This is a genomic window from Aliishimia ponticola, assembly GCF_004803475.1.
Taxonomy (GTDB): domain Bacteria; phylum Pseudomonadota; class Alphaproteobacteria; order Rhodobacterales; family Rhodobacteraceae; genus Aliishimia; species Aliishimia ponticola.
In genome coordinates this window covers 1188190-1245860 of sequence record NZ_SRKY01000001.1, presented here as the reverse complement: position 1 = coordinate 1245860, position 57671 = coordinate 1188190, and the positions used below count along the sequence as shown (strand labels likewise).

Genomic DNA, 57671 nt, shown 5'->3' with positions numbered 1-57671 from the left:
CGTTTCTGGATGACACCGCCATGCTGGTGATTGTCGCCCCGCTATACGTGCCGCTGGTGGGCGCGCTGGGGTTCGACCTGATCTGGTATGGCGTGCTTTATACGATCACCACGCAGATCGCCTATATGACGCCGCCCTTCGGCTATAACCTGTTCCTGATGCGCGCCATGGCCCCGCCGGAGATCGGCCTGCGCGACATTTATGTTTCGATCATCCCCTTCGTGGGTGTGATGGTCGTGGCTCTGGTTATCCTGATGGCCTTCCCACAGATCGCCCTGTGGTTGCCCGATTACGTTTACGGAAAATGACGGAAAAGACCCCGGTCAACGGGGCTTGATTGACAAGGAGAGAGAGAAAATGACGACAAGACGTAATTTCCTGAAAACCACCGCGCTTGGTGCAGCCGCGACGCCGCTGGCGGCCCCGGCCATTGCGCAAAGCACGATCAAATGGCGGATGCAGACCTATGCCGGTCCGGCACTTGCGGCGCATGTGATCGACCCGGCGATTGAGATGTTCAACAAGATCGCGGGCGACCGGATGCAGATTGAACTGTTCTATGCCGACCAGCTTGTGCCCACGGGCGAACTGTTCCGCGCCATGCAGCGCGGCACGATCGATGCGGTGCAATCGGATGACGATTCCATGGCCTCGCCCACGGATGTTACCGTGTTCGGTGGGTATTTCCCCTTTGCGTCGCGCTATTCGCTCGATGTGCCGGTCCTGTTCAACCAATACGGCCTGAACGAGATCTGGGACGAGGAATATTCCGCCGTTGGGGTCAAACATATTTCTGCCGGGGCATGGGATCCGTGCCACTTCGCGACCAAGGACCCGATCCGCAGCCTTGCGGACCTCAAGGGCAAGCGCGTCTTCACCTTCCCGACCGCGGGCCGTTTCCTCAGCCAGTTTGGCGTGGTGCCGGTGACGCTGCCATGGGAGGACATCGAAGTCGCGGTGCAGACCGGGGAACTCGACGGGATCGCGTGGTCCGGTATCACCGAAGACTACACTGTCGGCTGGGCGGATGTGACCAACTACTTCCTGACGAACAACATCTCGGGCGCATGGGCCGGCTCGTTCTTCGCCAATATGGACCGCTGGAACGAATTGCCCGAAGACCTTCAGACGCTGTTCCGCGTGTGCTGTGACCAGTCGCATTACTATCGCCAATGGTGGTATTGGGGCGGTGAAGCCTCGCTGCGTGTGGATGGCACCAAGATGGAACTCACCACCATCCCCGACGCGGAATGGGCGCAGGTCGAAGAGGCCGCGATCAAGTTCTGGGATGAAATCGCTGCCGAAAGCCCGACCAAGGCGAAGGTGGTGGAGATCATCAAGAAGTACAACGCCGACATGCAGAAGGCGGGCCGTCCCTATCGCTACGGCTGATCTGCGCGGCAGAAGGGGGTGGGCGGCACCGCACGCCCCCGACCAGACAAGACTTGACCGGTCCCGCAAGGGGCCGGTCTCCGACTGATAACAGAGGAATACCGCGCAATGCCCACGCCCATGACTTTCGAGGATCTTAAATCCGCAACGGCCGAGGGTCGCATCGATACCGTTCTGGCCTGCATCGTGGACATGCAGGGGCGGCTGATGGGCAAACGCTTTGTGGCGCAGCACTTCGTCGATAGCGCGTGGGAAGAAACCCATTGCTGCGATTACCTGCTGGCCACCGATCTGGAAATGGCGACGCCCGATGGCTATGCGACGACCTCGTGGGAACAGGGCTATGGCGACTATGTGATGAAGCCGGATCTGGCGACGCTGCGCCCCGTGCCATGGCTGGAAGGCACCGCCATGGTGCTGTGCGACATTCTCGATCATCACACGCACGAGGAAATCTCGGTCAGTCCGCGCGCCATGCTGAAACGGCAGATGAGCCGCTGCGCCGCAATCGGCCTCACGCCGATCACCGCCACCGAACTGGAATTCTTTCTCTTTGCCAAAAGCTTTGAGGAACTGCGCAAGGGCGGCTACCGCGACATGCAGCCGATCAGCGCCTATAACGAAGATTACAACATCTTCCAGACCACCAAGGAAGAAGCGGTCCTGCGCCCGGTGCGCAACCACCTTTACGCGATGGGCGTGCCGGTCGAAGGCACCAAGGGCGAGGCCGAAGCGGGGCAGGAAGAGCTCAACATCCGCTATGCCGAAGCGCTGGCCTGCGCCGATCATCACACCTTGGCGAAACACGCGGTCAAGGAAATCGCGTGGCAGCAAGGGCATGCGGTGACGTTCCTGCCCAAATGGGACACGGCGCGGGTGGGCTCCTCCAGCCACGTGCACCTGTCGTTGTGGAAGGATGGCGAGAACGCGTTCTTCGACCCGGACGGCGCGCATGGCATGTCCACGCTGATGCAGCAATTCGTGGCCGGGCTGATCGCCCATGTCCCCGATTTCACGGTGTTTCTTGCGCCTTACGTCAACAGTTACAAACGCTTTGCCAAGGGCACTTTCGCCCCGACCAAGGCCGTCTGGTCCGTCGATAACCGCACGGCGGCCTTCCGCCTTGTGGGCGAGGGGACCAAGGCGGTACGGATCGAAACGCGCATCGGTGGCTCGGACATGAACCCCTATCTGGCGATTTCGGCCTTGCTGGCGGCGGGGCTGGCCGGTGTCGAGGCGGGGCTGGAACTGCCCGGTGCCCATTCCGGCGACGCCTATGACGCCAATGACGCGCCAAGCATCCCGTCGACCCTGCGCGGGGCCACCGAAACGCTGCGGACTTCGCGGATTATGCGTGATGAACTGGGCGATGACGTGGTCGATCACTACGTCCGCTGCGCCGAATGGGAGCAAGAGGAATTCGACCGCGCGGTGACCGACTGGGAAATCGCCCGCGGTTTCGAACGGGCATAAACCGGGCAGGAAAAATCGGGCGCGGGGCGCGCGCGGCGAGGAACGAAACGAAAGTGACGCAGGAAGAAAGAATGGGCCTTCTACAATGTATTTCTCCCATAGATGGGAGCGTTTTTGCCGAACGTGAGGCGCTGAGCCTTCCGGCGGCGCAGGCCGCGTGCGACCGGGCCAAGGCTGCGCAAAAGGCATGGTCCGCACGCCCGCTGGACGAGCGGATCGCCTTGGTGCGTGCCGGTGTCGCCAAGCTGGGCGAGATGGGCGACGAGGTCGTGACCGAACTGACGCAGATGATGGGGCGTCCCGTGCGCTATGGCGGGGAATTCGGCGGCGTGAACGAGCGGGCCTCTTACATGGCGGACATCGCGCCCAAGGCGCTGGCCCCGTTGGTGATCGAAGACAGCGACAGCTTTGAACGGCGCATCCTGCGCGAGCCGCATGGCGTCGTTCTGGTCGTCTCGCCCTGGAACTACCCGTATATGACGGCCATCAATTCGGTGGCGCCGGCGCTGATCGCGGGCAATGCCGTCGTGCTGAAAGGCGCGACGCAGACCCTTTTGGCGGGCGAACGGCTGGCGCGCGCTTTCCATGCCGCTGGCGTTCCCGAAGACGTGTTCCAGAATGTCTATCTGACCCATGACGCGACCTCTGCGCTGATTGCGGAACGGCGCTTTGGCTTTGTTAACTTCACCGGGTCGGTCGGCGGCGGGCAGGCCATCGAACGGGCGGCAGCAGGCACGTTTACGGGGATCGGGCTGGAACTGGGCGGCAAAGATCCCGGCTATGTCATGGAAGACGCCGATATCGATGCGGCGGCAGAGACGCTGATCGACGGGGCGATGTTCAACTCCGGCCAGTGCTGCTGCGGGATCGAACGGATTTACGTCCACGAAAGCCGTTTTGACGCCTTCGTCGAAAAGGCGACCGAGATCGTCCGGGGCTATACGTTGGGCAATCCTCTTGATCCGGCGACCACGATTGGTCCGATGGCCCATCGCCGGTTCGCGGCCCTTGTGCGCGAACATATCGCCGACGCGGTGGACAAGGGCGCGCGCAAACTGATCGACGAAAGCGCCTTTGCCGATGATGGCGGCGCGTATCTTGCGCCGCAGATACTGACGGATGTCACCCACGACATGCGCGTCATGCGCGAGGAAAGCTTTGGCCCGGTGGTCGGGATCATGCCGGTCTCTGGCGACGAGGACGCCATTGCGCTGATGAATGACAGCGACTTTGGCCTGACTGCCGCGTTGTGGACCCAGGATGCCGCACGCGCCGCACGGATCGGGGCGCAGATCGAAACCGGCACGATTTTCATGAACCGCTGCGATTATCTTGACCCGGCGCTGTGCTGGACCGGCTGCAAGGATACCGGCCGGGGCGCATCGCTTTCCATGCTGGGCTATCAGGCCCTCACACGTCCGAAATCCTATCATTTGAGGAAATCCACATGAACTTGACGGGCAATTGGTCCTATCCCACCGCGATCCGGTTCGGCGCGGGGCGGATCAAGGAAATCGCAGAGGCATGCGCGGCGGCGGGTATCTCCAAGCCGCTTCTGGTGACGGATCGCGGGTTGGCCGGGCTGCCGATCACGCAAACCACGCTGGATCACCTTGAGGCAGCCGGTCTGGGCCGCGCGATCTATTCCGAGGTCGATCCGAACCCGACAGAGGCCAATCTGGGCGCAGGGGTCGAGGCGTTCCGCATGGGTGGCCATGACGGGGTGATCGCTTTTGGCGGCGGCTCTGGTCTGGATTTGGCGAAGATGGTCGCCTTCATGGCGGGGCAAACCCGCCCGGTCTGGGATTTCGAGGATATCGGCGATTGGTGGACCCGCGCCGATGCGGATGCCATCGCGCCCAATATCGCGGTGCCGACCACGGCGGGCACCGGGTCAGAGGTCGGGCGCGCGTCTGTCCTGACCAACTCGGCCACCCATGAAAAGAAGATCATCTTCCACCCGAAGGTGCTGCCCTCTGTCGTGATTGCGGACCCTGAACTGACGGTCGGCATGCCCAAGGCGATTACGGCGGGCACGGGGATGGACGCATTTGCGCATTGCTTCGAAGCGTTCTGTTCGCCGCATTATCACCCGATGAGCCAAGGCATCGCGCTGGAAGGGATGCGGCTGGTGAAAGAAAACCTGCCGCGCGCCTATGAGGTCGCGGACGATCTTGAGGCCCGCGCGCATATGATGTCGGCGGCGATGATGGGCGCGACGGCGTTCCAGAAGGGTTTGGGCGCAATCCATGCGATCAGCCATCCGATCGGGGCGCTTTACAACACCCATCACGGCACGACCAATGCGGTGGTGATGCAGGCGGTCTTGGACTTCAACCGCGACGCCATCGCGGACCGTCTGGCCATGGCCGGAGCCTATCTTGGGATCGAGGGCGGCTTTGACGGCTTCCGCGCGTTTGTCGGCGATCTGAACGCGACGCTGGGCATCCCGAAAAGCCTGGCCGAGATGGGCGTCACAGATCCGGACCGCGCCGCGATCCTTGAAGGCGCGCTCAAAGATCCAAGCTGTGGCGGCAACCCGGTGGAGATGACGCGCGAGAACACCGCGGACCTGATCGACGCCGTGACCTGACCGACGCGCTTCGGCGCGATCCGGGAACCAAATCCTTCGTGGGGCGTTTCGCATCCAGATGTGAAGCCATTCCACGGAGGATTTTATCCCATGACCAAGAAGCCCACGCTGACGTCGACATCCGGCGCCCCGTACCCCACGAACAAGACGTCCAAGACGGCAGGGGCGCGCGGTCAGCTTCTGGTCGAAGATCATCAATTGCTGGAAAAGCTGGCCCACCAGAACCGCGAGCGTATCCCCGAACGCGTTGTCCATGCGAAGGGGTGGGGCCTTCAGGGGACGTTCACCGTCACCAAGGACATCACCGAATATACCTGCGCCAAACTGTTCCAGGAGGTCGGCAAACAGACCGAAGTGCTGTCGCGCTGGTCCACCGTGGCGGGCGAACGCGGCGCAGCCGACGCGGAACGCGATGTGCGCGGCTTCAGCCTGAAATTCTATACCGAGGACGGCAATTGGGATATGGTGGGCAACAACACGCCCGTGTTCTTCATGCGCGACGCCTATAAATTCCCCGATTTCATCCGCACCCAAAAGCGCCACCCGATGACGAACATGCGCTCGCCCGAGGCGATGTTCGATTTCTGGGCCGGGGTGCCGGAAAGCGTCCACCAAGTCACCATCCTGATGTCCGATCGCGGCATCCCGCGCTCGCCCGCGCATATGAACGGCTATGGCTCTCACACGTTTTCGATGTGGAACAAGGATGGCGTGCGCCATTGGGTCAAGTTCCACTTCAAAACGCAGCAGGGGCATGACTGGCTTTCTGATGACAAGGCCGCCGAGATCATCGGCCAGACCCGCGAAAGCTATCAGGAAGAGCTGTGGAACATGGTGACACAGGGCAATTTCCCGAAATGGACCATGTATATTCAGGTGATGAAGGAAGAGGACGCGGACAAGACCGATTTCAACCCGTTCGATCTGACGAAAGTCTGGCCGCATGAGGATTTCCCGCTGATCGAGGTGGGCGAGTTGGTCATGGATACGATCCCGCAGAACTATTTCCAGATGGTCGAGAACGCGGCCTACAACGTGAACAACGTGGTGCCGGGAATTGGCTTCTCGCCCGACAAGATGTTGCAGGCGCGGATCTTCTCCTATGCCGATGCGCATCGCTATCGCCTTGGCACCCATTACGAAGCGCTGCCCGCCAACGCGCCCAAGAACGCCAATGTGCAGCACTATCACAAGGATGGTGCGATGCGGTTCTTCACCAACGACTTTGGCAATCCCGACGCGTATTACGAGCCGAACCAATATGACGGGCCGGTTGCGGACGAGACCGCCGCCGAGCCGCCGCTGCGGATCGATGCGGATGCGATCATCGCCCGGCATGAACAGGAAGAGGCGGAGATCGACTATGTTCAGCCGCGCGCCCTTTACCGGGACGTGATGAATGACGAGGAACGCGACCGCCTGCACAAGAACATGGCTGGCGGGATGGCCCCGGTGTCGGAGTCTGTGAAAGAGCGGTGGCTGGCAGTGCTGAAGAAGGTTCACCCCGATTACGAGGCGGGCGTGCGCAAGGCGCTGGAAGCCGGCAATCACGGTGATCCGTCGCTGCCCGTCACGGATGATACGCCGATCAAGGCCGCCGAGTAGCAGGCGCACACATATACGGAAAACGCGAAAGGGCGGCCCAAGAGCCGCCCTTTGTTGTACTGTATTTGTGCCCGGTCACTCGATCGTGGCGATCAGCTGCCAGCTGCCGTTTTCGATCTTGGACACGAAAATTTCCTTCGCCGCGACGTGGTCATCGGCGGACATCGAAACCGTGTTGCCCATGATCGGATCCGCGTAGTTCAGGCCTTCCATTGCCGCGATGAAGTTTTCACGGGTCAGGTCGGGACCGGCGGCTTCAAGTGCAGCCACCAAAAGCTCTGCGCCGGAATGGCCCAGCAATGCGCCGGTGCCCGGCAATGCGTCACCTGTGGCCGCGTTCCATTTCTGGACCCATTCGGCCAGTTCCGGCGTGTCTGCGATACGCACTTCGATGTCCTGCCAGCCCGCGCCCGCAAAGACGCCGTCAGTCACACCCTGCGCGGCCAGACCTTTGGCGACGACAGTGTGGAACCCGGCAGAGGACAGCACGAATTTGGTATCCATGCCCAGTTTGCGCGCGGTGGCGACGGCGTTGATGATCTGGCCGATGCCAAGCGCCATGCCGACCGTGTCGCAGCCTGCGCTTTTGACCTTGCCGAGCGCGCCGGTGAAGTCTGTCTCATCCGGTTTGTGGGAAATCGTCGGGCCGACTTCCATACCCAGATCGGCGGAAGCGTCGATCACCGCGCCCTCGATCTCCTTGCCGAAATCGGTCGGCAGGATCATGTTGCAGAACTTCTTCGTGCCTTCATTTTCGACCATGTGCTTGGCCGTTTCCTTCACCGCGTCATAGTAGGACGCCGTGCCCGCGAATTTCCACGGGGCAGGGGGATCGACCATCTGGCGCGCGGCTGTCAGCGGGTTGACGTTTGGCACGCCCTTGGGGCCCATCAGTTGGAACAGCGCGATGTTGTGCGGCGTACCAAGGTTCAGCAGCATCGCAAAGACGCCGTCGCGGTTGATCAGTTTGTTGCCCGCCTGAACGGCCTTGGGCACCTGATAGCCGTGGTCCTCTACGATATAGCTGATCTTGCGGCCATGGACGCCGCCATTGGCGTTGACCTCGTCGAAATACATCTGGGCCGCTTGCACCGCGGGCACCGAGAAGGGCGCGAAGATGCCGCTAAGGTCATGCGCGCCGCCAATCTTGATTTCGTCGTCGGAGACGCCGGGCGTGTCGGCATGTGCCGCCCCCGCGATCGCCATGGCCACACTTGCGGCCAGTGCCTTGAACAGTTTCATGAATTATCCTCCCTGATTATCCGAACCGTTGCTGGTGTCAGTACATGTCGTCAATAAGCGCCTTGTGGCGTTCGTTGACGAAGTTGCGCTTGAGTTTCATCGTTGGTGTCAGTTCCTCGTCCTCGGCGGTCAGCAGAATGTCGATCAGGCGGAAATCCTTGATCTGTTCCACTTGCGCGAAGGCCTTGTTGGTGTCGGCGACCACATCGCCGATCAACTCGCGCACTTCGGGCGCGCGGGTCAACGAAGCGAAGTCCGAGAACGGGATCTGCCGATCCTGCGCGAATTTCTCGACATTCTCCTGATCGATCATCACGAGGCATGTGAGGTATTTGCGCTTGTCGCCAATCACCACCGCGTCCGAGACATAGGGCGAGAACTTCAGACGGCTTTCGATCTCGGCCGGGGTGATGTTCTTGCCGCCCGCCGTGATGATGATGTCCTTGATCCGGCCCGTGATGGTCAGCGCACCGTCATTGCCGATACGCCCCACATCGCCGGTCTTGAGCCAGCCATCCTCGGTAAAGGTTTCGCGGGTCTTTTCAGGGTTATTCCAATAGCCGCCAAAGACGCAGCCGCCATGGACCTGAATTTCACCCTCGTCCGAAATCCGCACATCGACGCCGGGCAGGGTCTTGCCGACCGTGCCGATGAGGTTTTCTTCGCGGGTGTTCACCGTGGCCACGCCCGAGGTTTCGGTCATGCCGAAGCCTTCCATCAGGGGCACGCCCAGACCGCAGAACCAGCGGATCAGATCGGGCGAAATCGGGGCCGCGCCCGATCCCAGACGCCGCGCGCGAGACAGGCCCAACATGCGGCGCAGATTGGCCAGAACCAGCGCGTCGGCGGCCAGATGCGCAAGCCTCAGCCCTGCGCCGGGGGTCTTGCCCTCTTCCTTGAGGCTGGCAACCTTGAAGCCGGTGGCGATGGCCCAATCGAATGCCTTGCCGCCGAACCAGCCGGCCTCGGACCGAAGGATCATCAGGCGGCTGTGCATCTTTTCCCAGATACGCGGCACCCCGGTGAAGGTATGCGGGCTGACCTCTTGCAGGTTCTCGAACACGGTTTCCGGGCTTTCGGCGAAGTTCACCTTCGATCCGGCAAAGATCGGACCATCCACAGAAACCAGCCGTTCCAGCACGTGGCAAAGCGGCAGGAAGCATAGCTGTTCATCATCCTCGTGGAAGTCGAACATGTTCTCGCCCGCCTGCATCTGGAACATCATGTTCACATGCAGAATGACCGCGCCTTTCGGCGGGCCGGTCGTTCCCGAGGTATAGATGATCATACGCGGATCATCCGCCTTCACCGCGTTCAGCGCGTCTTCGAAGCGGGTGGGGTGGGTCTTTTCCTCGGCCGCGCCAAGGGCAAGGAAGTCGTCGAAGAACATCACGGCAGGGTCAGAGAACGTCGCCAGCCCGTCTTTATCCATGACGATCACATGCTTGATGCCGGGCATGTCCTTGCGCGCCGACAGCCACTTGTCGAGTTGCTCGTCATTTTCGACGAACAGAACGCTCGCACCGGAATCGGTGGCCAGATATGCCAGCTGCTCGGGGCTGTCGGTGGTGTAGACCCCGGTGGGCACCGCGCCGATCCCGGCGGCCCCCATATCGCAATAAAGCCATTCGCGGCGGTCCTCTGCGAGGATCAGCACAGGCTCTTTCGGTTGCACACCCAGTTTCAGCAGGCCAAGGCCGATACGCTTGCCGCCCTCATAGTAATCCGACCAGGAATATTCCTGCCAGATGCCCAGTTCCTTTTCCCGGTGCGCAACACGGCTGCCATATTTGCGGCAGCGATGCGCCCAGAGCTTCACGACCGTGTCACAGCCGTCGATGACAACGGGGTCCATCTTGATAGGGGTCATCTCCATGTCTTGCGCCTCTTCCAGCGTTTCTGGCCGCGCTCGTTCTCTTCGGTCTTGCCAAGGTAGAACTCTTGAATGTCGGCGGAATTTGCGAGGTCATCGGCATCGCCAGCCATCACGATGCGGCCCATTTCAAGCACATAGCCCTTATGGGCCGTCGCAAGCGCGATGTGGGCATTTTGTTCCACGATCAGCATTGTCACTTTCTGTTCGGCGTTCAGGCGCCGGATGATCCCGAAGATTTCCTGCGTCAGCAGCGGCGACAGCCCCAGCGACGGCTCGTCCAGAAGCATCAGCTCCGGCTTGGCCATCAGACCGCGCCCGATGGCCAGCATCTGCTGCTGCCCGCCGGACAAAAAGCCCGACGCCTGCTTGCGCCGCTCTTTGAGGATCGGGAAGTAGCTATAGACCATTTCCAGATCGTCCGACGCATCGTCCTTGCGGGTATAGGCGCCCAGTTTCAGGTTTTCTTCGATGGTGAGATAGGGAAAGACCTCGCGCCCTTCGGGGATCAAGGAAATACCCTGCCGCACGATCTTGTCGGGCTCCTGCCGGGAGATTTCCTTGCCCAGAAAGGAAATCGTGCCCTTTTCCGGGTCCATCAGGCCGCAGATGGTTTTCATCAGCGTTGTCTTGCCCGCGCCATTGGCCCCAAGGATGGTGACGATCTCGCCCCGGTTCACGTCGATGGACACGCCGCGCAGCGCCATGATCGCGCCGTAGAACGTCTCGACGTTGCGGACGGAAAGAACGGTATCGCTCATGCTGCGTCCTCCTCGGGGGTGCCCAGATATGCTGCCTGCACATGCGGGTCGGATTGCACCTCGGCAGGGGTGCCAAGCGCCAGCGGGCGCCCGTTATTCACGGCCAGAACGCGGTCCGCCACGGCACTGACCAGCTTCATGTCATGTTCCACCATCAGGACGGTCAGGCCCATGTCGCGGCGCATGTCTTCGATCCAGAAGGCCACTTCCTGGCTTTCCTCCACCGACAGGCCCGAGGCGGGTTCATCCAGCAGGATCAGCTTTGGCCCCATCGCCAGCGCCCGGCCGATTTCCACGACCTTGCGCACGCCATAGGGCAGGCCCGCGATCATCTTACCACGATAGGCTTCGAGTTCGAGAAACTCGATCACCTCTTCGACGCGCTTGCGATGCTCGCGTTCCTCGCGGCGCACCTTCGGCAGGAACAGGATGTCCTCGACGAAATTGGTGCTGCGATGCGTATGCCGACCCATCAGCAGGTTTTGCAGCACGGTGGAATGATCGAAGAGTTCGATATTCTGGAACGTGCGCGCAATCCCAAGGGGCGCGACCTTGTGCGAGGGCAGGCGGGTGATGTCGGTGCCGTCAAAGGTGATCTTGCCGCGCGTCATCGTGTAGATGCGCGAGATCAGGTTGAAGATCGTGGATTTGCCAGCGCCGTTCGGGCCGATAATGGCAAACACCTCGCCTTCATCCACTTCGAAGGACACGCCGTCCACGGCCTTGACCCCACCGAAATGCACCGCGATGTCTTCTGCTTTCAAAAGGCTCATTTCTGGCGCTCCGTCTTGAGGTAGGATTTCTGACGGCGGAACATGTCACGACGTGCCAGCGGGAAGATTTCCCACCAGACGCGCATCTTCAGCCAGCGCCCGTAGAGCCCGGCGGGTTCGTAGATGATGAACGTGATCAGGATCAGCGAGAAGATGATCGTGTCCAGACCGGGGATGGACCCCAGGTCGATGCCCGCCGTCGCGTTCAGCCCGTCCCGCAGGATGGCGATGATCTGCGGCATGGCGGTGATCAGGATCGCGCCAAGAAACGCGCCCTGAATGAAGCCAAGACCGCCAATCGTCACCACCAGCAGCAGGTTGATCGAGATGAAGATCGAGAAGAGTTCATAGTTGAAGAACCCGATGAAGTGACCCATCAGCGCGCCCGCCAGCCCGGTGACCGCACAGGACAGCCCGAAGGCCAGTGCGCGGGTGCGGGTGACGTCGATGCCAAGCGCACGTGCAGACACTTCGCTGTCACGTACCGCAAGGAAGGACCGCCCCGTGGACGACCGCATCAGGTTGGAATAGCCCAGCGTGACGAGAACCACGATGACAAGGCAGAGCCAGTAGAAGTTGCTCAGGTTCGCATAGCGGTCGAAGGACAGGCCGAAGATTTCGATGGTCGGCGCAAAAAGGCCACCGACGCCGCCGGTGATCGGCTCTGCGAGGATGATAATCTCTTCCACGATGACGAACACGGCAAGCGTCGCGATGGCCAGATAGATACCCGACAAGCGCACCGCCGGAATGGCGATCAGCGCACCGAACAGCCCCGCAGCCAGCCCCGCGACGGGGAAGGCGATCAGAAAGGGCCAGCCCGCATTCATCAGCGCCGCATCGGTATAGGCCCCGATGGCCAGAAACGCCGCATGTCCCAGGGAAACTTGCCCCGTATGCCCCACCAGCAGCATCAATCCCATGCCCGCAAGCGAGAAGATCAGCGTGTTGGCGACTTCGGCGAGGTAGTATTCGCTGACAATGAAGGGCAGCAGTGCCATGACGACGACCAGCGCAATTATCCAGAAACGGTTATTCCAGTGTTCGTGGAAGTCGATATCGGTATCGTAAGAGGTCTTGAAAGCAATCCGCATCGGCTCAGACCTTCTTGGCTTGCATTTGCGAGAACAGACCGCTGGGTTTGGTCACCAGCACCACCAGCATGATGATGTAGGGGGCCATTGCGGCGAATTCTCCGGGGGCGTAGCGCCCGGCGATGGGTTCCACGACGCCGATCAGCAGGCCGCCCAGAAGCGCACCGGGCAGCGAGCCCATGCCGCCGATCACGGCTGCGGCGAAGGCCTTGATGCCCAGAAGCCCGATATTGGGGTCGATCGCCCCCTTGGAGGCATACATGACACCAGCCACAGTCGCGACCGCGCCAGACAGGCCCCAGATCAGGCCGTTGACGCGCATCACCGGCACGCCGACGATATAGGCCGCCATCTGGTTCTGCGACGCGGCCTGTGCCGCCAGACCCACGCGGGTAAAGGCGAAGAAGGCCCAAAGCCCGATTGTCAGCACGGCAGTGACAAGGATCGTAACAAGGTCCGCGACGCCAAGGACAATTCCGCCCAGTTGCAGGTTCTTGCCCGTGAAGGGCGTTTCCAGCACCAGCGGCGTGTAGCCCCAGATCGACCCGGCGACAAAGCGCAGCACGAAGCCAAGCGCGATCGTCAGGATCACCAGCGCGAATTGCGGCTGACCAAAGATCTGCCGCACGACGACGCGCTCGATCCCCCAGCCAACGCCGCCCATCAGTACCATGGCAAGGATCACGGCCAGCCCGAAAGGCAGCCCCAATTGATCGCTGTTGCCAAGACCAAGCGCGATGAACGCGCCCAGCATCATCATGTCGCCCTGCGCGAAGTTAACCCCTTCGCTGGCCTTGTAGATTAGCACGAAGCCAAGCGCGACCAGTCCGTAAATACAGCCATTGGCGATACCGCCAAAGAGCAATTGCAAAAGCTCCATGAACCTCCCCTGGGGGCGCATGCGCCCCGCTTATTTCTCCCTTTGGAACCCGTGAGTCGGCTCTTGTTCTTGTTCTTGTGCCTAGGGTTCCCCTCGACTGAATGAGAGCGGAGCGGGCAAATTCAGTCAACCAAAAATCCCGTAATTTCAACTTGACGCAACGTCCTGAGATGCTGCGGTGCAGTGTGATTGACGACAACGAGGCCGCTGGACAGAGTAAGGCCGTGCTGACGCTTTGGGAGGAGATCATGGCCGAAACTGCCTATATATACGACGCGATCCGGACGCCGCGCTCCAAGGGGAAGGCCGACGGGACCTTGCATGAGGTCAAGCCGATCCATCTGGTCACCACCCTGCTGGAAGAGATGCAGCAGCGGCATGATCTGGATACGGGGCGAGTCGACGACGTGATGCTGGGCTGCGTCGCACCCGTGATGGAGCAGGGCGCGGTGCTTCCGAAGATTGCGCTGCAAAAGGCCGGTTGGGACGAAACCGTACCGGGCGCACAGCTCAACCGGTTCTGCGCCTCTGGGCTTGATACATTCAACACGGCGGCTGCCAAGATCGCCTCCGGCTGGGAGGACATGGTCTGCGCGGGCGGGTTCGAAAGCATGTCGCGCGTGCCGATGGGGGCCGATGGCGGCCCGTTTGCCGAAGATCCCGAAACCTCGCTGGATACGGGCTTTGTGCCGCAGGGCATCGGGGCCGACCTGATTGCCACCATTGAAGGCTGGAGCCGCGATGACGTGGATGCTTTTGCGCTGCAAAGCCAGCAGAAGGCGGCACATGCGCGGGATGCGGGCTGGTTTGACCGGTCGGTGGTGCCTGTGCGGGACGAAAACGGGATTGCGATCCTCGAACGGGACGATTTCATCAAGCCGGACACGGATATGCAGCGCCTTGGCGCGCTGAAGCCGTCCTTTGCCATGCCCGGGCAGATGGGGTTCGATGCGGTGGCGCTGGCGAAATACCCGAATGTCGCGCAGATCAACCATGTCCACACGCCGGGCAATTCCTCTGGGATTGTGGATGGCGCCTCGCTGATCCTGATGGGGAACGAGCAGGCCGGGAAAGATCAGGGGATTGATCCGCGTGGGCGTGTGCTGTCCATCGCGCTGACAGCGACCGATCCCACCATCATGCTGACCGGTCCGGGGCCAGCCTCGCAAAAGGCGCTGGCCAAGGCGGGGCTGACGATCGACGATATCGATCTGGTCGAGATCAACGAGGCTTTTGCCAGCGTTGCCCTGCGGTTGCAGCGCGACCTTGATGTGCCGGACGAAAAGCTGAACGTGGTCGGCGGCGCCATCGCGATGGGTCATCCGCTGGGTGCAACCGGGGGCTGCCTTGTCTCGACCATGCTGGACGAGCTGGAGCGCCGCAACCAAAAGCGCGCATTGATTTGCATGTGCGTGGGCGGCGGCATGGGCATCGCCAGCATCATCGAACGCCTGTAATCGGCGGGGCGGGGCCGCCCCGTCCCATCGCCTTGCTTGGCCGGATGTTTCCTGCACAAAGGGCGAATGAAATCAATTATCTGCCGGCCAGTATTCATGCGATGAATGCGGCGCGCCATAGGCAGGGCCAGGGGCAAATGCGACCCCGGCAAGGAGGAGACCAGATGGAAGATTTCCGTTTCGACAAAGACGCAGATGGCATCGTGACTGTCACGCTCGACATGCAGGGCCAGAACGCCAACACGATGAACGCCCGGTTCGAACCGGGGATGCGCGCGATCTGCGACCGGCTGGAGGCCGAAGAGGGCCTGACCGGCGTTGTCTTTGCATCCGCCAAGAAGACCTTCTTCGCGGGGGGCGATTTGCATGACCTGCTGGCGATCGAGACCGCGAATGAAGAACTCTTCGCCGGGATCGAGGCCAGCAAGGCAGTCTATCGCCGGATCGAAAAGCTGCCGGTTCCGACGGTGGCGGCCATCAATGGCGCGGCACTGGGCGGCGGGTATGAGCTGTGCCTTGCCTGCAATCGGCGCATCGTTGTGGACGATCCCAAGGCCGTGGTTGGCCTGCCGGAGGTCACGCTGGGTCTGCTGCCCGGCGCAGGCGGGGTGGTGCGACTGACCGCCTTGCTTGGCCTCGAAAAAGCACTGCCCTATCTGCTGGAGGGACGGCAGGCGAAACCGGCAACGGCACTGAAACAGGGCATGGTCGATGAGATCGTTGCGGGGGCGGATGATCTTGTCCCCGCTGCAAAGGCATGGATCAAGGCCAATCCGGACGCACATACGCAACCTTGGGACCAGAAAGGGTTCCGCTATCCGGGCGGCGGCGCGATGGAGCCGCGCGTGCGCCAAACCATGCAGGTCGCGCCCGCGATGCTGTTCCAGAAAACCCGTGGCCTGCTTCCCGCGCCGGAGAAAATCCTCGACGTGGCGGTCAATTCCATGCGGATGAATTTCGATGCCGCGCTGCGCTACGAGACGCGGCGTTTCATCGGACTGATCGTCTCGCCCGAGGCAAAAGCGGCGATTTCCACCTTCTTTTTCGGGATGCAGGCGATCAAATCCGGGGCGGTGCGCCCGGAAGGGCCGCGCTGGCAGGCGTCGCGCGCCGCGATTTTGGGCGCAGGGATGATGGGGTCGGGCATTGCCTATGCCCATGCCAAGGCCGGATTGCCGTCGGTTCTCAAAGATATGGACGCTGGCAAGGCCGAGGCTGGCAAGCAATATTCGGCGGGCCTGTGTGACAAGGCGATGAAGCGCGGACGCATGGACGATGCGGGCAAGGCGGCCTTGCTGGACCGGATCACCCCCACCGCGCAGGATGCCGATTTCGCGGGCACGGATATCATCATCGAGGCCGTGTTCGAGGATATCGCGCTGAAAGAAAAGGTCATCCCCGAGACGTTCAAACAGCTTTCGCAGGATGGTATCTACGGCTCCAACACCTCGACCCTGCCGATTTCGATCCTGGCAGAGGCTTGCCCCGATCCCAGCCGCTTTATCGGGCTGCATTTCTTCAGCCCGGTGGACAAGATGAAGGTGGTCGAGATCATCATGGGCGAGAAGACCAGTCAGGATACGCTGCGCAAGGCGTATGATTACGTGCAGCAGATCGGCTACATGCCGATTGTCGTGAATGATTCCCGTGGGTTCTTTACCTCGCGCGTGTTCGGAACGTTCATGGATGAGGGGCTGCAACTTCTTCAAGACGGGATGGACCCGGTGGCGATTGAGCGGGCGGCATGGTCGGCGGGGATGCCGGTGGGGCCGCTGGCAGTGTTTGACGAGGTCTCGCTGGTCCTTGGCCAGAAAGTCAGCCAGACCCATGCGGCGCTTGACGCACGGCTTGGGGTGGAAAGCGGGTATGGCAAACACAACACGGCGACGCCTGCGGTGATCGGGCCGATGATCGCGGCGGGCCGCGGCGGGCGGCAATATGGTGGCGGCTTCTACGACTATTCCGCGGATGGCAGCAAAACGCTCTGGCCCGGACTAAGTCAGTTCGCCAAGGGCAATGCGGAAATCTCGCAGGCCGATGCGGTGGATCGCATCCTGTATCGTCAGGCGATCGAAACCCTGCGCTGTCTGGATGAAGGCGTTCTGAACACAGAGGTCGAGGCCAATCTGGGCGGCATTTTCGCCATCGGGTTCCCGGCCCATACCGGCGGCGCGATCCAGTTCATTCGCGGCGTCGGGATCGATGCGTTTGCCGCGCGCGCAGCTGAACTGGCCGATGCATATGGCGAACGGTTCGACATCGCGCCGACGGCGCTGGATCGACTTCGCAGCGAAAAGGTCGCCGCCGCATGACCGGGCCATTGGAGGGACTGCGGGTTGTAGAGATGCAGGGGCTTGGCCCTGCGCCCTTGGCGGGGCAGTTGCTGGCCGATCTCGGGGCCGAGGTCACGCTGATCACGCGCAAATCGGGCAAGGCCAACCCTGCGGATATCAACAACCGGGGCAAACGCTCTGTCGCGCTGAACCTCAAGCAACCAGATGGAATTGCAGCGGCCAAACGTCTGATTTCCAAGGCGGATGTGCTGATCGAAGGGTTTCGGCCCGGCGTCATGGAAAAGCTGGGCCTTGGCCCGGATGATCTGGCCGATACGCTGGTCTATGGCCGAATGACAGGCTGGGGTCAGGAGGGCCCATGGGCGCAGATGGCCGGGCATGACATCAACTATCTGGGGCTGACCGGGTTTCTCCATGCAACGGGCCGGGCCGGGGATGTGCCAACACCGCCGCTGAATATCGCGGCCGATTATGGCGGCGGCACGATGTTTCTGCTGTTCGGGATCATGGCCGCGCTTTGGGAACGGGAACGCTCTGGCCGGGGGCAGGTCATTGACGCCGCGATGGTGGACGGGGCCTCGGCCTTGATGGCGCTGGTTCATTCCATGCGCGCCATGGGGCAGTGGCAGGACCGGCGCGAGGCGAACCTTCTGGATGGTGGCGCGCCGTTCTACCGGACCTATGAATGCGCCGATGGCAAATTCCTTGCCGTCGGCCCGTTGGAGCCGCAATTCTTTGCCGAGCTGGTCACCAGGGCAGGTTTGCCGGAGGCGGATCTGGCGCAGCAACATGACCCAAAACGCTGGCCTGATATGCACGACAGCTATGCAGACCTGTTTCGCCTGAAGACGCGCGACGAATGGGCTGCAATCTTCGACGGGACCGATGCCTGCGCGACACCGGTGCTGACTTGGGATGAAGCGCCCGCGCATCCGCATATGGCGGCGCGGCAGACTTTCGTTGCACCCGGCGGCATATCGCAAGCGGCCCCGGCGCCGCGCTTTTCACGGACGGCGCCCGCAATGCCGGCACCGCCCGCCGCACCGGGTGGCGATACAGACGCGGTTCTGCAAGAGGCCGGCTATTCAGCGGACGACATCGCCGCCATGCGTGCGGCAGGGGCGCTGACCTGACCGGGGTGGGTTAATCCCATTTCCGGGCCGGTGGCAAATCGGCCAGGCTGCGCGCGCCCAGCTGGCCCATATTGGCCTTCAGATCGGCGCTGAGGATATGCGCCAGATGGTCGGGGCCTTTCTCTGGCCCCAAGGCGGCAAGGGCGAAATGCCACGCGCGGCCCAGCATGACGAAATCCGCGCCGAGTGCCAATGCGCGCAGGATGTCCAATCCGGTCTCAACACCGCTGTCAAAGATCAGCGGAGCCTTGGTGGCGGCCCGGATTTGCGGCAGCACTTCGATAGTTGCCGGGGCGGCATCGAATTGCCGTCCAGCATGGTTGGAAATCCAAAGCCCATCGACGCCTTCAGCATCAAGCCGCGCCGCATGGGCGGCGTTCAGCACGCCCTTCACGATCAACCTGCCTTTCCAGTGATCGCGCAGCCAGCGCAGATAGTCCCAGTCGGGCGACGTGCGCAGCAGGTATCCGATATGCGCCGTGGAGGGCAGATTGCCCGTATCGGCGGTGATGTATTTGTCGAGCATACGCATCCGCGGCATCCCGGCCTGCGCCACGGCCCGCGCCCAGGCAGGGCGCATCGCAACCTGCGCCGCAAGGCGCGGCGTCAGCCGGGGCGGCTGCGTCAGCCCGGACCGCGTTTGGCGTTCGCGGCGCGAGGCGACCGGAACATCGACCGTCAGCACCAAGGTGCCAAAGCCGCAATCCTGCGCACGGCGCAGCATATCGCGGCGGATTTCGGGATCGCGCGGCGGATAAAGCTGGAACCAGCCGTGATCGCCCAGCACCGGCGCGACCTCTTCCGGGGCGGCGGCGGCGACGGTGGACAGGGTATAGGGGATGCCCCACGCGGCGGCGGCCTTGGCCAGCGCACGTTCGGCCCCGGGCCAGACCAGCCCGGACATGCCGACCGGGGCAATCCCGAAGGGCAGGGGCATACGTGCCCCGAACAGGTCCACCGACAGATCCGGGTCGAACTCTCCATGCAGAATGCCCGGCATCATGCGGAGCGCGTCCAGCGCGGTGCGATTGCGCGCCTTCGTGATTTCGTCGCCAGTGCCGCTATCGAGATATTCCCAAACGAATTTCGGCAGACGTGCGCGGGCGCGGGCCTTCAGATCAGAAAGGGCGGGGTAGCGGGCATCCAGTGTCATGGGCGGATTTCATCCGGTCACTCGCGAAATGTCGAGAGGATTGCGCGGAACATTGTGCGAACGTGTCTTTATCTCCCCGGCCGCGCGCGCTAGTTTGCCGGGTATGAGCGATTTCGACGAAATGGATGCCTTCGAGGGCGCGGTGCCTCTGTCTCAGCGGGCGATGGCGGCGGCGACCCCGCCTACACCCTATCTGGACGGGCTGAATCCGGCGCAGCGCGCCGCGGTAGAGCAGATGGACGGCCCGGTTTTGATGCTGGCCGGCGCGGGAACGGGCAAGACACGTGCGCTGACGGCCCGGATCGTGCATCTGCTGGCGCGCGGCAAGGCGCGCCCGAACGAAATCCTGGCCGTGACCTTCACCAACAAGGCCGCGCGCGAGATGAAGAACCGCGTGGGCGGGATGCTGGGCCAACAGATTGAGGGTATGCCTTGGCTGGGCACCTTCCATTCGATCTGTGTGAAGCTGCTGCGCCGCCATGCGGAACTTGTTGGTTTGAAATCGAATTTCACCATTCTGGATACAGATGACCAGGTGCGTCTGCTCAAGCAATTGGTGCAAGCGGCCGGGATCGATGACAAGCGTTGGCCGGCGCGGATGCTGGCCTCGATCATTGATGACTGGAAGAACCGGGCGCTGGTACCCGGCAAGGTGCCGACCGCCGATGCGGGGGCCTATAACCATAAGGGAATCGAACTTTACGCGCAGTACCAGACCCGGCTGATGGAACTGAACGCGGTCGATTTCGGCGACCTCCTGCTGCATATGGTCACGATCTTCCAGACCCATGACGATGTGCTGCAACAATATCAGCGTTGGTTCCGGTATATCCTTGTGGACGAGTATCAGGATACCAACGTCGCGCAATATCTGTGGCTGCGGCTGCTGGCGTCGGGGCACAAGAACATCTGCTGCGTGGGTGATGACGATCAGTCGATCTATGGCTGGCGCGGCGCAGAGGTGGGCAATATCCTGCGGTTTGAAAAGGATTTTCCCGGTGCGCATGTGGTGCGGCTGGAACAGAATTACCGTTCGACCCCGCATATCCTTGCGGCGGCGTCCGGCGTGATCCGGGGCAATACGAACCGGCTGGGAAAAGAGCTTTGGACAGATGCGCAGGACGGCGAGAAAGTCCGCCTGATCGGCCATTGGGATGGCGAGGAAGAGGCCCGCTGGATCGGTGAAGAGATCGAGGCGGCGCAGAAAGGCACGCGCGGCGTGCGCCCGATGAGCCTTGATGAAATGGCGATCCTGGTACGTGCCTCGCACCAGATGCGCGCCTTCGAGGACCGCTTTTTGACCATCGGTCTGCCTTATCGCGTCATCGGCGGGCCGCGCTTTTACGAGCGGATGGAGATCCGCGATGCCATGGCATATTTCCGGGTGGTGACCAGCCCGGAAGACGATCTGGCATTCGAGCGGATTGTGAACACGCCCAAACGCGGGCTCGGCGACAAGGCGCAGCAGACGATCCAGACGACAGCGCGTGCGAACGGGGTCAGCCTTGTGGAAGGCGCGCGTCTGGCGGTGCAGGCCGGGCTGATCAAGGGCAAGGGCGGCGCGGCGCTTGGGGAACTTGTCGAAGGGATTGCACGCTGGGGCCGCATGGCGGGCGACACGGGCATGACCCATATGGAACTGGCGGAAATCATCCTTGATGAATCCGGCTATACGACCATGTGGCAGAATGACAAAACGCCCGAAGCGCCGGGGCGGCTGGAAAACCTGAAAGAACTGGTCAAGGCCTTGGAAGAGTTCGAAAATCTTCAGGGGTTTCTCGAACATGTCAGCCTTGTCATGGACAATTCCAGCGATGATGCAGAGGCGAAAGTGTCGATCATGACGCTGCACGCCGCGAAGGGCCTGGAATTTCCCATGGTCTTTTTGCCGGGCTGGGAAGACGGGCTGTTCCCGTCGCAACGGTCGATGGATGAAAGCGGGGTGAAGGGCCTCGAAGAAGAACGGCGACTGGCCTATGTCGGGATCACGCGCGCTGAAGAGGTCTGCACGATCTCCTTCGCCGGAAATCGGAGGGTCTTTGGCCAGTGGCAATCGTCGCTGCCGTCGCGGTTCATTGATGAATTGCCCGAAGAACATGTGGATGTGATGACCCCGCCGGGGCTGTATGGCGGCGGCTATGGCGCTGCCTCGCCGGGTGTTTCGGGGATCGAACAGCGCGTGGCGGAGGCAAATGTCTACAATTCGCCGGGCTGGAAACGGATGCAGTCGCGCAGCAGCGAGCGTCCGGTGCGTCAACCGAGCGAAGCGCGCAATACGGTGATTGACCTGAATGCAGTGTCGAGCTTTACGATGGGGGAACGCGTGTTCCACCAGAAATTCGGCTATGGCGCGATTGTCGGGATCGAAGGCGACAAGCTGGAGATCGCGTTTGAAAAGGCGGGCGTGAAGAAAGTCGTGTCCCGCTTTGTGACCGGCTGCGACGACATCCCCTTCTAATCTTTAAGTTTTCCGGACGGCAGGACGGCGCTGTTTCGCGCATTCGCACGAACGGCGCCCCGCCCACCGTCCCGCAATCGGCCCGGTCAGGGACGGCTCGCGCACGGCTTTCGCTGTGCCATTTCGATATTTCGGTTGGACAAAAAAATACGGCGGTGATGCTAGGGAGGAGGACGCATCACCGCCGCTTTTAGACAGGTTCACCCTAGGGAGGAGGACGGGCGCCCCTGACATTCGAATTTCATGCGGCGATGACGCTAGGGAGGAGGACGCATCATCGCCGCTTTTGGACAGGCACCCCCTAGGGAGGAGGACGGAGGTGCCTGGACACCAAACTTGTCGGGCGGTGGCGACACTAGGGAGGAGGACGTGCCACCACCGCCTTTTGGACCGATATCTCCGAGGGAGGAGGAGTGGAGATATCTGGACACCAACTGTTGTGGGCTTTACAGCCCTTAGAGCTTGCCCTCTGCGGCTTGTTGGGCGAGGCCACGGATTTGGCTCCGGCCAATGCCCAGATCGGACAGTTCCCGATCGGACAGAGAGGAAAGTTCGCTATAAGTTACGCGTGCCAGACGGCGGCGCGCCATGTTTTCACCGACACCGGCCAGCCAGTGGGCCATGTTGTCGACGATGCGCTCTGCCAGACCGGCGTCGCGGGAGTGTGCTTCGTTAAAATAGGCCATTTGATTGCCTCAACTCATCTAGTGTGCTCGTCTTGTGATCAAGATATAGGGTTATGCTGCACCTGCACAACGGGCAATGCTGCAATGCAGCTATGCGCCTCATGCAAGCTAACGTAGGGTAAAAAGTTACGCATTCTTAAGACTTTACCCGTTTCGGTTGTGCGGGGGTTGCGTTCCGTGCGGGGTGTGCGAGTTAATGCGGCAAAGCCGTAAGGGGGCGATGAATGACTGTGCAGAAAAAGAACGTTGAGGTTGCGCTAACACAGATCGCGCTTCCGGACGGTGGTGACCTTGTCAGCCGCGACATGATCCGTGCGCTTGACATAGATTCGGGTGTGGTGCGCTTTGTGATCGAGGCGCCGTCGCCCGAAATCGCCGCGCAGATGGAACCTGTGCGCAAGGCGGCCGAGGCGGCGGTTCTGGCGCTGGACGGCGTCACAAAGGTGCAAGCCGCGCTGACCGCGCATGGCCCGGCGGGCGCGCGTCCTTCCCAAGCCCCGCCGAAAGCGCCGCCAAGCCTTAAGATCGGGGGGCATCCCAAGCCGCAAGCCGCACCGATGAAGCCTGCGGGTGTTCAGCGCATTCTGGCGATCGGCTCCGGCAAGGGCGGGGTCGGTAAGTCTACTGTCTCGTCGAACCTTGCTGTGGCGCTTGCGCGCAAGGGGCGGAAGGTCGGTTTGCTGGACGCTGATATATATGGTCCGTCGCAGCCGCGCATGATGGGGGTGAACAAGCGCCCCGCATCACCGGACGGCAAGACGATCATCCCGCTCCACGCGCATGGGGTCACACTTATGTCGATCGGGTTCATGCTGGATCCGGACAAGGCCGTGGTCTGGCGCGGACCGATGTTGATGGGCGCGTTGCAGCAGATGCTGGGTCAGGTCGAATGGGGAGAGCTGGATGTGCTGATCGTCGATCTGCCGCCGGGGACCGGAGACGTGCAGCTGACGCTTTGTCAGAAATCCGAGGTGTCCGGGGCCATCGTCGTCTCGACCCCGCAGGATGTGGCGCTGCTTGATGCGCGCAAGGCGCTGAACATGTTCGAGACGCTGAAGACGCCGGTGCTGGGCCTGATCGAGAATATGTCCCAGTTCACCTGTCCGACCTGCGGCACGACGCATGACATCTTCGGTGTCGGCGGTGTTCGTGAGGAGGCAGAAAAGCTTGGCGTGCCGCTTTTGGGGCAACTGCCCATCGATCTTGAGACGCGCCTGGCCGGTGATGGCGGAACGCCCATTGCCGCCGGGGGTAGCCAGATGGCCCAGGCCTATGCCCAGATTGCGGACGGGTTGATCAAGGGCGGCATGGCCTGAATCTTTTGCCGCTTCGCCCGGACCTTTATCGTCTGTGGGGCGGGGCGGCTGTTCCTTCTTTATATATAGCGCCGCACTTGGGATTGGATGGGATCGTCCTGTCCGGCGGCGTCCCGTGCCGGACCTTACCTCTATATAAGGAGTGCGCAGCGGGGCGGAGGACACCATCCCGGCTGGAGATTGCGCGTCCGAGCGCCCCGTCCACTGCGCAATTCCCCGATCAGATCCCTTAGAACTTCATAAGAATGCACGCCTATGGTCGTGCCATACGCTTGGTGTTCCCGATCTGATTGGACCCAAACAGGTCTTTCATGGGGCTGGCACGGCACTGGTATGGGAATTCATGGTCAGCATGGGAAATCATGGGCGCATCCTTCGGGCTGTGCGTCGATTCCATAGAAATTCGAATCAATTTCGGTGATTTCATGGTGAGTCCGGTCGCCGTTTGTGAGAACATGAGTGGAACATCTTGATATTCCAGTCATCGCTTCCAAGTTATATGGGAAAATGTGGGAAATTTCGGGCGTGTGCTCTCGCGTCTATATGTAGTGTTAAGTTTTCCATATTTCACAACTTAGGCGAATTTTGTCGCCTTTTTCCGTCCATATCTTGTTTTCCACGCGGTCGGGGAACAGGATTTAGTGCGTCTGACCTTCAAAAAACATTTGCCAGACCATGAATTCCCACGCATAACCATATGCATCAGATGAGAGCAGGCCACGGGGCACCAAACGACCCCAGCAAAACAAAAGACCAAGCAGGTTTCATACAGGCATTCCTCTTTCATCGGACCAGAGATCCGGCGCGCGAGCGAGCAGACATCCCCCCAGGTGGCGCGCGCAGCTGGACACCCCGCAAGGCGGGACGAGGGCGGCGGGTTGAACAGTGGCAGCAGTTCAACCCGCCGTTTTCGTTTTAACGGCACCGCGGACGCGCGGCGCAGGTAACAAAAGGGACGGACAGGCGTGGCACGCAGGTTCAGAGGCGAAAGCGACCACAAGGTCGATGCAAAGGGCAGGGTCTCTATCCCGGCCTCTTTTCGCCGTGTAATCGAAGCGTGCGACCCGGAATGGACCGAAGGCCTGCCGCCCCGGCTGATCATCGTCTATGGCGGCGCCACGCGGAACTACCTTGAAGGTTTCACCATCGAAGCAATGGACGAGGTCGACGAAAAGATCGCCCGTCTTCCGCGCGCCTCTGGGCGTCGCCGCGCGATGGAACGGCTTTATAGCGCGCAAGTCATCGACACTGTTGTGGACGAAACCGGGCGGATCGTGCTGCCCGCGAAGCTGCGTGAAAAGATCGGTTTGACGAATATGGCGAAATTCGTGGCCTCGGGCGATACGTTCGAAATCTGGGAGCCAGACGCCTATGACGCCTCGATCGAGGCGTATGGCGACGAAGATTTCGACCCGAATGTCGATCCGTCCATCTATCTGGATGGGGATTACGATTAAGATGACCGCCGGGGGGCCACATATTCCGGTTCTCATAGACGCGATCTTGAAGGCTTGTGCGCCGATCCAGGGCACGTGGCTGGATGGCACCTTCGGGGCGGGCGGCTATACGCGGCGGTTGCTGGATGCGGGCGCGGACAAGGTGATTGCGGTGGACCGCGACCCCTTGGCGTTTGAACTGGCATCGGACTGGGCGGGCCAATATGGCGACCGCCTTGTGATGCAGCAGGGCGTGTTTTCCCGGATGGACGAGTATGCGCAAGGGCTGGATGGTGTGGTTCTGGATCTGGGCGTCAGCTCCATGCAGCTTGATCTGGCAGAGCGTGGCTTTTCCTTCATGAAAGACGGGCCGCTGGATATGCGGATGAGCCAGGACGGGCCGAGTGCGGCGGATTTGGTCAATGAAGCCGATGAACGGACGCTGGCGGACATTCTGTTTCACTACGGAGAAGAGCGGGCCTCGCGCCGGATTGCCAAGGCGATTGTGAAGGCGCGGGCGCAGGGCCCGATCACGCGGACGCTGGAACTGGCGGAAATCGTCGAATCCTGCCTGCCGCGCGCCAAACCGGGCCAGTCGCACCCCGCGACCCGCAGCTTTCAGGCGCTGCGCATCGCGGTCAACGATGAATACGGGGAGCTGTGGCGCGGCTTGATGGCAGCAGAGCGGGCGCTGGCCCCCGGCGGCAAGCTGGCGGTTGTGACCTTCCATTCGGTCGAGGACCGGATGGTGAAACGTTTTCTGACGGCGCGTTCTGGCGGCGGCGGGCGGGCCAACCGCTATGCGCCAGAGACCGAGATCGCCGCGCCGCAATTCGAACTGACGCCGCGCAAGGCCATCGCGCCCGATGCTGACGAGATCGCCGCCAATCCACGGGCGCGTTCGGCCCGGTTGCGGGTCGCGCGGCGCACCGATGTGCCCCATGGCGATGTTGCCGCCAAGGATATTTCAATGCCCGAGTTGCCGGGAGATCGTAAATGAAAACAGTGCTTTACATTCTGACCACCTGCGCCGTCGTCGGGCTGGCCTTTTGGGCCTACCGCGAGAATTACGCGACCCAGCAGGCGCTGAAGGATACCGAACAGCTGCGCCGGGAAATTCGTGCGGCGCATGGGCGGCTGACCATGTTGCGGGCCGAATGGGCCTATCTCAACCGTCCTGACCGTTTGCGGGAACTGGCGGATTTGAACTTCCAGCGCCTTGGGCTGATGCCGCTGCGCCCCGACCAGTTCGGACTTGTGGAGCAGGTGTCTTACCCGCCGCGTCCGTTGCTGCCGCTGATCAACTCGATTGAAGTGTCGTCCGCCAATGCACCGGAGGCGCAGCCATGATCCGCACGCCGCTCCGCCCGCTGCCCCGTATCCTCGAAGCACGCGAGAAGGGGGAGAACCCCGATGCGATCGAACGGGAGAATATCCGCATTCGCCATGAACAAATGCGCGATCAGTCGCGTCTGCGGGCTGAAGGGCGGCTTCTGGTGCTGGGCGTGTTCTTTTTGTGCGCCTTTGTCGTCGTGGGCGCGCGTATGTCGATGCTGGCCAGTTCCGAGCCGGTAGAGCCGCGCGCCGCCGCGCCGGGCTCTGTCATTTCCAATGCGCGGGCCGATATCGTGGACCGTCATGGGCGCATCCTTGCGACCAATCTCGACACGCACGCGCTTTATGCCCAGCCGCCCCATATGGTTGAGCCGGAGCGCGCGGCCGATGGGCTGGTGCAGATTTTCCCCGACCTGGATCGCGACCGGCTGCTGCGTGATTTCACCGGCAAGCGCAAGTTCCTGTGGGTAAAGAAGAAAATCAGCCCCGAACAAATGCAGGCCGTCCATGAACTGGGTGAGCCGGGGCTGATGTTCGGCCCGCGTGAGATGCGGCTGTATCCCAATGGCAAGCTGGCCGCGCATATTCTGGGCGGTGCGTCTTTCGGCAAGGAAGGCGTCGGCGCTGCCGAGGTGATCGGGATTGCCGGGGTCGAGAAATATTTCGACGACTATCTGCGCGACCCGGCCAATGGCAACGCCCCGCTGGAGCTTTCCATCGACCTGACGGTGCAAGCGGCGGCAGAGCGTGTTCTGTATGGCGGGATGCGGATCATGAATGCCAAGGGTGCGACATCGATCCTGATGGATGTGGAGACCGGCGAGGTGATCTCTGCCGTGTCGCTGCCCGATTTCGACCCGAACGACCGTCCGCGCCCGATCCTGACTGGTGATCAGGGGGATAGCCCACTGTTCAACCGCTTTGTGCAGGGTGTGTATGAGCTTGGCTCCGTCTACAAGATTTTTGCCGCCGCGCAGGCGATTGATCTGGGGCTGGTATCGCCGTCGACGATCTTCGACACGAATGAGCCGCTCAAGGTCGGTGGCCACCGCATCGGCGAGTTTCACAACAAGCGATACGGCGATCTGTCGGTGACGGATATCATCGTGAAAAGCTCCAATCGGGGGACCGGGCGTCTGGCCCTGATGATTGGGCCGACCCGGCAGAAGGCGCTGATGGAGCGGCTCGGTCTGCTGCACGAAACCCCGTTCGAGATCGTCGAAGCCGCGACCGGCAAGCCGCTTTATCCCACGCGCTGGACCGATGTCAGTGCGGTGACGATTTCCTATGGGCACGGCATTTCCACATCGCCCATGCATCTGGCAGCGGCCTACAGCGCGATCGCCAATGGTGGGCGCATGGTCAAGCCAACGGTGGTCAAGCAATCGGGCCCGCAAGAGGGCACGCGGGTGATGAGCGCGAACGCCGCCCTTCAGGCCCAGCGGATGCTGCGGGCGGTGGTGACCTCGGGCACGGCAAGCATGGCCGAAGTCGCTGGCTATCAAGTGGCGGGCAAGACCGGCACCGCCGATAAACCCAAGCCGCGCGGCGGGTATTACGAGGATAAGGTCATCGCGACCTTCGCCAGCATGTTCCCGGCCAATGATCCGCAATATGTGCTGATCGTCACGCTGGACGAGCCGGTGGAAACCAGCGGCGACAAGCCTCGGCGCACCGCGGGTTGGACCGCCGTTCCCGTCGCGGCAGAGATGATCCGCCGTGTTGCTCCTTTGCTGGGATTGCGCCCGCAGGCCGATCCGCTGGCACTGAACGAGGTCGTGCTGACATCCGGGCAATGATGATGCGCGGCGCGGTGCGGTGCCGGGCATTCCACGGGGCGCTTTGGCGGGGCGCGGCCCTCAGCGCAGCACCCGCGCTGGCCCTTGCACAGCGCGGCAATTGCGCGCAAGAGGCTGAGCCATGACCAGCAAGACTCTTTCCGACCTCGGCCTCACCGCAAAAGGCAACGCAAACCCGGTCATCACCGGGCTCAGCGTCGATAGCCGCATGGTGAAGGACGGGCACCTTTTCGCCGCTTTGCCCGGATCGCGCGTGCATGGCGGCACTTTCATCCAATACGCGCTGCGCATGGGCGCTGCGGCCATTCTGACGGATGCGGCCGGGGCGCAGATCGCGGCGCAGGAACTGTCCGCCTCGGACGCGGCGCTGGTGATCACGGAGTCCCCGCGCGAGGCACTGTCGCTGGCGGCGGCGCTTTATTTCGGACAGCAGCCGCAGACCATGGTCGCGGTCACGGGTACCAATGGCAAAACGTCAGTATCGACCTTCGTGCGGCAAATCTGGATAGAGATGGGCCTGCCTGCCGTCAATCTGGGCACCACCGGGGTTGAAGGCGCGTGGCAGGCGCCGCTTGCCCATACCACGCCCGAACCCATCACGTTGCACCGCACATTGGCCGAAGCCGCAGCGGCAGGGATCACCCATGCGGCGATGGAAGCATCCTCGCACGGGCTGGACCAGCGCCGGCTTGACGGGGTGGTGCTGCGGGCGGCGGGGTTCACCAACTTCACCCAGGACCATCTGGATTATCACCACACGTTCGAGGCGTATTTCGACGCGAAAGCGGGGCTTTTCGCGCGGGTGCTGCCCGAAGAGGGCACCGCCGTCATCAATATCGACGATCCGCGCGGGCTTGATATGTTGGCGATTGCGACGGCGCGCGGGCAGGAGGTCATTTCCGTCGGCACCCATGGCGCGGACCTGTCTATCGAAGGGCAGCGTATGGACGCCACGGGGCAAGAGCTGCGCATCGGTTTCGGCGGGGCGTCCTATCAGACGCGGCTGAACCTGATGGGCGATTTCCAGGCGGCCAATGTCATGGTCGCGGCGGGGCTGGTGATTGCCTGCGGCGCCGATCCGCAAGACGTGTTCGAAACGCTGCCAAGCCTGCGCACGGTGCGCGGACGGATGCAACTGGCGGCGACACGGGCCAATGGCGCGTCGGTCTATGTGGATTATGCCCATACGCCGGATGCGGTTGAAACCGCTCTTAACGCGCTGCGCCCGCATGTAATGGGGCGGCTGATCGCGATTGTCGGCGCGGGCGGGGACCGCGATGCGGGCAAGCGCCCCCTTATGGGGCAGGCTGCGGCACGCCATGCCGATATCGTTTTCGTCACCGATGACAATCCGCGCAGCGAAGATCCCGCGCTGATCCGCGCCGCCGTGATGGAGGGCTGCCCAGAGGCGACCGAAGTCGGCGACCGGGCAGAGGCGATCTTGCGTGCGGTGGATGCGCTGGGGCCGGGCGATGCGCTGCTGGTTCTGGGAAAGGGCCATGAGACGGGGCAGATCGTCGGCGACGCCGTGCTGCCCTTTGACGATGCCGAACAGGCGAGCATTTCTGTCGCCGCGCTGGATGGGGGGCTAACATGAGCCTGTGGACTGCGAATGAGGCGGCTGCCGCGACCGGCGGGCAAGCCAAAGGGGATTGGACAGCAACAGGCGTGTCCATCGACACGCGCACGATTCAGCCGGGCGATTTGTTCGTCGCCCTCAGCGCCGAACGGGATGGCCATGACTTCGCCGCCGCCGCGCTGGCGAAAGGGGCCGCCGCAGTTCTGGTCTCGCGCATACCCGGCGGTGTCGAAGATGACGATCCGATCCTGCTGGTGCCCGATGTGCTGGCCGCGCTTGAGGATCTGGGCCGCGCCGCCCGCGCGCGCACGGACGCCAAAGTCATCGCGGTGACAGGGTCCGTGGGCAAGACCTCCACCAAGGAGATGCTGCGCACGATCCTGACCGATCAGGGGCGCACCCACGCCTCTGTCGCGTCCTACAACAACCACTGGGGCGTGCCGCTGACGCTGGCGCGGATGCCGTCCGACACCCAATTCGCCGTGATCGAAATCGGCATGAACCACCCCGGAGAGATCGCGCCGCTGGCCCGGATGGCGCAGCCGCATGTTGCGTTGATCACCACCGTCGCCCCCGCGCATCTGGAAGCCTTTGAAAGCATCGAGGGCATCGCGCATGAGAAAGCATCGATCCTCGACGGGTTGGTGCCGGGCGGGGTGGCGGTGCTGAATGCCGATATTTCGACCGCGGGGATTCTGACGGCCAAGGCGCAGGCGGTCGGTTGCGCCTCTGTCTCGTTCGGGGAGCAGGCGCGCGATTACGTGCTCGAAAAGGTCTCCATCCATGACACGGTGACGGTGATCGAAGGCCATGCAGCGGGCGAGCCGCTGCTGTTCAAGCTGCCCACACCGGGGCGGCATTTCGCGATGAATGCCATGGGGGCGCTGGCCTCTGCCGAGGCGGTCGGGGCGGACCGTGCGCTGGCCCTGCAATCGCTGGGGCGGTGGTCGCCCTATCGCGGGCGCGGCGCGCGCGAGGTCATTCACTTGGACCCGATCGAAGACCATATGACGCTGCAACTGATCGACGAAAGCTATAACGCGAACCCGACTTCTGCCGCCGCCGCGCTGGAGGTTCTTGCCGCCGCGACCGTCACCAACGATGTGGGGCGGGTGTCTCGGGGGCGGCGCATCGCCGTGCTGGGCGACATGAAGGAACTGGGCAGTGATGCTGCCGATCTGCATGCGGGACTGGCCCGCTTGCCCCAGATCGATCAGGTCGATGTGCTGCACTGCGTCGGCCCGCTGATGCGGCACCTGTTCGAGGCCTTGCCGCCCCAAAAGCGTGGCCTTTGGACCGAAACCAGCGCCGAAATGGCAGATCAGATGCGCCACAAGCTCGACAGTGGTGACGTGGTGATGGTCAAGGGATCATTGTCGATGAAGCTGGCCTCTGTCGTTGACGCCATTCGCAAAATGGGTCATTCGGGCGACCAACTTGACCACAAGATAATGTTTTCGGGACAGGCCTCATGCTCTACTGGTTGACCGCTTTGTCGGATGGCGGCGATTTCTTCAACCTTTTCCGCTACATCACTTTTCGTGCGGGCGGGGCGTTTCTGACGTCGCTTATCTTCGGGTTCCTGTTCGGGCGTCCGTTGATTGCGGTGCTGCGCAAGCGGCAGGGCAAGGGCCAGCCGATCCGCGAGGACGGACCGGAGGCGCATCTGGCCAAGGCCGGCACGCCCACCATGGGCGGCTTGCTGATCGTGGGCGCGCTGGCGACATCCACGCTGCTTTGGGCGCGGCTCGACAATCCATTCGTGTGGATCGTGCTGGGCGTAACGCTCAGCTTTGCGCTGATCGGGTTCCTCGACGACTACGCCAAGGTTTCGCGCCAGAATACGAACGGTGTGCCGGGGCGCATTCGCCTTGCGCTTGGGGTGGTGATTGCCGCCGTGGCTGCGATTGCCGCGACATATGCCCATCCAGAAGAGTTGCAATACCAGCTCGCGCTGCCGGTGTTCAAAGATATCCTGTTGAATTTCGGCTATTTCTTCGTGCCCTTCGCCGTGATCGTCATCGTGGGCGCGGCTAATGCGGTGAACCTCACCGATGGGCTTGACGGGCTGGCGATCATGCCGGTGATGATCGCAGGCGGCACCTTGGGCATCATCGCCTATGCGGTGGGCCGGGTCGATTTCACCGAATATCTCGACGTCCATTACGTGCCGGGCACCGGGGAAATCCTGATCTTCAGCGCCGCGCTGTTCGGCGGCGGGCTGGGGTTCCTGTGGTATAACGCGCCGCCTGCGGCGGTGTTCATGGGCGATACCGGATCGCTCGCATTGGGGGGGGCTTTGGGCGCTATTGCGGTCGCCACCAAGCACGAGATCGTTCTGGCCATTGTCGGCGGTCTGTTCGTGGTAGAAGCGCTGTCGGTCATCATTCAGGTGCTTTACTTCAAGCGCACCGGGCGGCGGGTCTTCCTGATGGCGCCGATCCACCACCATTACGAAAAGAAGGGCTGGGCAGAGCCGACCATCGTGATCCGCTTCTGGATCATCTCGCTGATCCTCGCCATGATCGGCCTTGCAACGCTGAAAGTGCGTTAAGGGGCCGGGCGCCGGTCTTGTGCCTGCCATCAAGCTGCGGGCAATGTCGCGTGGAAATGACGGGGGCACGGCATGATTCCGATACAAGGTGTTGAGGGCAAGGCGATTGGCGTCTTGGGGCTGGGCCGGTCAGGGCTGGCGGCGGTGCGGGCCTTGCAGGCGGGCGGCGCCGAGGTTCTGGTCTGGGATGACAGCCTTGATGCGCGCAGCCGCGCCGAAGCGGACGGCATCACCGTGGCAGAGCTTGGCCGCGACAAGGTGATGGAGCGCCTTTCCCTGCTGGTCGTCTCGCCCGGCATCCCGCATCTTTACCCCGCGCCGAATCCGGTGATCGCAGCGGCCTATGCGGCGGGCGTGCCGGTCGACAACGATATCGGCCTGTTCTTCCGCTCTTTCGCATCGCGCGAATGGGACAAGTACGAAACCGCGCCGCGCGTGGTGGCGGTGACAGGCTCCAACGGGAAATCGACCACATCGGCCTTGATCCATCACGTATTGGAAACAGCGGGCCGCGATGTGCAGCTTGCGGGCAATATCGGGCGCGGCGTGCTGGATATCGACCCGGCGGGCGATGGCAGTGTCGTGGTACTGGAACTGTCCAGCTATCAGACAGAGCTTGCGCGCGCGCTGACACCGGATGTGGCGGTGTTTACCAACCTTTCGCCCGATCATCTGGATCGTCACGCAGGCATGGGCGGGTACTTCGCGGCCAAGCGGCGGCTCTTCTCCGAAGGGGGGCCGGATAGGGCTGTGATCGGCGTGGACGAGGCTGAAGGCCGCTATCTTGCCGGGCAAATGTCCGAAGGCCCCAGCGATGACCGGGTCATTCGCGTGTCGGTGGCGGGCAAGCTGGGCGGGCCGGGCTGGGCCGTTTTCGCGCGCAAGGGATATCTGAGCGAATACCGCAAGGGGCGGCAGGTGGGGTCTATCGACCTGCGGGAGATCAAGGGCCTGCCCGGTGCGCATAACCACCAGAATGCCTGTTGCGCCTATGCGGTGTGCCGGTCCCTTGGCCTTGCGCCCCGTGTGATCGAAGAGGGGTTGCGGTCCTATCCGGGGCTGCCCCACCGCAGTCAGGTCGTCGCAGAGGCGAATGGCGTGGTCTTCGTCAATGACAGCAAGGCAACCAACGTGGATAGCGCGCTGCGGGCGTTGCAGGCGTTCAAGAACGTCCGTTGGATCTGCGGCGGGTTGGAAAAGGATGGCGGGCTTGAAGCGCTGCGCGGTGCTGCTGGCTCTGTGCGCAAAGCCTATGTGATCGGGCGGGAAGCTGCGGCCTTTGCGATGCAGTTGGCGCCAGAAGCAGAGGTCTGCGGAACCATGGCGCAGGCCGTGGCCCGCGCGATCGAAGACGCAGAGCCGGGCGATGTTATCCTGCTTGCCCCGGCGGCTGCCAGTTTTGACCAATATGACAACTTTGAGCAGCGCGGCGACGATTTCGTTGCGCAGATTTCACGTATATTGGAAAGTTAAGGGGCGTGGCGCCGCGCGTTTTACCCGCGCCGTGCCGCCTTATCCACAGCGTTACCCCGCACGGATCGATTTCGCCGCTGCCATGGCCGATGACCATGCCCATTGGAAATTGTATCCGCCCAGCCAGCCCGTCACATCCACCGCCTCGCCGATGACGTAAAGGCCGGGCAGGGTCTTGGCCGCCATCGTCTTGCTGGAAAGGGCCGATGTGTCGATCCCGCCGAGCGTGACTTCGGCGGTGCGGTATCCTTCTGTGCCGGAAGGACGCAGCGACCAGTTCTCCAACTGCGTACACAGCGCGGCAAGCGCCTTGTCAGATTGATCCGCCAGATTGCCCGACAGCGATAGCTCTGTCGCCAGATATTCCGCCAGACGGGCGGGCAGGTGCCGCGCCAGTTCGGTCTTGAGCGCATGCCGGCCGCCGCTTTGGCGCTGCGTGCGCAGGGTCTCCAGCAGCGGTGTCGGGGTCAGGTTGACGGTGATCTCTTCCCCCTCGCGCCAATAGCTTGAGCTTTGCAGGATCGCAGGCCCGGACAGCCCGCGATGGGTGAAAAGCAGCGCTTCGTCGAAACTTGTGCCGTCCTGCGTCGTCGTGCGCACGGGCTGCGAGACGCCCGCCAGCGCGGCAAAACGGCCATCGGGGAAGGTGAAGGGCACCAATGCGGGGCGCGTCTCGGTCACGGGCAGCCCGAACTGCCGCGCCAGATCATAGGCCAGCCCCGTCGCGCCCATTTTCGGGATCGACTTGCCCCCGGTGGCCAGCACAAGGTTTCGGGCCTTTACCGTCACGGTATCCCCGTCGCGTATCAGCCGCGCGGTGAAGCCTTCGGGCGTCTGCGCGACCTGCGCGATTTCGGTTTTCAGCCAAAGCTCTGCCCCGGCTTTGCGGATCAGGCCAGTCAGCATCTCGACGATCTGGCGGGCGCTGTCATCGCAAAATAGCTGGCCCAGCGTCTTTTCGTGCCATGCGATGCCGTGCTGGTCGATCAGGTCGATGAAATCCCACTGGGTATACCCGGCCAGCGCCGATTTGCAGAAATGCGGATTTGCCGACAGGAAGGCATGGGGCGCGCAATGCATGTTGGTGAAGTTGCAGCGCCCGCCGCCGGAGATGCGGATCTTCTCGCCCGGCGCTTTGGCGTGGTCCACGACCAGCACGCGCCCGCCCGCATGGGCTGCGCACATCATACCGGCGGCTCCGGCACCAAGGATCAACGTATCGACCTGCATGGGGCGGCGTGTGACCCAGTGCCGGGCCGGGGTCAAGCGGGAGCTGCGCGGGCCGCCACCCAAGATGCGCGCCACGGCGCCCGGCCATGCAATCAAGACTAGCCGGATCGCGGGGCTTGCGGTATTGTTACCGACAAGATCCCGAAAAATCGGGACGCTTTCGAGGCAAATTGGCGGTTTGACATGACAGAAATGGTGTATGGCACGGTCCCGGTTCGGGACACGGAGCCTGTTCTTCCCAAATGGTGGCGTACGGTCGACCGTTGGACTTTAACCTGTATTCTGCTGCTTTCCTGTATCGGGCTGCTGCTTGGGCTGGCCGCGTCCCCGCCGCTGGCGGCCAAGAATGGCTTTGCGCCGTTCCATTATGTGCAGCGTCAGGCGTTTTTCGGTGGTGTTGCCGTGGTCGCGATGGTGCTGACCTCGATGATGTCCCCGGTTCTGGTGCGCCGCCTTGCGATCCTTGGATTTATCGGCGCGTTCATCGCGCTTGCGCTTCTCCCGGTGCTTGGAACCGATTTCGGCAAAGGCGCGGTGCGCTGGTATTCGCTGGGCTTTGCCAGTGTACAACCGTCTGAGTTCCTCAAACCCGTTTTCGTTGTCACCGCCGCGTGGATGCTGGCCGCCAGCCAGGACGTGAACGGCCCGCCGGGGCGGATGTGGTCCTTTGCCCTGTGCGTGACCATCGTGCTGATGCTGGCGATGCAGCCCGATTTCGGTCAGGCCTGTCTGGTTCTGTTCGGCTGGGGCGTGATGTATTTCGTCGCGGGCGCGCCGATGCTGCTGCTGGTCGGGATGGCCGCGCTGGTCGTTCTGGGCGGCGCTTTCGCCTATAACAATTCCGAACATTTCGCGCGCCGGATCGACGGCTTTCTGTCGCCCGATATCGATCCGCGGACCCAGATGGGCTATGCCACCAACGCCATTCAAGAGGGCGGTCTTTTCGGCGTCGGCGTCGGTGAGGGGCAGGTGAAATGGTCGCTGCCCGATGCGCATACGGATTTCATCATCGCGGTGGCGGCGGAGGAATACGGGCTGATCCTCGTTCTGGCGATTATCGCGCTTTATGCGATCATCGTGGTGCGCTCGTTGCTGCGGCTGATGCGGGAACGCGATCCGTTCATCCGGCTGGCGGGTACGGGGATTGCCTGCATGTTCGGTGTGCAGGCGATGATCAATATCGGCGTCGCGGTCCGCTTGCTGCCCGCCAAGGGCATGACGTTGCCATTCGTGAGTTATGGCGGCTCGTCGGTTATCGCCTCGGCCATCGGGGTGGGGATGCTGCTGGCCTTCACCCGGACGCGCCCGCAGGGGCAATTGTCCGAACTTCTGGGCCGCGGCCGATGACACAGACTGCGACGGCACCGCTTTTGGTCATCGCTGCCGGTGGCACGGGCGGGCATATGTTTCCCGCGCAGGCGCTGGCCGAAGAGATGCTGGCGCGGGGCTGGCGGGTGAAGCTATCGACCGATGCGCGCGGTGCGCGGTACACGGGCGGTTTTCCCGAAGGCACGCAGATTGACGTCATCAGCTCTGCCACATTCGCGCGCGGCGGCCTGCTGGCCAAGGCGCTGGTGCCGTTTCGAATTGCGGGCGGCGTTCTGGGCGCGGCGCTTGGCATGTTGCGCGACCGCCCATCGGTTGTGGTGGGGTTCGGCGGGTATCCGTCCATTCCGGCGATTGCAGCGGCTTGGGCGCTGCGTTTGCCACGTATGATCCATGAACAGAACGGCGTGCTGGGCCGCGTGAATGAGGCATTCGCCTCGCGCGTGGATGTGGTCGCCTGCGGCACCTGGCCGACGCAGCTTGCCGACGGGATCGAAGGCACGCCGGTCGGCAACCCGGTGCGCAGCGCGGTCCTGACGCGGGCCGGGGCGCCTTACATTCCGCCGGGCGACTACCCGATGAAACTGGTGGTGATCGGCGGCAGCCAGGGCGCGCGCATCCTCAGCCAGGTGGTGCCGGACGCAGTGGCGGAGCTGCCCGATCAGATCTTGTCCAACCTTACCGTTGTTCAGCAAGCGCGCGAGGAAGACATCGCCGCCGTAGAACAGGCTTATGCCGCCATCGGTGTGCGAGCCGAAATCGCGCCGTTCATCCATGACGTGCCGCGCCAGTTCGCAGAGGCGCAGTTGGTCATCGCCCGCGCCGGTGCTTCCAGCATTGCCGATATTGCCGCCATCGGCCGCCCGGCGATCCTGATCCCCTATGCCGCCGCCGCGCGGGACCACCAGACGGCGAATGCACGCGGATTGGTCGAAACCGGGGGCGCGATATTGATACCAGAGCGTAAATTCACGCCGGAAAGCCTTGCGCAACAGATGAAAACCGTGTTGGAGGCGCCCGATTGGGCGGTCAAGATGGCCCATGCGGCCATGCAGCACGGCCGACCGGATGCGGCGCAGACATTGGCCGATCTTGTGGAAACGCTCGCGCGGAAAGGGGCACCGACATGAACGCAGCAACGAAACTGCCCGGCGATGTGGGCGCGATCCATTTTGTCGGGATTGGCGGGATTGGCATGTCCGGCATTGCCGAGGTTCTGCTGAACCATGGCTACACCGTGCAGGGGTCCGATCTGAAAGCCAGCAAGATCACCGAACGGCTCGAAGGGCTGGGCGCGCGGATTTTCGTGGGCCAGCGGGCCGAGAATATCGAACATGCGGAAGTGGTCGTGATCTCTTCTGCGATCAAACCGGGCAACCCGGAACTGGACGCCGCGCGCGCCCGTGGCCTGCCGATCGTGCGCCGGGCCGAGATGCTGGCCGAACTTATGCGGCTGAAATCGAACGTGGCCGTGGCGGGCACGCATGGCAAGACGACGACGACCACGATGGTCGCGACGCTGCTGGATGCGGGCAAGTTCGACCCTACGGTGATCAATGGCGGGATCATTCACGCCTATGGCTCGAACGCCCGCAAGGGCGAGGGCGAGTGGATGGTCGTCGAAGCCGATGAGAGCGACGGCACTTTCACGCGCCTGCCTGCGACCATTGCGATCGTGACCAATATCGACCCGGAGCATATGGAACATTGGGGAACCGAGGAAAACCTGCATCGCGGTTTTTACGAGTTCGTCTCCAATATCCCGTTCTATGGGCTGGCGGTGTGCTGCACCGACGACAACGACGTTCAGGCGCTGGTGGGCAAGATCACCGACCGCCGCGTGATCACATATGGCTTTAATGCGCAGGCGGATGTGCGGGCGATCAATCTGACCTATGAAAACGGCAAGGCTCATTTCGACGTGGCGCTGCAATCCGAAGATGCCGTGATCGAGGGCTGCGTGTTGCCGATGCCGGGGGATCACAATGTCTCCAACGCGCTGTCGGCGATTGCGGTGGCTCGTCATCTGGGCATGAAGCGCGCAGAAATTCGCGACGCGCTGGCGGGCTTCGGCGGGGTGAACCGCCGCTTTACCCGCGTGGGCGAAGTGGACGGCGTCACGATCATCGACGATTATGGCCACCACCCGACTGAAATCGCCGCCGTGCTGAAAGCCGCGCGCCAGGCGACCTCGGGCCGGGTCATCGCCGTGCACCAACCGCACCGCTATTCCCGCCTTCACCACCATTTCGATGATTTCTGCGCCTGTTTCAACGAGGCCGATGTGGTGGGCATCGCCGATGTTTTCGCCGCCGGAGAAGACCCCATTGAGGGCGCATCGCGCGATGATCTCGTTGCGGGGCTGATCCGCCACGGGCACCGCCATGCGCGGGCGGTCGTGGATGAAGCGGATCTGGAACGACTTGTGCGGGAACAGGCGCGCCCCGGCGACATGGTCGTGTGCCTTGGGGCCGGGACGATCTCTGCCTGGGCCAATGCGCTGCCGGAAAGGTTGATGAAAGGGGCTGCCTGAGGTGGAGATCGAGGGGGTCAGGGATAAAAACAGCCTTCGGTCTTATCTGGGGATCGAGGACGAAGCTGTCCGCATCCCGACCGCACGCCGCGTCGCGTATCTTTCTGCGATGCGGGTCGCGCCGATTGCGCTGCGTCATTTTTCTTCTCGGTCGCACTTGAACAACTCAGAGTTAACGGTTCTACCGTTCTTCGCGACGTTGTCATATTCAGCGGTGGTCAGCAGTTATCCAACACCTAAAATTAAATTGAGTTCAATCCGCACCGCTGTCAAAGTTTCCCGCGACTACGCTAACTCTATCACTAATGCTTCAGACATGGTCAGAGCCGCGTCGGTCGCTACCGCGGGTGCTGCCGCCACCGCCGGAAGAACCGCCGCCGCCACAGTGGCGATTGCTTTTGCGTCCGGACTTATCCCGAAATTCTGGGCTATCGTTCAAAGTGACCTTAAGGCACTGAAGCGAAATCCCACAGGGCCGATGCAGCGGGTCTGGTCGGATGACATGTTCGGCGAAATAGAAGAAGCATGGAACGAAGCCCGCGCGACACTCGAAGCCGACCCCAAAACCAACTGGACCTTCTGGATCACATGGTACGAGCGTGCACTGGAGGGCAAAAACCTCTATCCCGAAGAACTCGCCCTCATCCTCGACCAATTCACTGAAGACGACTGGCTCGGCGACCCCGCCAAGGTGAACCCCGCCTTCGACCCGATCTTGGAGTTGTATCGGCAGGATGAGGCGGGGGGCGGTGGCGACGTTGATCCCTTTCCGCAACGCAAACCTGCGAACATCAAGGCGATCAGATCGCAGGTCGTTGCGCTTAAAGATTATGTTGATGGCGAGTTTGAGTTCCTCAAAGGCTACAACGGTGAACTTTCAGCGGACGAAGAACAACGCGAGCCAATCCTCGAAGTGCTCGCGGCCCTGCGTGAAATAATCGACGACATCTTAAGGGTTTTCGAAGAAGAGGAAGCATCGACGGCTCTGGTTGTTGTTGACGAAAAGGTCCCTGCCGTCACTGAACAGGCCGAAAAACTGGAACAACTCGAAACCATCCCAAACATTAGTGCGCATATCATCGCAATGACAGCCACCGTTAAGTACATGACCGACAACGGTTGGTCTCAAAAAAGCGCAGAAGCTGCTGCGCTTGCTCAACACAGCAAAGGGTTTGTCGCGAAAGCAAAAGAATTTTTGCAAACAAAGTTCAAGAAAAGTCCGCCCAGTTTGACACGGTTCTCTCCAAAAGATAGCCCCAAATAGCTCTTCTCGGGTTCTCAAAACGCGCGGAACAAGGCCGCAGGCCGCCGCGCATCGACGGGCCGCCCCCCCCCGGCACGGCGATTTGTTGAGGGCATTGCGCCGTTCAGGGCTTTCGAGGCAAACACCAACCATAAAGTGCTGCTGATCGAAGGGTGGGTCGCCGCACCGCGGCCCATCGCTGCGCAGCTTATCACGTTGATCGCAGGGGCCGGTAGGAGGTATGATCGCGTCATGACACTCCTTTACACATGTATCGCGTGGGTTCTGGCCTCTTCCGTGGTGGCGATGCTGCCGATGCGGCGCCAGTATGTCCCCGGTGTCATGCTGCTGATTGCCGCACCGCTGCTCATCATCTGGATTTGGCTGGACATCGGCTGGTGGGCGGGGATGTTGGCGGCGGCGGCTTTCGTGTCGATGTTTCGCAACCCGTTGCGCTATCTTTGGGCGCGGCTGAAGGGGCAAACTCCGAAGCTGCCGGACTGAGGATAACCGCGGGGGCGGGGCATGGCTGAAGAACATCTCAAACGCAGGATCGGGCTGGGTCTGCTAACCGCGTATGGCGTTGGCGTCATGATCGGCGCGGGGATTTACGTGCTGGTCGGTGCCGTGGCCGGGCAGGCGGGGTTCTGGGCGCCGCTGTCCTTTCTGCTGGCGGGGCTGATCGCGGCCCCCACAGCGCTGAGCTATGCCGAATTTTCGACCCGTCTGCCCGAAGCGGCGGGGGAAGCCGCCTATGTCGGGCAGGGCCTGTCGAGCCAGACGCTCGCCCTTGTGGTCGGGCTGGCCATCGTCGCGGCGGGCACGGTGTCGGCGGGGGCGGTTCTGCGGGGCGGCGTTGGATACCTGTCGGTCGTGCTGCCATGGCCGGAACTGGTTTTGCTGATCGGTCTGGGGTGCCTCATCACGCTGGTCTGTATCGTGGGCGTTCTGGAAAGCCTGGCACTGGCCGCGCTTTTCACGGTGATCGAGGTCGCGGGCCTTGGCATGGTGATCTGGGCTGGGGGTCATGCCACGCCGGTCGCCGAATATGTCAGCCCCCCGGAGGTGCCTTGGTCGCTGGTTGGCATGGGGGCGGTGCTGGCCTTCTTCGCCTTTATCGGTTTCGAAGACATCGTGAACATGGCCGAAGAGGTCGACCGCCCGGAGCACACCATGCCGCGCGCCATCGTACTGTCGCTGGCGATCACATCCGTCATCTACGCGCTGGTGGCATGGGCCTGCGTGCGCGCAGTGACAGTGTCCGATCTGGCCGCCTCCAGCAGCCCTTTGGCGCTGGTGTGGGAACGGGGCATGGGCACGTCCTCGGGCTTTCTGGCGCTGATCGCGGCTGTGGCAGCACTGAACGGCGTGCTGGCGCAGATCGTCATGGCGGCGCGCGTGATGTTCGGGCTGGGGCGGCGTAACCGGGGCTTGAGGATTTTCTTTCACGCGCATCCGCGTTTCGGAACGCCGGTGCTGGCCACGGTGCTGATCGGCGCGGCGGTTATTGGCTGCGCGGTTTTCCTGAGCGTTCTGGAACTGGCAGAGTTGACCACCACGCTGCTGCTGACCGTTTTCGTGATGGTGAACCTTGCCCTGATCCTGCAAAAGCGCCGCGTGCCCGAGGCACCGTTCCGCGTTCCGGCGGCCGTTCCATGGGCCGGGCTGCTGCTATCCGCCGGGGCCTTGGCGACCAGCCTGCGGGCGCTTGCGGTATGAGCCTGCCGCTGATCCTTGCCTGCCTCTGGGCCGTGGTCGCGAATGTGATCGCCATGTTCCCGTCGCGCGACAATCACTGGCGCAACGCCTATATCCTCATCGCGATCGGCATTCCCATTCTGGTGGCCATCGGCTATCGCCACGGGGTGCTGCTGGCACTGTTGGTGATGGTCGCGGGGATGAGCATCCTGCGTTGGCCGATGATCTATCTGATGCGCTGGCTGCGCGGGCTTCTATCGGGAAAGGGGCGGTCCCTGTGATTTATGTCTTGGCGATCCTGTCTCTTGGCGTGGGGCTGCTGCTCGGGGCGTGGCTGGCGCGGCGGCAACGCTGGGGCGGCTTGATCGCGCTGGTGGTGCTGGGCACGGTCCTGTTCGGGATCGGGATTTGGCAGGTCAACGCACGGTCGCGGCCCGAGGGGTTTGACGGCGTGGCTGAAATCGGGCTGCTGTTCCTTGCGCTTGCGCCATTGGAACTGGGCGCGCTGATCGGGGCAGGCCTGACGGCTCTGCGCCGCCGCACAAGCTGACCGCCCAAACTGACCGGCCACGCAGGGCCATCTGCCCGCAGGTCTTGCCGTTCAGCGCCCAAGCGCGTAGCACCGGGAAAATTCCGAACGCCTGAGCAGACCCGATGTCCCATATTCCGACGCCGCGCGGCAAACTGACCCCGAACCGGCCCCTGAATGAGCTGACATGGCTGCGTGTGGGTGGCCCGGCGGATTGGCTGTTCCAGCCGGCCGATATCGACGATCTTAGCGCGTTTCTGCGCGACCTGCCTGCCGAGATGACAGTCTTTCCCATGGGGGTTGGCTCCAACCTGATCGTGCGCGATGGCGGGTTGCGGGCCGTGGTGATCCGTTTGCCGATGCGCGGTTTCGGCCAGATCGACATTGACGGCACGCGCGTCACCGCAGGGGCGGCGGCGCTGGACAGCCGGGTGGCGATGCAGGCGGCGCAGGCGGGGGTGGACCTGACCTTTCTGCGCACCATCCCCGGTGCAATCGGCGGCGCGGTGCGGATGAATGCCGGGTGCTATGGCAGCTACACGGCGGATGTGTTCGTATCCGCCACAGTCGTTTTGCGCACGGGCGAGATCGTGACACTGGGCCCGGACGATCTGAACTTCCGCTACCGGCAAAGCGATCTGCCGGGCGGCGCAGTGCTGGTAAGCGCGGTTCTGGAAGGGCCCGCAGGCGATCCGGCGGCACTGGCGGCCCGGATGGAGGACCAGCTGGACAAGCGTGATGCGACCCAGCCGACCAAGGACCGCAGCGCCGGGTCCACGTTCCGCAATCCTGCCGGTTTTTCCAGCACGGGGCGCGCTGATGATGTGCATGATCTCAAGGCGTGGAAGGTGATCGACGACGCGGGAATGCGCGGCGCGACACGCGGCGGCGCGCAAATGAGCGAGAAGCATTCCAACTTCCTGATCAACACTGGTGACGCCACAGCGGCAGAGCTTGAAGGATTGGGCGAAGAAGTGCGAAAAAAGGTTTACCAGACAAGCGGCATCACGCTAGAATGGGAAATCATGCGGGTGGGCGAGGCATCCCCCGCAGACAGCCAAAAAACGGCACAATAACAAGGGCCAAAAACGGTCCGGGAAATGAGGCACGAAGTGGGTCAGTCGAGCAGGACACCCAAACGTGTGGCGGTATTGATGGGCGGTCCCTCGGCAGAGCGCGAGGTGTCCTTGTCCAGTGGGCGCGAATGCGCCATTGCGCTGCGCGAGGCGGGATATGATGTGATCGAGGTCGATGCAGGCCCCGATCTGGCCGCTGTGCTGACCTCTGAAAAGCCCGATGTCGTGTTCAACGCCCTGCATGGCCGCTGGGGCGAGGATGGCTGCGTGCAAGGTCTTCTGGAGTGGATGCGCATTCCCTATACCCATTCGGGCGTGCTGTGTTCGGCCCTTGCGATGGACAAGGAAAAGACCAAGGACGCCTATCGCGCGGCGGGGCTGCCAGTCATGGACAGCGTTCTGGCGACGCGCGCGGATATCGAAGCGGCGCATGTGATGGCGCCCCCCTATGTGGTCAAACCCTATAACGAAGGGTCCTCGGTCGGGGTCTATATCGTGCGCGAGAAAGCCAACGGGCCGCCGACCCTCGCGCCGGAATTGCCCGACGTGCTGATGGTCGAAACCTATGCGCCGGGGCGTGAATTGACGACCACGGTGATTGGCGACAAGGCGCTGGGCGTCACGGATATCGTCACCGACGGCTGGTACGACTTTCACGCCAAATACGCCGAAGGCGGTTCCCGCCACGTGGTGCCCGCCGATGTGCCGCAAGAGATTTTCGATGCCTGCCTCGACTATGCGCTGCGGGCGCACCGCGTTCTGGGGTGCCGGGGCGTCAGCCGCACCGATTTCCGCTGGGACGAGGCGCGCGGGCTGGACGGGTTGATCCTGCTTGAAACGAATACCCAGCCGGGCATGACGCCCACATCGCTGGTGCCAGAGCAGGCGGCGCATGAGGGGATCAGCTTCCCCGAACTGTGCGCCTGGATGGTGGAGGATGCCTCATGCGACCGTTGAACTGGCTGCGCCGCGACAAACCGCGCAAGGCGGACCCGGCCCCGTCACGCTGGGCGTGGCGGCTGGAACGGTGGATGCTGACGCCAAGCATCCGGCTTGCACTGCGCGCGGGCATTCCCTTTGCGCTGGCCTTCGGGGCAGTGACGGGGTGGTTCTCTGTCGAGGAGAACCGCATGATGGTACTGGACACGATTGCAGAGCTGCGCGCCAGCGTGGAGCAGCGACCGGAATTCATGGTAAATGTCATGGCCGTCGAAGGCGCTGGCCCCGAAGTCGCGGCCGATATTCGCGATATCATGCCCTTCGATCTGCCGACCTCGTCCTTCGATCTGGATCTTGAGCAACTGCGCGACACGATCGAAGGGCTGGACCCGGTAGCCGAGGCGAGCCTGCGCATCCGCTCTGGCGGGGTGCTGGAGGTCGATGTGACCGAACGGACCCCGGTCGCGGTTTGGCGGACCTATGAACAATTGACGCTGATCGATGCGGGCGGCGCGCATGTGGCAGAAATCCCGACCCGTCTGGCGCGGCCCGATCTGCCGCTGATCGCAGGTGACGGCGCGGATAAACACGTGCCCGAAGCGTTGGCGCTGATCCAGGCGGCGGACCCGCTGGGCGACCGGATGCGCGGCCTTGTGCGGATTGGCGAGCGGCGTTGGGACGTCGTGCTGGACCGCGACCAGCGTATCCTGTTGCCCGAAGAGGGGGCCTTGCAGGCGCTGGAGCGCGTGATCGCGCTGGACGAGGCACAGGATTTGCTGGCGCGAGACATCGCGCGGGTTGATATGCGGCTGGGCGATCGCCCAACGGTACAGATGAACGAGGCTGCCACGCAGGCATGGTGGCAGATCAGGGCACCAGCGGGTGCCGTGACACAGGCAGGTGACGAGCAATGATGGATCTCTATTCTTTCCAACGCAGTATGCGACGGATGCGGCAGCAAGCGCTTCAGCGCGGGGTGGTGGCTATTCTGGACGTGGGATCGTCCAAGATCGCCTGCCTTGTGCTGCGCTTCGACAATGCCGCGCGGATGGAGGACACGCCAGAGATGGGCGCGCTGGCCGGGCAAGCGGGCTTCCGGGTGATCGGCGCGGCGACGACACGGTCGCGCGGCGTCACATTCGGCGAGATCAGCGCCATGGGCGAGACAGAGCGCGCGATCCGCACCGCCTTGCAAGCGGCCCAGAAGATGGCCGGGATTCGTGTCGATCACGTGATCGCCTGTTTTTCGGGGGCAGAGCCGCGGTCCTACGGTCTGGATCACAAGCTGGAAGTCGAAAGCCAGGTTGTGACCGAAGAACACGTGGCGCGCGTTCTGGCGGGCTGCGATGTGCCGGATTACGGTCCGGGGCGCGAAGTGCTTCATGCGCAGCCGGTCAATTTCGCATTGGACCACCGGTCTGGGCTGATTGATCCGCGCGGGCAGATCGGCAACCAATTGTCGGTCGATATGCACATGCTGACTGTCGAAGCCTCTGCCGTGCAGCATCTGGCCCATTGCATCAAGCGCTGCGACCTCGAACTGGCGGGGATCGCGTCTTCGGCCTATGCCTCGGGGATTGCTGCGCTGGTGGAAGACGAACAAGAGCTTGGCGCGGCCTGTATCGATCTGGGCGGCGGTGCAACCGGCGTGTCGATCTTCATCAAGAAACACATGATCTTTGCGGATTCGGTGCGCATGGGCGGTGACCATGTGACGGCCGATATCTCCATGGGTCTGCAAGTCCCGATGCAGCAGGCCGAACGGATCAAGACCTTTTACGGCGGGGTTCATGCGACGGGCATGGATGACCGCGAGATGATCGAGATCGGCGGTGATACTGGTGATTTCGAACATGACCGGCGCACGGCCAGCCGGGCAGAGATCATTGGTATCATGCGCCCACGGGTCGAGGAAATCCTTGAAGAGGTCCGCGCGCGTCTGGATGCGGCCGGGTTCGATCACCTGCCCAGCCAGCAAATCGTGCTGACCGGTGGCGGCAGCCAGATTCCGGGGCTCGACGGGCTGGCAAGCCGTATCCTTGGGCAGAATGTGCGGCTGGGGCGTCCGCTACGGGTGCATGGACTGCCGCAGGCGGCGACCGGCCCGGGCTTTGCCAGCGCCGTGGGGCTGAGCCTTTTCGCCGCCCATCCGCAGGATGAATGGTGGGATTTCGACATTCCGGCGGATCGCTACCCGGCGCGCAGCTTCCGCCGCGCCGTCAAATGGTTCCGTGACAATTGGTAAAGGGCAGGGGCCTTGCTGGTCTTGCCATGCGGGCCTCATCCCTGTTGCTGGCCATCTGTCTGCTGCCTGCGGTGCTTATGTCGGTCTGGATCGCGCCGGCCCGCGGGCAAGAGATGATCTCGCCCGAGAGCTTTCTGGACATTGCAGAAGGCCGCACGCTGACCTTTCATAGCTTTCCGGGCAATCGGCTTGTCGGTACGGAACAATTCCTGAGCCGGTCGCTTAGCGTCTGGAAAACCCGCGAATATGGCTGCGTCTATGGTCGCATCTGGGTGGAAGACCGGCAAATCTGCTTTCTTTACGAAGATATCGACGCGGTGCCCGATTGTTGGAACGTGTTCCGAATGGATGACCGCCTACTGGTGCGCACGCCCGAGGCTTTCGGCGCTCAGGTGCAGGAAGTGACCGAGATTTCGGACACGCCCGTGGGCTGCCCGGAGACCCCGATCAGTTAACGAATCGACTTGCATCTTTCGTGGTTATCCATAGGTTTATCCCCAAGGTCCCACAGAGGCCGGACGGCAAATTGAGCAGTCGTCCTGACATTTTGAATGAACGACACGCGCGAAACGGTTGCGATTCCACACGTATCGGTAGTTGTGGAAAAGATTGTGGTGCGTTGACTATGCGCCGCAACATCTTGGGCGATCAGCAAAATACTGCCTGTTGTTGTCTTGAAATTGCCATATTTGGTGGTTGAAGGCCGATTTCCGGGTGACGTCCTTCCTACGCTTCGATAAACTTGCTCGTGATTTATAAGGCGAATCCCGCAGGCAGCCGGGACCAAGACAGGCGGATCCTATTATGACCTTGAATCTCTCCATGCCGGGTGAACCGGACCTAAAACCCAAGATCACCGTTTTTGGTGTGGGCGGTGCCGGTGGCAACGCGGTCAATAACATGATCGAAAAGCAACTCGCGGGCGTTGAGTTCGTTGTTGCGAACACCGACGCGCAGGCGCTGCAGCAATCGGCTTCGGAGCAGCGCATTCAGCTTGGCGTGAAAGTGACCGAAGGTCTGGGCGCGGGCGCGCGGGCTGCCGTTGGCGCCGCTGCGGCGGAAGAGAGCATCGAGCAGATCGTCGATCACCTTGCAGGCGCGCATATGTGCTTCATCACTGCGGGCATGGGCGGTGGCACCGGGACGGGTGCTGCGCCGATCATCGCGCAGGCTGCACGCGAATTGGGCGTTCTGACGGTTGGTGTTGTGACCAAGCCGTTCCAGTTCGAAGGCAACAAGCGGATGCGCCAGGCGGAAGAGGGCGTCGAAGCGCTCCAGCGCGTTGTCGATACGCTGATCATTATTCCGAACCAGAACCTGTTCCGGCTTGCCAACGAAAAGACCACCTTCACCGATGCGTTCTCCATGGCGGATGACGTTCTGTACCAAGGCGTCAAAGGCGTGACCGATCTGATGGTCCGTCCCGGCCTGATCAACCTTGATTTCGCGGATGTGCGCGCCGTCATGGACGAGATGGGCAAGGCGATGATGGGAACGGGCGAGGCCGACGGCGAAGATCGCGCGGTTCAAGCGGCAGAGAAGGCGATTGCAAACCCGCTGCTGGACGAAATCTCGCTGCGTGGCGCCAAGGGCGTTCTGATCAACATCACCGGCAGCGAAGACCTGACGCTGTTCGAACTCGACGAGGCGGCCAACCGCATCCGCGAAGAGGTCGATCCCGAGGCGAACATCATCGTTGGGTCCACACTTGAGCCCGAAATGCACGGCACCATGCGTGTGTCGGTCGTGGCCACCGGGATCGATGCGTCCGAAAATGTGGGCGAAACTCCGGTTCCGCGTCGCAGCCTGAGCGCACCGCTGACGCAAACCGTGGCCGCCGATGCGCCGGAAGAAGCGACCTACGCACAGCCGCAACCCGCTGTCGCGGAAGAGCGGATGCCCGAACCGGCGCAAACGCCCATGGCGGTTGCCGCAGAAGAACCCAGCCTGTTCGAAGACATCGAAACGCAGCGCGGCGCGGCGGCGGAAGCCCCTGCACAAGGTTATGAAGCCCCGCAGCATTATGCGGCCGACGACCTGCCGCCCCCGGCCTATCAGCCGGAGCCTGCGCAATACGAACCGGCACAGCAGTCGCTGGAAGCGGAGCCGGAAGATTACCCCGCGCCGCAACAGCATCACGCACCCGGCACACCGTCGCCCGAAGCGATGGCACGTCTGCGGGCTGTGACCCAGCGCGCGAATGGCGGGCAGGCCGCGCAGCCGCAACCGGCAGCAGAGCCGCAGCACGCTGCGGGCGATCGGTCCTCGCGCTTTGGCATCAACTCGCTGATCAACCGGATGACCGGCCACGCCGAAGGGCAAGCATCGCAACCGGCGCAGCGTGTGCAACCGCAGGTGTCCCGCGCCGTCGCGCCGGAGCCGCAGGCCCGTGAAGGGGTCGATCAGGACAACGAGCGGATCGAAATCCCGGCCTTCCTGCGCCGCCAAGCCAACTGATCCTGAAACATTGTTTCATTAAAGGGGCCGCTTCGTGCGGCCCTTTTTCGTTTTTTATCAGATGTTTAGTGCGCGCGTGGCAAGGTTTCGCCACTACAGCCCGTCATGTTTCAAACCGTTACAAAGCGTGTGTTGAGCCTTCGGCCTCATAACAATATTTCATTAACAACGGTAAACTTTGTGAACGCTAACAAGATACGCGAACAACGCTACGGGGCAGCAGTGCAGACAACGATCAAATCATCGGTCACCTTTCGGGGCAAAGGCTTGCATTCGGGCGCATCTGCCCGGATCACGATCTTTCCTGCGTCCGCGGAGCATGGAATCTGGTTCAAACGAGTCGACGTGATCGGCAAGGACAACCTTGTGCCCGCGCGCTGGGACGTGGCGGAGCATTCTCCGCTGTGCACCAAGCTGATCAACGAAGCGGGCGTGTCCGTTTCCACGGTCGAACACCTCATGGCGGCGCTGGCCGGGTGCGGTGTTCATAATGCGCTGATCGAAATCGACGGCCCGGAAGTTCCGATCCTGGACGGGTCCGCCGCACCTTTCGTGCGCGGGATCATGCAGCGTGGTTTGCAGCGGCTCAACGTGCCGGTGCGCGCCTTCGAAGTGGTCGAGGAAGTCTCCGTGACGCATAACGGTGCGACGGCGACGATTTCTCCCTCCGAAGAGATGGGCATCGAGTTCCATATCGACTTCGAAGACGCAGCCATCGGCAAGCAGTCCAAGCGACTGAATATGGCCAATGGCAGCTTTGCCCGCGAATTGTGCGACAGCCGGACCTTCTGCCGGAAAGCGGATGTCGAGGCGATGCAGGCCAATGGGCTTGCCCTTGGTGGCGCGCCCGGCGTGAATGCTGTGGTCTTTGATGGCGGTCATGTGGTCAGCCCCGGCGGTCTGCGCCACAGGGACGAACCTGTTCGCCACAAGATGCTGGACGCGCTCGGCGATCTGGCACTGGCGGGGGCCCCGCTGATCGGCCATTACACTGGCGACAAGGCCGGGCATACCCTGACCAATATGCTGCTGCGCAAACTCTTCGCGACCCCCGGCGCCGTCCGGATGGTAACATGCGATGACGCCCGGACAGCCCGGCTTCCCGGGGCAGGGCTGCATTGGAGCGAAGTGCCCCGAGTCGCCTGACGGGTCACAGTCTGCGAATGGATTGTCAAAACGACCTGAATCGACTTTCAGCCTTGGAAGTGAATGTGCTAGAGCGATCTGAGGATGATGGCTCTGGTGGGGTGACCTTCGCGTGCTGAAGTGGAAACAAGGGCATTGGGTATGACGAGCGTCTCGGTGCGGATCCGCGCAGGTAAGTGGCTCTCGGCGGCGGCGCTCGCTGTGGCCCTTTCGGGCTGCGGCAATGGCGGCGGCGCTGGCTTTTTCTCGAACGAAGAAATCCCGCTGGAAACCTATACCCCGCTTCAAATCTTCGAGCGTGGGGAATTCGAACTGGAACGGCGGCGTCCCGATGACGCGGCCTTCTATTTTGGCGAAATCGAACGGCTTTACCCGTATAGCGATCTGGCCAAGCGGGCGCTGATCATGCAGGCCTATTCCTATCATCAGGACCGCGATTACGAGAATAGCCGCTCTGCCGCGCAGCGCTTCATCGACTTCTATCCCGATGACGATGACGCGGCCTATGCGCAGTATCTTCTGGCGCTCAGCTATTACGACCAGATTGACGATGTGGGCCGGGATCAGGGACTGACCTTCCAGGCGCTGCAATCGTTGCGGCAGGTGATTGAACGGTATCCCGATAGCGAATACGCTAAATCGTCCATCCTGAAATTCGACCTTGCCTTCGATCACCTTGCGGGCAAGGAAATGGAAATCGGGCGCTACTACCTGAAGCGCGAACATTACCCGGCGGCGATCAACCGTTTCCGCGTGGTGGTTGAAGATTTCCAAACCACGACCCACACTGCCGAAGCGCTGCACCGTTTGGTGGAGGCGTATCTGTCGCTGGGTCTTACGGATGAGGCGCAGTCGGCTGGGGCGATCCTTGGCTACAACTTCCAGTCGACCGAATGGTACAAGGCAAGTTATGCGCTGCTGACCGGGGTCGGGCTTGAGCCGAAAGTGCGCGGCAATAACTGGCTGGCGCAGGTGTATCGCCAAATGATCCAGGGCAAGTGGCTATAGTCAGGTGTGCTGAAGCACACCCTACGGGACGACGCTGATGCTGCGCGGGCTTGAAATCCGGGACATGCTGATCATCGAACGGTTGGAACTGGCGTTCCATCCGGGTCTTAACGTGTTGACCGGCGAAACCGGGGCCGGCAAGTCGATCTTGCTGGATGCGCTTGGCTTCGTTCTGGGGTGGCGCGGGCGGGCCGATCTGGTGCGTCAGGGCGCGCAGACCGGTGAAGTGACCGCGTGGTTCGATCTGGACGAGGCGCATCCGGCGCGTGCTGTCCTGCGCGAGGCCGGTCTGCCCGAAAGCGACGAATTGCTGCTGCGGCGGGTCAACACGGCGGATGGGCGCAAGACCGCATGGGTCAACGACCGGCGCGCCAGTGGGGAGGTGCTGCGGGCGCTGTCCGAAGTGCTGTTGGAGCTGCACGGGCAGCATGATGATCGCGGATTGCTTAACACCCGCGGGCATCGCGACATTCTCGACAGTTTTGGCGGCCATGCGCCGCTGTTGCAGGACACCCGTGCGGGATGGGCCGGATTGCGCGCGGCGGAAAAGGCGTTGCGCGCGGCGGAAGAGGCGATCGACGCGGTGCGGGCAGAGGAAGATTTCCTGCGCCACGCGGTGTCCGAACTGGACAAGCTCGATCCGCAACCGGGCGAGGAAGAAACGCTCGACTCGCAGCGGCGCATGATGCAGGCCTCCGAAAAGATTGCAGGCGATGTGGGCCGCGCCCAGGCGGCGTTGGGTTATGAGGGCGCCGAAGGGGCCTTGTCGGACGCGCTGCGCTGGCTCGAAGGGGTGGCGGACCGGGCCGAAGGGCAGTTGGAGGAACCGATTGCCGCGCTGGGGCGGGCGCTGAACGAACTTGGCGATGCGGCCAGCGGTGTCGAGCGCTGCCTTGATGTGCTGACCTTCAACCCGGCGGAACTGGAAAGCTGCGAGGAACGTCTGTTCGCGATCCGTGGGCTTGCGCGCAAGCACGGGGTCGAACCCGATGCGCTTGCGGATTTTGCCGACAGCCTGCGTGCGCGGCTGGCGCAGCTGGACGATGGTGACGCGGATATCGAACGGCTTCAGGCCGATTGGCGCGTGGCCGAACAGGAATTCGCCACAGCAGCGGATGCGTTGAGCGCGGCGCGGCGCGCGGCGGCAGAGCGTCTGGACACAGCCGTGCGCGCAGAGCTTGCCCCGCTCAAGATGGAGCGGGCGGTTTTCACAACCCAGATCAGCGATGACACCCCCGGCCCGGAAGGGCAGGATGCGGTGGCCTTCACCGTTGCCACGAACCCCGGCGCACCAGCCGGGCCGCTGAACAAGATCGCCAGCGGTGGTGAACTCAGCCGGTTTTTGCTGGCGCTCAAAGTGTGCCTGACCGAAGGTCAGCAGGGCATCACCATGATCTTCGACGAGATCGACCGGGGCGTTGGCGGTGCGACGGCGGATGCGGTCGGACGCCGATTGGCGGCACTGGCAGAGGACGGGCAGGTGCTGGTCGTTACCCACTCGCCGCAGGTGGCAGCGCTTGGGGCGCATCACTGGCGGGTGGAAAAGCAGGTCGAAGACGGGATGACGACCTCTACCGTGGTGCCGCTTCTGCCCGAGGAACGGGTGGACGAAATCGCGCGGATGTTGTCCGGTGATCGCATCACCCCAGAGGCCCGCAGCGCTGCGCAGGCTTTGCTTTCCGGGTAACGCCGCGAAAATCTTCGCCCATACGGGGTTTTACACGGCGCTCCTGAAGCGTATCACCGAATGTGAGACCTGTCAGAACAGTGTGCCGAAATGTCTGCGCCGAACCGTTCCATTCTGTCCGAACAGCTGGATCAGGCCGTGACTGCCTGCAAAGGCGGCTGGGAAATGCTGCGCCGACGCGGGCCAAGCCAGATCCAGTTCTGGTTCATCGCCCTGGTGGTCGGGATCGCGGCCGGGTTCGCGGCGCTGTTCTTCCGCAAGGGGATCGAGACACTGCAAGCGGTGATCTACCGCACCGATGACGTGCAATATCTGCACAGCCATGCGGGCAGTCTGCCATGGTACGTGATCGTCATCATCCCGGTGGTGGGCGGCCTTGTTGTGGGGCTGATCCTGCACAATTTCACGCCCGATGGCCGGGTGCGGTCCGTCGCTGATGTGATCGAGGGCGCGGCGCTGAAAGATGGCCGGGTGGAACAGCGGGCGGGGGTGGCCTCTGCGCTGGCCTCGCTGATTACGCTGAGTTCGGGTGGCTCCTCTGGGCGAGAGGGGCCTGTCGTTCACTTGGCCGGCGTGCTGTCCACATGGATCAGCAACCGGATTGCCGCCGATGGCATCACGGGGCGCGATTTGCTGGGCTGCGCAGTGGCGGCTGCGGTATCGGCCAGTTTCAACGCACCCATCGCCGGCGCGCTGTTTGCGCTGGAGGTCGTGCTGCGGCACTTCGCGGTCCATGCCTTTGCGCCGATTGTCATCGCGTCCGCTGCGGGAACCGTCATCAACCGGCTGGAATATGGCGGTGTGACGGAATTTGCGCTGCCCACCGCGTCGGAATTGGCGTTCTACATCGAACTTCCGGCCTTCCTGCTGTTGGGGCTGCTATGCGGCGCGGTTGCGGTGTTCCTGATGCGCGGGATCTTCTGGGCGGATAGTCTTGCAAACAATGTGCAAGCGCGCACCAAGCTGCCGCGCTGGCTGCGTCCTGCCTTGGCGGGGCTGCTGCTGGGGGCGATTGCAGTGTGGTATCCGCATATCATCGGCGTCGGCTATGAGACGACCTCGCTTGCGCTGACCGGCCAGCTTTTGCTGCATGATGCCATCGTCTTTGCGTTGATCAAATCCGTGGCCGTGGCGATTACGCTGGGCGGACGCATGGGCGGCGGCGTGTTTTCCCCGTCTTTGATGATCGGCGGTTTGACCGGGCTAAGCTTTGGGCTAATCGCAACCAGCGTGCTTCCGCAATGGTCCGGCGCGGTGGCGATCTATGCCCTTGCCGGGATGGGCGGTGTGGCGGCGGCCGTTCTGGGCGCACCGATTTCCACGACATTGATCGTGTTTGAATTGACCGGGGACTGGCAGACGGGGCTGGCGGTCATGGTCTCTGTGTCCATGTCCACGGCGCTGGCATCGCGTCTGGTCGATCGCAGTTTCTTCCTGACGCAGTTGGAACGCCGCGGCACACGTTTAGCCGCCGGACCGCAGGCCTATCTTCTGTCGATGTTCCGGGTCAGTGCCGTGATGCGCGCGGCGGATCACCCACGCGCCGCGCCAGAACAGCAATGCTGGGACATGATCCGGGACGGCACCTATGTGGATGGAAATGCGACGCTGGAAGCGGCGATGCCGGTCTTCGATCAGGCCGGTGTGGCGTTCCTGCCGGTAGTCTCACTGACCGGCGAAGACACGCCGCCGCAGCTTTTGGGAACCTTGTTCCATGTGGATGCGCTCAAGGCCTATAACCGGGCCCTCGCGGCAACCGCCGCAGAGGAGCATAGCTGACCGGAACGGGAACCGGGCGGAAATTCCCGCCGGGTTCGGTTATCTTGGTTCAGATGTTTTCGACCGTCACGCCATTGCCGGTGTAAAAGGCCAGATGATCCTTGATCCGTGCGACGCCTTCCTTGGGGTTCTCATAGCTCCAGACCGCGTTTTCCAGCGTGGCGGATTTGGTGACCACGGAAAAATAGCTTGCATCGCCTTTATGGGGGCAATGGGTGGTCTTGTCGGTGGCATCAAGGAACGCCATCGCGATGTCCTGACGGGGGAAATAGATCACCGGGGGGTAATCGCCTTCGACCAGTTCCAGCGCGTTGTCGGATTCGCCCAGCACTGCACCTCCGGCGCGAACGCTCCAGCGACCGTCTGCCTTGGTAATTTTGATATGATCTGCCATGGGGTCCTCCTTCGTTGTGCTGCACCCTACTGCCGAGGGTTGGTAACAGCAACGTGACACATTAGATGGCTGCGCAGGCTGCGCGCAACCATGTCGCAGCGTCATTGCTGACGCGCGGGCCGATATGTTCGAGCACCTGCGCGTGATAGGCGTTCAGCCACTCGCGATCCGCGGCGGTAAGCATGTCGGGCACGATCAGGCGGCGGTCAATGGGCGCGAAGGTCAGCGTCCGCCAGCATAGCATGTCGCGATGGGCGTCGCCGGTCGCAAGAGCAGGGGCCTCTTCCACGACCAGCAGGTTTTCGATGCGAATCCCGAAGGCGCCTTCGCGGTAATATCCCGGCTCGTTCGACAGGATCATACCGGGTTTCAGCGGCACATGGCTGACCCGCGACAGACGCTGCGGCCCCTCGTGGACACTGAGATAGGCACCGACGCCATGACCCAGACCGTGATCGAAATCCTGACCGGCCAGCCAAAGCGGCAAGCGGCCGATCATTTCGATATCGCGGCCAGCCAGCCCGGTGGGCCAACGCAGGCAGGACATGCCGATCATCCCGCGCAGCACGCGGGTAAAGCAGGCGCGCGCCTCGTCATCAGGCGTTCCGATTGCAATGGTCCGGGTGATGTCGGTGGTGCCATCCTGGTACTGCCCCCCGGAATCGAGCACCAGCAGATGCCCGTCTTCAAGGCGGCTGTCGGTCTCTTCGGTGACGCGGTAATGCATGATCGCGCCATTGGGGCCGGTGCCGGAAATCGTATCGAAAGAGATATCCTGCAAGGCGTTGTCCTGACGGCGGCAGGCTTCCAACTGGGTGACGACCTGCGTTTCCGTAAGGCTGCCGGCTGGTTGACTGTCCAGCCACGCAAGCAGTTCGACAATTGCCGCGCCATCACGCAGGTGGGCCTGTGCCGCGCCCTCGATCTCTGCCGCGTTCTTGCAGGCTTTGGGCAAGGCGCAAGGGTCGCTGCCCATCACTGCCTTGTCGCCAAGCTGGTCTGCGACCACGACCGGAACGGTGTTCTTGTCGACCAGAACAGCCCCATCCAGGGCGGCAACGGCGGTAAGGAAGTCGGCGGGTGCGCGTACATGCACATCGTCCTGCAAATGGTCGCCCAGTTCCGCCAGCTTGCTTTCCGCCACGAACAGATCAACCTGCGCCGTGTCGTGCAGGATCGCAAAGCCATGCAAAAGCGGCACGCGGGGAATGTCGCCGCCACGCAGGTTGAGCAGCCAGCACAGCGAATCCGGAAGCGTAATCACGGCGGCGCTGTGGCCTGCCGTGCGCAGATCCTGTGCCAGCCTCGCGCATTTGTCGCCATAGGCCTCGCCCGCGAATTCAAGCGGATGCACCCGCGCCGGAGCCATGGGAGGCGGCGGCTGGTCTTCCCACACCGCATCGACGAAATTCTCTGTCTGGCAAAGGGTGATGCCGCTGCCTTCAAGCGCGGTTTCGATCTCTGCCAATTGTCCGGCGGTAAAAAGCCAGGGATCGAACCCCACTTTGCCGCCTTCGGGAAGTTGTTCGCGCAGCCACGCGCCGGAACTGATTTCGGGCCACGGAACCGGGGTGAAATGCGCCAGATCGACCTGCGCCTTGACCTGCGTGCGGTAGCGCCCGTCGATGAAGACCCCGGCAATATCTGCAAGCGCGATGCAGAAACCGGCAGAGCCTGTGAAGCCCGTCAGCCATGCCAGCCGCGCGTCGTGATCGGCGACATATTCGCCCTGATGCACATCGGCGCGCGGGATGATGAAACCGTCAATCCCGGCGGCCGCGATCTTTTCACGCAGCGCCGCCAGACGCGGCGGGCCTTGCTCGGGGCGTGCGGTGACCTCGAAACTCTGGAACATCTGTTCCTCCCTTACATGCGTGTCAGCTGGCGCGCTTGATTCCCATGACGCGGGCGCGCGCGCGCGGGTCACTGTCGAACAGTGCCGCCAATTGCTCGGTCATTGCGCCGGCGAGTTGCTCCACATCGGTGATGGTCACGGCGCGGTCGTAATAGCGCGTCACGTCA

49 protein-coding genes (2 of these 49 only partly in view) are annotated in these 57671 nt (G+C 62.5%); 37 read left to right on the top strand and 12 right to left on the bottom strand.

Features of this window, described 5'->3' with window-relative positions; genetic code table 11:
* The 6 genes from E4Z66_RS05890 to E4Z66_RS05865 form a co-directional block, all read left to right on the top strand.
* Positions 1 to 308, top strand: partial view of a TRAP transporter large permease gene (locus E4Z66_RS05890; protein WP_136462005.1) — the 3' portion only. Its footprint begins 1012 nt before the window's first position; the window shows 308 of its 1320 coding nt (coding positions 1013-1320); its start codon lies off the left edge, out of view; its stop codon occupies positions 306 to 308.
* A gap of 49 nt (positions 309 to 357) precedes the next feature.
* Positions 358 to 1392 (top strand): TRAP transporter substrate-binding protein, encoded by a 1035-nt coding sequence (locus tag E4Z66_RS05885; protein WP_136462004.1) that lies wholly within the window; start codon positions 358 to 360, stop codon positions 1390 to 1392.
* A 108-nt stretch (positions 1393 to 1500) separates the two neighbouring features.
* Positions 1501 to 2865, top strand: a complete 1365-nt coding sequence (locus tag E4Z66_RS05880; RefSeq protein ID WP_136462003.1) for a glutamine synthetase family protein — start codon at positions 1501 to 1503, stop codon at positions 2863 to 2865.
* Between the two features lie 71 nt (positions 2866 to 2936).
* Positions 2937 to 4316: an aldehyde dehydrogenase family protein gene (locus E4Z66_RS05875; protein ID WP_136462002.1), complete on the top strand. Its 1380-nt coding sequence runs from the start codon at positions 2937 to 2939 to the stop codon at positions 4314 to 4316.
* A complete protein-coding gene (locus E4Z66_RS05870; protein ID WP_136462001.1) occupies positions 4313 to 5458 on the top strand; it encodes an iron-containing alcohol dehydrogenase in 1146 nt (381 codons plus the stop codon). Before E4Z66_RS05875 ends, E4Z66_RS05870 begins: the two co-directional genes overlap by 4 nt.
* 90 nt (positions 5459 to 5548) lie before the next feature.
* Positions 5549 to 7063 carry a catalase gene (locus E4Z66_RS05865; protein ID WP_136462000.1) on the top strand — a complete coding sequence of 505 codons (1515 nt, stop codon included), beginning with the start codon at positions 5549 to 5551 and terminating at the stop codon, positions 7061 to 7063.
* Positions 7064 to 7138: 75 nt separating this feature from the next.
* On the opposite strand, the gene E4Z66_RS05860 is transcribed toward E4Z66_RS05865, so the two are convergent.
* Genes E4Z66_RS05860 through E4Z66_RS05835 form a run of 6 tightly spaced genes read right to left on the bottom strand, consistent with a single transcriptional unit; the run spans position 7139 to position 13686 of the window.
* On the bottom strand, positions 7139 to 8305 hold the full coding sequence (locus E4Z66_RS05860) for an ABC transporter substrate-binding protein (RefSeq protein ID WP_136461999.1): 1167 nt from the start codon (positions 8303 to 8305) through the stop codon (positions 7139 to 7141).
* A gap of 37 nt (positions 8306 to 8342) precedes the next feature.
* Positions 8343 to 10181, bottom strand: coding sequence for an AMP-dependent synthetase/ligase (locus E4Z66_RS05855; protein ID WP_246035888.1), 1839 nt, complete (start codon positions 10179 to 10181; stop codon positions 8343 to 8345).
* Positions 10172 to 10939, bottom strand: coding sequence for an ABC transporter ATP-binding protein (locus E4Z66_RS05850; protein ID WP_136461998.1), 768 nt, complete (start codon positions 10937 to 10939; stop codon positions 10172 to 10174). The genes E4Z66_RS05855 and E4Z66_RS05850 overlap by 10 nt, the downstream gene beginning before the upstream one ends.
* Positions 10936 to 11712 carry an ABC transporter ATP-binding protein gene (locus E4Z66_RS05845; RefSeq protein ID WP_136461997.1) on the bottom strand — a complete coding sequence of 259 codons (777 nt, stop codon included), beginning with the start codon at positions 11710 to 11712 and terminating at the stop codon, positions 10936 to 10938. Before E4Z66_RS05845 ends, E4Z66_RS05850 begins: the two co-directional genes overlap by 4 nt.
* A complete protein-coding gene (locus E4Z66_RS05840; RefSeq protein ID WP_136461996.1) occupies positions 11709 to 12806 on the bottom strand; it encodes a branched-chain amino acid ABC transporter permease in 1098 nt (365 codons plus the stop codon). The genes E4Z66_RS05845 and E4Z66_RS05840 overlap by 4 nt, the downstream gene beginning before the upstream one ends.
* Before the next feature lie 4 nt (positions 12807 to 12810).
* Positions 12811 to 13686, bottom strand: a complete 876-nt coding sequence (locus E4Z66_RS05835; protein WP_136461995.1) for a branched-chain amino acid ABC transporter permease — start codon at positions 13684 to 13686, stop codon at positions 12811 to 12813.
* A gap of 248 nt (positions 13687 to 13934) precedes the next feature.
* Between E4Z66_RS05835 and E4Z66_RS05830 the strand changes: the two genes are divergently transcribed.
* The 3 genes from E4Z66_RS05830 to E4Z66_RS05820 all read left to right on the top strand — a co-directional run bounded on the left by E4Z66_RS05830 (position 13935) and on the right by E4Z66_RS05820 (position 18570).
* Entirely contained in the window at positions 13935 to 15143 is a 1209-nt protein-coding gene (locus E4Z66_RS05830) for an acetyl-CoA C-acetyltransferase (RefSeq protein ID WP_136462144.1), read from the top strand.
* A 164-nt stretch (positions 15144 to 15307) separates the two neighbouring features.
* Positions 15308 to 17455, top strand: coding sequence for a 3-hydroxyacyl-CoA dehydrogenase NAD-binding domain-containing protein (locus tag E4Z66_RS05825; protein ID WP_136461994.1), 2148 nt, complete (start codon positions 15308 to 15310; stop codon positions 17453 to 17455).
* Positions 17452 to 18570, top strand: coding sequence for a CaiB/BaiF CoA transferase family protein (locus E4Z66_RS05820; protein WP_136461993.1), 1119 nt, complete (start codon positions 17452 to 17454; stop codon positions 18568 to 18570). The genes E4Z66_RS05825 and E4Z66_RS05820 overlap by 4 nt, the downstream gene beginning before the upstream one ends.
* A 10-nt stretch (positions 18571 to 18580) precedes the next feature.
* Here E4Z66_RS05820 and E4Z66_RS05815 read toward each other — a convergent pair whose 3' ends face one another.
* Entirely contained in the window at positions 18581 to 19723 is a 1143-nt protein-coding gene (locus E4Z66_RS05815; RefSeq protein ID WP_136461992.1) for an alpha-hydroxy acid oxidase, read from the bottom strand.
* A 103-nt stretch (positions 19724 to 19826) separates the two neighbouring features.
* Here E4Z66_RS05815 and E4Z66_RS05810 point away from each other — a divergent pair, with 103 nt between their 5' ends.
* Positions 19827 to 22181: an ATP-dependent helicase gene (locus E4Z66_RS05810; protein WP_136461991.1), complete on the top strand. Its 2355-nt coding sequence runs from the start codon at positions 19827 to 19829 to the stop codon at positions 22179 to 22181.
* A gap of 455 nt (positions 22182 to 22636) precedes the next feature.
* Here E4Z66_RS05810 and E4Z66_RS05805 read toward each other — a convergent pair whose 3' ends face one another.
* Positions 22637 to 22867 (bottom strand): DUF1127 domain-containing protein, encoded by a 231-nt coding sequence (locus E4Z66_RS05805; protein WP_246035887.1) that lies wholly within the window; start codon positions 22865 to 22867, stop codon positions 22637 to 22639.
* Between the two features lie 224 nt (positions 22868 to 23091).
* Here E4Z66_RS05805 and E4Z66_RS05800 point away from each other — a divergent pair, with 224 nt between their 5' ends.
* The 9 genes from E4Z66_RS05800 to murD all read left to right on the top strand — a co-directional run bounded on the left by E4Z66_RS05800 (position 23092) and on the right by murD (position 34359).
* On the top strand, positions 23092 to 24183 hold the full coding sequence (locus E4Z66_RS05800) for an Mrp/NBP35 family ATP-binding protein (RefSeq protein WP_136461990.1): 1092 nt from the start codon (positions 23092 to 23094) through the stop codon (positions 24181 to 24183).
* Positions 24184 to 25148: 965 nt separating this feature from the next.
* Positions 25149 to 25640, top strand: coding sequence for a division/cell wall cluster transcriptional repressor MraZ (gene mraZ / locus E4Z66_RS05795; protein WP_136461989.1), 492 nt, complete (start codon positions 25149 to 25151; stop codon positions 25638 to 25640).
* A complete protein-coding gene (rsmH, locus tag E4Z66_RS05790) occupies positions 25624 to 26619 on the top strand; it encodes a 16S rRNA (cytosine(1402)-N(4))-methyltransferase RsmH (protein WP_136461988.1) in 996 nt (331 codons plus the stop codon). The genes mraZ and rsmH overlap by 17 nt, the downstream gene beginning before the upstream one ends.
* Positions 26616 to 26969, top strand: a complete 354-nt coding sequence (gene ftsL / locus E4Z66_RS05785; RefSeq protein ID WP_136461987.1) for a cell division protein FtsL — start codon at positions 26616 to 26618, stop codon at positions 26967 to 26969. Before rsmH ends, ftsL begins: the two co-directional genes overlap by 4 nt.
* Positions 26966 to 28753 (top strand): peptidoglycan D,D-transpeptidase FtsI family protein, encoded by a 1788-nt coding sequence (locus E4Z66_RS05780; protein ID WP_136461986.1) that lies wholly within the window; start codon positions 26966 to 26968, stop codon positions 28751 to 28753. The genes ftsL and E4Z66_RS05780 overlap by 4 nt, the downstream gene beginning before the upstream one ends.
* Before the next feature lie 121 nt (positions 28754 to 28874).
* Entirely contained in the window at positions 28875 to 30350 is a 1476-nt protein-coding gene (locus E4Z66_RS05775) for a UDP-N-acetylmuramoyl-L-alanyl-D-glutamate--2,6-diaminopimelate ligase (RefSeq protein WP_136461985.1), read from the top strand.
* Positions 30347 to 31819, top strand: a complete 1473-nt coding sequence (locus E4Z66_RS05770) for a UDP-N-acetylmuramoyl-tripeptide--D-alanyl-D-alanine ligase (RefSeq protein WP_136461984.1) — start codon at positions 30347 to 30349, stop codon at positions 31817 to 31819. Before E4Z66_RS05775 ends, E4Z66_RS05770 begins: the two co-directional genes overlap by 4 nt.
* Positions 31804 to 32886, top strand: coding sequence for a phospho-N-acetylmuramoyl-pentapeptide-transferase (gene mraY, locus E4Z66_RS05765; RefSeq protein ID WP_136461983.1), 1083 nt, complete (start codon positions 31804 to 31806; stop codon positions 32884 to 32886). The genes E4Z66_RS05770 and mraY overlap by 16 nt, the downstream gene beginning before the upstream one ends.
* A 72-nt stretch (positions 32887 to 32958) precedes the next feature.
* Positions 32959 to 34359 carry a UDP-N-acetylmuramoyl-L-alanine--D-glutamate ligase gene (gene murD / locus E4Z66_RS05760; RefSeq protein ID WP_136461982.1) on the top strand — a complete coding sequence of 467 codons (1401 nt, stop codon included), beginning with the start codon at positions 32959 to 32961 and terminating at the stop codon, positions 34357 to 34359.
* A 51-nt stretch (positions 34360 to 34410) separates the two neighbouring features.
* Here the strand turns inward: murD and E4Z66_RS05755 are convergent, their stop codons facing one another.
* Complete coding sequence (locus E4Z66_RS05755) at positions 34411 to 35589, bottom strand: BaiN/RdsA family NAD(P)/FAD-dependent oxidoreductase (RefSeq protein ID WP_136461981.1); 1179 nt, start codon at positions 35587 to 35589, stop codon at positions 34411 to 34413.
* A 183-nt stretch (positions 35590 to 35772) separates the two neighbouring features.
* Between E4Z66_RS05755 and ftsW the strand changes: the two genes are divergently transcribed.
* The 18 genes from ftsW to E4Z66_RS05665 all read left to right on the top strand — a co-directional run bounded on the left by ftsW (position 35773) and on the right by E4Z66_RS05665 (position 55255).
* Positions 35773 to 36936: a putative lipid II flippase FtsW gene (ftsW, locus tag E4Z66_RS05750; protein ID WP_136461980.1), complete on the top strand. Its 1164-nt coding sequence runs from the start codon at positions 35773 to 35775 to the stop codon at positions 36934 to 36936.
* A complete protein-coding gene (locus E4Z66_RS05745; protein ID WP_136461979.1) occupies positions 36933 to 38045 on the top strand; it encodes a UDP-N-acetylglucosamine--N-acetylmuramyl-(pentapeptide) pyrophosphoryl-undecaprenol N-acetylglucosamine transferase in 1113 nt (370 codons plus the stop codon). The genes ftsW and E4Z66_RS05745 overlap by 4 nt, the downstream gene beginning before the upstream one ends.
* Entirely contained in the window at positions 38042 to 39448 is a 1407-nt protein-coding gene (murC, locus tag E4Z66_RS05740) for a UDP-N-acetylmuramate--L-alanine ligase (RefSeq protein WP_136461978.1), read from the top strand. The genes E4Z66_RS05745 and murC overlap by 4 nt, the downstream gene beginning before the upstream one ends.
* A gap of 1 nt (position 39449) precedes the next feature.
* A complete protein-coding gene (locus E4Z66_RS05735; protein WP_136461977.1) occupies positions 39450 to 40712 on the top strand; it encodes a hypothetical protein in 1263 nt (420 codons plus the stop codon).
* A 231-nt stretch (positions 40713 to 40943) separates the two neighbouring features.
* A complete protein-coding gene (locus E4Z66_RS05730; RefSeq protein WP_136461976.1) occupies positions 40944 to 41195 on the top strand; it encodes a DUF2484 family protein in 252 nt (83 codons plus the stop codon).
* 21 nt (positions 41196 to 41216) lie between these two features.
* The gene (locus E4Z66_RS05725; protein ID WP_136461975.1) at positions 41217 to 42410 is read left to right on the top strand and encodes an APC family permease; all 1194 of its coding nucleotides are present in this window, start codon (positions 41217 to 41219) and stop codon (positions 42408 to 42410) included.
* Positions 42407 to 42670: a DUF2484 family protein gene (locus E4Z66_RS05720; RefSeq protein WP_136461974.1), complete on the top strand. Its 264-nt coding sequence runs from the start codon at positions 42407 to 42409 to the stop codon at positions 42668 to 42670. The genes E4Z66_RS05725 and E4Z66_RS05720 overlap by 4 nt, the downstream gene beginning before the upstream one ends.
* Complete coding sequence (locus E4Z66_RS05715) at positions 42667 to 42939, top strand: hypothetical protein (protein WP_136461973.1); 273 nt, start codon at positions 42667 to 42669, stop codon at positions 42937 to 42939. The genes E4Z66_RS05720 and E4Z66_RS05715 overlap by 4 nt, the downstream gene beginning before the upstream one ends.
* A gap of 104 nt (positions 42940 to 43043) precedes the next feature.
* The gene (murB, locus tag E4Z66_RS05710) at positions 43044 to 43994 is read left to right on the top strand and encodes a UDP-N-acetylmuramate dehydrogenase (protein WP_136461972.1); all 951 of its coding nucleotides are present in this window, start codon (positions 43044 to 43046) and stop codon (positions 43992 to 43994) included.
* A gap of 24 nt (positions 43995 to 44018) precedes the next feature.
* Positions 44019 to 44951, top strand: coding sequence for a D-alanine--D-alanine ligase (locus E4Z66_RS05705; RefSeq protein WP_211097113.1), 933 nt, complete (start codon positions 44019 to 44021; stop codon positions 44949 to 44951).
* Entirely contained in the window at positions 44939 to 45847 is a 909-nt protein-coding gene (locus E4Z66_RS05700) for a cell division protein FtsQ/DivIB (RefSeq protein ID WP_136461970.1), read from the top strand. The genes E4Z66_RS05705 and E4Z66_RS05700 overlap by 13 nt, the downstream gene beginning before the upstream one ends.
* Positions 45844 to 47178 (top strand): cell division protein FtsA, encoded by a 1335-nt coding sequence (ftsA, locus tag E4Z66_RS05695; RefSeq protein WP_211097112.1) that lies wholly within the window; start codon positions 45844 to 45846, stop codon positions 47176 to 47178. Before E4Z66_RS05700 ends, ftsA begins: the two co-directional genes overlap by 4 nt.
* Positions 47179 to 47204: 26 nt before the next feature.
* Positions 47205 to 47633, top strand: a complete 429-nt coding sequence (locus E4Z66_RS05690; protein WP_136461969.1) for a hypothetical protein — start codon at positions 47205 to 47207, stop codon at positions 47631 to 47633.
* A gap of 349 nt (positions 47634 to 47982) precedes the next feature.
* A complete protein-coding gene (ftsZ, locus tag E4Z66_RS05685; RefSeq protein ID WP_136461968.1) occupies positions 47983 to 49635 on the top strand; it encodes a cell division protein FtsZ in 1653 nt (550 codons plus the stop codon).
* Between the two features lie 222 nt (positions 49636 to 49857).
* A complete protein-coding gene (gene lpxC, locus E4Z66_RS05680; RefSeq protein ID WP_136461967.1) occupies positions 49858 to 50781 on the top strand; it encodes a UDP-3-O-acyl-N-acetylglucosamine deacetylase in 924 nt (307 codons plus the stop codon).
* Positions 50782 to 50922: 141 nt separating this feature from the next.
* Positions 50923 to 51789 carry an outer membrane protein assembly factor BamD gene (locus E4Z66_RS05675; RefSeq protein WP_136461966.1) on the top strand — a complete coding sequence of 289 codons (867 nt, stop codon included), beginning with the start codon at positions 50923 to 50925 and terminating at the stop codon, positions 51787 to 51789.
* 37 nt (positions 51790 to 51826) lie between these two features.
* Complete coding sequence (gene recN, locus E4Z66_RS05670; protein WP_136461965.1) at positions 51827 to 53476, top strand: DNA repair protein RecN; 1650 nt, start codon at positions 51827 to 51829, stop codon at positions 53474 to 53476.
* 90 nt (positions 53477 to 53566) lie between these two features.
* Positions 53567 to 55255 (top strand): chloride channel protein, encoded by a 1689-nt coding sequence (locus tag E4Z66_RS05665; RefSeq protein WP_136461964.1) that lies wholly within the window; start codon positions 53567 to 53569, stop codon positions 55253 to 55255.
* Between the two features lie 49 nt (positions 55256 to 55304).
* On the opposite strand, the gene E4Z66_RS05660 is transcribed toward E4Z66_RS05665, so the two are convergent.
* The 3 genes from E4Z66_RS05660 to cobT form a co-directional block, all read right to left on the bottom strand.
* Positions 55305 to 55649 (bottom strand): DUF427 domain-containing protein, encoded by a 345-nt coding sequence (locus tag E4Z66_RS05660; RefSeq protein WP_136461963.1) that lies wholly within the window; start codon positions 55647 to 55649, stop codon positions 55305 to 55307.
* Positions 55650 to 55710: 61 nt separating this feature from the next.
* Positions 55711 to 57504, bottom strand: a complete 1794-nt coding sequence (locus tag E4Z66_RS05655) for an aminopeptidase P family protein (RefSeq protein WP_136461962.1) — start codon at positions 57502 to 57504, stop codon at positions 55711 to 55713.
* Positions 57505 to 57526: 22 nt separating this feature from the next.
* Positions 57527 to 57671, bottom strand: the final stretch of a protein-coding gene (cobT, locus tag E4Z66_RS05650) for a cobaltochelatase subunit CobT (RefSeq protein ID WP_136461961.1). 1733 nt of this gene lie beyond the right edge of the window; only the last 145 of its 1878 coding nucleotides appear in the window; the start codon falls outside the window, past its right edge; it ends in the stop codon at positions 57527 to 57529.

Excerpts from the sequence above, each read along its gene's own strand:
- E4Z66_RS05885 (WP_136462004.1), top strand. The coding sequence starts at position 358 with ATGACGACAAGACGTAATTTCCTGAAAACCACCGCGCTTGGTGCAGCC.
- E4Z66_RS05880 (WP_136462003.1), top strand. The coding sequence starts at position 1,501 with ATGCCCACGCCCATGACTTTCGAGGATCTTAAATCCGCAACGGCCGAG.
- E4Z66_RS05875 (WP_136462002.1), top strand. The coding sequence starts at position 2,937 with ATGGGCCTTCTACAATGTATTTCTCCCATAGATGGGAGCGTTTTTGCC.
- E4Z66_RS05870 (WP_136462001.1), top strand. The coding sequence starts at position 4,313 with ATGAACTTGACGGGCAATTGGTCCTATCCCACCGCGATCCGGTTCGGC.
- E4Z66_RS05865 (WP_136462000.1), top strand. The coding sequence starts at position 5,549 with ATGACCAAGAAGCCCACGCTGACGTCGACATCCGGCGCCCCGTACCCC.
- E4Z66_RS05860 (WP_136461999.1), bottom strand. The coding sequence starts at position 8,305 with ATGAAACTGTTCAAGGCACTGGCCGCAAGTGTGGCCATGGCGATCGCG.
- E4Z66_RS05855 (WP_246035888.1), bottom strand. The coding sequence starts at position 10,181 with ATGGAGATGACCCCTATCAAGATGGACCCCGTTGTCATCGACGGCTGT.
- E4Z66_RS05850 (WP_136461998.1), bottom strand. The coding sequence starts at position 10,939 with ATGAGCGATACCGTTCTTTCCGTCCGCAACGTCGAGACGTTCTACGGC.
- E4Z66_RS05845 (WP_136461997.1), bottom strand. The coding sequence starts at position 11,712 with ATGAGCCTTTTGAAAGCAGAAGACATCGCGGTGCATTTCGGTGGGGTC.
- E4Z66_RS05840 (WP_136461996.1), bottom strand. The coding sequence starts at position 12,806 with ATGCGGATTGCTTTCAAGACCTCTTACGATACCGATATCGACTTCCAC.
- E4Z66_RS05835 (WP_136461995.1), bottom strand. The coding sequence starts at position 13,686 with ATGGAGCTTTTGCAATTGCTCTTTGGCGGTATCGCCAATGGCTGTATT.
- E4Z66_RS05830 (WP_136462144.1), top strand. The coding sequence starts at position 13,935 with ATGGCCGAAACTGCCTATATATACGACGCGATCCGGACGCCGCGCTCC.
- E4Z66_RS05825 (WP_136461994.1), top strand. The coding sequence starts at position 15,308 with ATGGAAGATTTCCGTTTCGACAAAGACGCAGATGGCATCGTGACTGTC.
- E4Z66_RS05820 (WP_136461993.1), top strand. The coding sequence starts at position 17,452 with ATGACCGGGCCATTGGAGGGACTGCGGGTTGTAGAGATGCAGGGGCTT.
- E4Z66_RS05815 (WP_136461992.1), bottom strand. The coding sequence starts at position 19,723 with ATGACACTGGATGCCCGCTACCCCGCCCTTTCTGATCTGAAGGCCCGC.
- E4Z66_RS05810 (WP_136461991.1), top strand. The coding sequence starts at position 19,827 with ATGAGCGATTTCGACGAAATGGATGCCTTCGAGGGCGCGGTGCCTCTG.
- E4Z66_RS05805 (WP_246035887.1), bottom strand. The coding sequence starts at position 22,867 with ATGGCCTATTTTAACGAAGCACACTCCCGCGACGCCGGTCTGGCAGAG.
- E4Z66_RS05800 (WP_136461990.1), top strand. The coding sequence starts at position 23,092 with ATGACTGTGCAGAAAAAGAACGTTGAGGTTGCGCTAACACAGATCGCG.
- rsmH (WP_136461988.1), top strand. The coding sequence starts at position 25,624 with ATGGGGATTACGATTAAGATGACCGCCGGGGGGCCACATATTCCGGTT.
- ftsL (WP_136461987.1), top strand. The coding sequence starts at position 26,616 with ATGAAAACAGTGCTTTACATTCTGACCACCTGCGCCGTCGTCGGGCTG.
- E4Z66_RS05780 (WP_136461986.1), top strand. The coding sequence starts at position 26,966 with ATGATCCGCACGCCGCTCCGCCCGCTGCCCCGTATCCTCGAAGCACGC.
- E4Z66_RS05775 (WP_136461985.1), top strand. The coding sequence starts at position 28,875 with ATGACCAGCAAGACTCTTTCCGACCTCGGCCTCACCGCAAAAGGCAAC.
- E4Z66_RS05770 (WP_136461984.1), top strand. The coding sequence starts at position 30,347 with ATGAGCCTGTGGACTGCGAATGAGGCGGCTGCCGCGACCGGCGGGCAA.
- mraY (WP_136461983.1), top strand. The coding sequence starts at position 31,804 with ATGCTCTACTGGTTGACCGCTTTGTCGGATGGCGGCGATTTCTTCAAC.
- murD (WP_136461982.1), top strand. The coding sequence starts at position 32,959 with ATGATTCCGATACAAGGTGTTGAGGGCAAGGCGATTGGCGTCTTGGGG.
- E4Z66_RS05755 (WP_136461981.1), bottom strand. The coding sequence starts at position 35,589 with ATGCAGGTCGATACGTTGATCCTTGGTGCCGGAGCCGCCGGTATGATG.
- ftsW (WP_136461980.1), top strand. The coding sequence starts at position 35,773 with ATGACAGAAATGGTGTATGGCACGGTCCCGGTTCGGGACACGGAGCCT.
- E4Z66_RS05745 (WP_136461979.1), top strand. The coding sequence starts at position 36,933 with ATGACACAGACTGCGACGGCACCGCTTTTGGTCATCGCTGCCGGTGGC.
- murC (WP_136461978.1), top strand. The coding sequence starts at position 38,042 with ATGAACGCAGCAACGAAACTGCCCGGCGATGTGGGCGCGATCCATTTT.
- E4Z66_RS05730 (WP_136461976.1), top strand. The coding sequence starts at position 40,944 with ATGACACTCCTTTACACATGTATCGCGTGGGTTCTGGCCTCTTCCGTG.
- E4Z66_RS05725 (WP_136461975.1), top strand. The coding sequence starts at position 41,217 with ATGGCTGAAGAACATCTCAAACGCAGGATCGGGCTGGGTCTGCTAACC.
- E4Z66_RS05720 (WP_136461974.1), top strand. The coding sequence starts at position 42,407 with ATGAGCCTGCCGCTGATCCTTGCCTGCCTCTGGGCCGTGGTCGCGAAT.
- murB (WP_136461972.1), top strand. The coding sequence starts at position 43,044 with ATGTCCCATATTCCGACGCCGCGCGGCAAACTGACCCCGAACCGGCCC.
- E4Z66_RS05705 (WP_211097113.1), top strand. The coding sequence starts at position 44,019 with ATGAGGCACGAAGTGGGTCAGTCGAGCAGGACACCCAAACGTGTGGCG.
- E4Z66_RS05700 (WP_136461970.1), top strand. The coding sequence starts at position 44,939 with ATGCGACCGTTGAACTGGCTGCGCCGCGACAAACCGCGCAAGGCGGAC.
- ftsA (WP_211097112.1), top strand. The coding sequence starts at position 45,844 with ATGATGGATCTCTATTCTTTCCAACGCAGTATGCGACGGATGCGGCAG.
- E4Z66_RS05690 (WP_136461969.1), top strand. The coding sequence starts at position 47,205 with ATGCGGGCCTCATCCCTGTTGCTGGCCATCTGTCTGCTGCCTGCGGTG.
- ftsZ (WP_136461968.1), top strand. The coding sequence starts at position 47,983 with ATGACCTTGAATCTCTCCATGCCGGGTGAACCGGACCTAAAACCCAAG.
- E4Z66_RS05675 (WP_136461966.1), top strand. The coding sequence starts at position 50,923 with ATGACGAGCGTCTCGGTGCGGATCCGCGCAGGTAAGTGGCTCTCGGCG.
- recN (WP_136461965.1), top strand. The coding sequence starts at position 51,827 with ATGCTGCGCGGGCTTGAAATCCGGGACATGCTGATCATCGAACGGTTG.
- E4Z66_RS05665 (WP_136461964.1), top strand. The coding sequence starts at position 53,567 with ATGTCTGCGCCGAACCGTTCCATTCTGTCCGAACAGCTGGATCAGGCC.
- E4Z66_RS05660 (WP_136461963.1), bottom strand. The coding sequence starts at position 55,649 with ATGGCAGATCATATCAAAATTACCAAGGCAGACGGTCGCTGGAGCGTT.
- E4Z66_RS05655 (WP_136461962.1), bottom strand. The coding sequence starts at position 57,504 with ATGTTCCAGAGTTTCGAGGTCACCGCACGCCCCGAGCAAGGCCCGCCG.